This is a genomic window from Geobacter benzoatilyticus (genome assembly GCF_017338855.1).
GTDB classification, from domain to species: Bacteria; Desulfobacterota; Desulfuromonadia; order Geobacterales; family Geobacteraceae; genus Geobacter; species Geobacter benzoatilyticus.
In genome coordinates this window covers 1399161-1456529 of record NZ_CP071382.1, presented here as the reverse complement: position 1 = coordinate 1456529, position 57369 = coordinate 1399161, and the positions used below count along the sequence as shown (strand labels likewise).

Annotated in this window: 55 protein-coding genes and 1 tRNA gene (2 of these 56 running past the window's edge); 20 read left to right on the top strand and 36 right to left on the bottom strand. The window is 60.5% G+C overall.

The features are described from left to right. The 13 genes from JZM60_RS06860 to JZM60_RS06800 all read right to left on the bottom strand — a co-directional run. Positions 1-346, bottom strand: partial view of an acetylornithine transaminase gene (locus tag JZM60_RS06860; RefSeq protein ID WP_207164781.1) — the 5' end (the start) only. Its footprint begins 854 nt before the window's first position; 346 of the gene's 1200 nt are visible here — the first part of the coding sequence; the start codon lies at positions 344-346; the stop codon falls past the left edge of the window. A gap of 50 nt (positions 347-396) precedes the next feature. Continuing rightward, the gene (gene argB / locus JZM60_RS06855) at positions 397-1275 is read right to left on the bottom strand and encodes an acetylglutamate kinase (protein WP_207164779.1); all 879 of its coding nucleotides are present in this window, start codon (positions 1273-1275) and stop codon (positions 397-399) included. Positions 1276-1425: 150 nt separating this feature from the next. Next, complete coding sequence (locus JZM60_RS06850; protein WP_207164777.1) at positions 1426-2550, bottom strand: hybrid sensor histidine kinase/response regulator; 1125 nt, start codon at positions 2548-2550, stop codon at positions 1426-1428. A 33-nt stretch (positions 2551-2583) separates the two neighbouring features. Next, positions 2584-5214, bottom strand: a complete 2631-nt coding sequence (gene alaS, locus JZM60_RS06845; protein WP_207164775.1) for an alanine--tRNA ligase — start codon at positions 5212-5214, stop codon at positions 2584-2586. Positions 5215-5253: 39 nt separating this feature from the next. Next, a complete protein-coding gene (locus JZM60_RS06840) occupies positions 5254-5721 on the bottom strand; it encodes a regulatory protein RecX (RefSeq protein WP_207164773.1) in 468 nt (155 codons plus the stop codon). Next, entirely contained in the window at positions 5722-6885 is a 1164-nt protein-coding gene (locus JZM60_RS06835) for a type IV pilus twitching motility protein PilT (RefSeq protein WP_207164772.1), read from the bottom strand. Between the two features lie 3 nt (positions 6886-6888). After that, on the bottom strand, positions 6889-7908 hold the full coding sequence (recA, locus tag JZM60_RS06830; protein WP_207164770.1) for a recombinase RecA: 1020 nt from the start codon (positions 7906-7908) through the stop codon (positions 6889-6891). Positions 7909-7996: 88 nt separating this feature from the next. Next, complete coding sequence (locus JZM60_RS06825; RefSeq protein ID WP_207164768.1) at positions 7997-10150, bottom strand: sensor histidine kinase; 2154 nt, start codon at positions 10148-10150, stop codon at positions 7997-7999. A gap of 2 nt (positions 10151-10152) precedes the next feature. Beyond that, positions 10153-11406, bottom strand: a complete 1254-nt coding sequence (locus JZM60_RS06820) for a competence/damage-inducible protein A (protein ID WP_207164766.1) — start codon at positions 11404-11406, stop codon at positions 10153-10155. Further along, the gene (locus JZM60_RS06815; protein ID WP_207164764.1) at positions 11403-11852 is read right to left on the bottom strand and encodes a phosphatidylglycerophosphatase A family protein; all 450 of its coding nucleotides are present in this window, start codon (positions 11850-11852) and stop codon (positions 11403-11405) included. Before JZM60_RS06815 ends, JZM60_RS06820 begins: the two co-directional genes overlap by 4 nt. Then, positions 11849-13021, bottom strand: coding sequence for a nickel pincer cofactor biosynthesis protein LarC (gene larC, locus JZM60_RS06810; protein WP_207164763.1), 1173 nt, complete (start codon positions 13019-13021; stop codon positions 11849-11851). Before larC ends, JZM60_RS06815 begins: the two co-directional genes overlap by 4 nt. A 7-nt stretch (positions 13022-13028) precedes the next feature. Beyond that, positions 13029-13778 (bottom strand): nickel pincer cofactor biosynthesis protein LarB, encoded by a 750-nt coding sequence (gene larB, locus JZM60_RS06805; protein ID WP_207164761.1) that lies wholly within the window; start codon positions 13776-13778, stop codon positions 13029-13031. A gap of 149 nt (positions 13779-13927) precedes the next feature. Then, positions 13928-15511, bottom strand: coding sequence for a peptide chain release factor 3 (locus JZM60_RS06800; protein WP_207164759.1), 1584 nt, complete (start codon positions 15509-15511; stop codon positions 13928-13930). A 150-nt stretch (positions 15512-15661) separates the two neighbouring features. Between JZM60_RS06800 and JZM60_RS06795 the strand changes: the two genes are divergently transcribed. Continuing rightward, positions 15662-16360: a PilZ domain-containing protein gene (locus JZM60_RS06795; RefSeq protein ID WP_207164757.1), complete on the top strand. Its 699-nt coding sequence runs from the start codon at positions 15662-15664 to the stop codon at positions 16358-16360. Positions 16361-16373: 13 nt separating this feature from the next. On the opposite strand, the gene JZM60_RS06790 is transcribed toward JZM60_RS06795, so the two are convergent. Beyond that, positions 16374-16823, bottom strand: coding sequence for a DoxX family protein (locus tag JZM60_RS06790; RefSeq protein WP_207164755.1), 450 nt, complete (start codon positions 16821-16823; stop codon positions 16374-16376). Positions 16824-17052: 229 nt separating this feature from the next. Between JZM60_RS06790 and hemB the strand changes: the two genes are divergently transcribed. The 5 genes from hemB to JZM60_RS06765 all read left to right on the top strand — a co-directional run bounded on the left by hemB (position 17053) and on the right by JZM60_RS06765 (position 21698). Then, positions 17053-18030: a porphobilinogen synthase gene (gene hemB / locus JZM60_RS06785; RefSeq protein ID WP_207164753.1), complete on the top strand. Its 978-nt coding sequence runs from the start codon at positions 17053-17055 to the stop codon at positions 18028-18030. Between the two features lie 270 nt (positions 18031-18300). After that, entirely contained in the window at positions 18301-19386 is a 1086-nt protein-coding gene (locus JZM60_RS06780) for a ribonuclease Z (RefSeq protein ID WP_207164751.1), read from the top strand. A gap of 103 nt (positions 19387-19489) precedes the next feature. Continuing rightward, on the top strand, positions 19490-19873 hold the full coding sequence (locus JZM60_RS06775) for an antitoxin Xre/MbcA/ParS toxin-binding domain-containing protein (protein WP_207164749.1): 384 nt from the start codon (positions 19490-19492) through the stop codon (positions 19871-19873). After that, complete coding sequence (locus tag JZM60_RS06770; protein ID WP_241426390.1) at positions 19833-20558, top strand: RES family NAD+ phosphorylase; 726 nt, start codon at positions 19833-19835, stop codon at positions 20556-20558. The genes JZM60_RS06775 and JZM60_RS06770 overlap by 41 nt, the downstream gene beginning before the upstream one ends. Positions 20559-20762: 204 nt before the next feature. Further along, the gene (locus tag JZM60_RS06765) at positions 20763-21698 is read left to right on the top strand and encodes a hypothetical protein (protein WP_207164747.1); all 936 of its coding nucleotides are present in this window, start codon (positions 20763-20765) and stop codon (positions 21696-21698) included. 13 nt (positions 21699-21711) lie between these two features. Here JZM60_RS06765 and JZM60_RS06760 read toward each other — a convergent pair whose 3' ends face one another. Continuing rightward, positions 21712-22659: an IS630 family transposase gene (locus tag JZM60_RS06760; RefSeq protein WP_241426423.1), complete on the bottom strand. Its 948-nt coding sequence runs from the start codon at positions 22657-22659 to the stop codon at positions 21712-21714. A gap of 59 nt (positions 22660-22718) precedes the next feature. On the opposite strand from JZM60_RS06760, the gene istA reads away from it, so the two are divergent. Then, entirely contained in the window at positions 22719-23744 is a 1026-nt protein-coding gene (gene istA, locus JZM60_RS06755; RefSeq protein ID WP_207163102.1) for an IS21 family transposase, read from the top strand. Then, positions 23741-24535: an IS21-like element ISGme4 family helper ATPase IstB gene (gene istB / locus JZM60_RS06750; RefSeq protein WP_207163103.1), complete on the top strand. Its 795-nt coding sequence runs from the start codon at positions 23741-23743 to the stop codon at positions 24533-24535. The genes istA and istB overlap by 4 nt, the downstream gene beginning before the upstream one ends. A 21-nt stretch (positions 24536-24556) precedes the next feature. Here the strand turns inward: istB and JZM60_RS06745 are convergent, their stop codons facing one another. Beyond that, positions 24557-24730, bottom strand: a complete 174-nt coding sequence (locus JZM60_RS06745) for a hypothetical protein (RefSeq protein WP_207164743.1) — start codon at positions 24728-24730, stop codon at positions 24557-24559. A 197-nt stretch (positions 24731-24927) separates the two neighbouring features. On the opposite strand from JZM60_RS06745, the gene JZM60_RS06740 reads away from it, so the two are divergent. Next, a complete protein-coding gene (locus JZM60_RS06740) occupies positions 24928-25338 on the top strand; it encodes a hypothetical protein (RefSeq protein ID WP_207164741.1) in 411 nt (136 codons plus the stop codon). A 74-nt stretch (positions 25339-25412) separates the two neighbouring features. Here the strand turns inward: JZM60_RS06740 and rdgC are convergent, their stop codons facing one another. Beyond that, positions 25413-26579 carry a recombination-associated protein RdgC gene (gene rdgC, locus JZM60_RS06735; RefSeq protein ID WP_207164739.1) on the bottom strand — a complete coding sequence of 389 codons (1167 nt, stop codon included), beginning with the start codon at positions 26577-26579 and terminating at the stop codon, positions 25413-25415. A 202-nt stretch (positions 26580-26781) separates the two neighbouring features. Here rdgC and JZM60_RS06730 point away from each other — a divergent pair, with 202 nt between their 5' ends. Further along, positions 26782-27291 carry a chemotaxis protein CheX gene (locus tag JZM60_RS06730; protein WP_207164737.1) on the top strand — a complete coding sequence of 170 codons (510 nt, stop codon included), beginning with the start codon at positions 26782-26784 and terminating at the stop codon, positions 27289-27291. A gap of 84 nt (positions 27292-27375) precedes the next feature. Beyond that, complete coding sequence (tpx, locus tag JZM60_RS06725; protein WP_207164735.1) at positions 27376-27891, top strand: thiol peroxidase; 516 nt, start codon at positions 27376-27378, stop codon at positions 27889-27891. 75 nt (positions 27892-27966) lie between these two features. Here tpx and JZM60_RS06720 read toward each other — a convergent pair whose 3' ends face one another. The 8 genes from JZM60_RS06720 to yaaA form a co-directional block, all read right to left on the bottom strand. Then, a complete protein-coding gene (locus JZM60_RS06720) occupies positions 27967-28140 on the bottom strand; it encodes a hypothetical protein (RefSeq protein ID WP_207164733.1) in 174 nt (57 codons plus the stop codon). Between the two features lie 107 nt (positions 28141-28247). Beyond that, positions 28248-30524: a Tex family protein gene (locus JZM60_RS06715; RefSeq protein ID WP_207164731.1), complete on the bottom strand. Its 2277-nt coding sequence runs from the start codon at positions 30522-30524 to the stop codon at positions 28248-28250. An 86-nt stretch (positions 30525-30610) separates the two neighbouring features. Then, complete coding sequence (locus JZM60_RS06710) at positions 30611-31027, bottom strand: thiol-disulfide oxidoreductase DCC family protein (RefSeq protein ID WP_207164729.1); 417 nt, start codon at positions 31025-31027, stop codon at positions 30611-30613. Positions 31028-31038: 11 nt separating this feature from the next. Then, a complete protein-coding gene (locus JZM60_RS06705) occupies positions 31039-31515 on the bottom strand; it encodes a MaoC family dehydratase (protein ID WP_207164727.1) in 477 nt (158 codons plus the stop codon). 190 nt (positions 31516-31705) lie between these two features. Continuing rightward, positions 31706-32419: a uracil-DNA glycosylase family protein gene (locus JZM60_RS06700; protein WP_207164726.1), complete on the bottom strand. Its 714-nt coding sequence runs from the start codon at positions 32417-32419 to the stop codon at positions 31706-31708. Continuing rightward, positions 32416-33459 (bottom strand): M48 family metallopeptidase, encoded by a 1044-nt coding sequence (locus JZM60_RS06695; RefSeq protein ID WP_207164725.1) that lies wholly within the window; start codon positions 33457-33459, stop codon positions 32416-32418. Before JZM60_RS06695 ends, JZM60_RS06700 begins: the two co-directional genes overlap by 4 nt. After that, positions 33459-34718 carry a YjgN family protein gene (locus JZM60_RS06690; protein WP_207164724.1) on the bottom strand — a complete coding sequence of 420 codons (1260 nt, stop codon included), beginning with the start codon at positions 34716-34718 and terminating at the stop codon, positions 33459-33461. The genes JZM60_RS06695 and JZM60_RS06690 overlap by 1 nt, the downstream gene beginning before the upstream one ends. 14 nt (positions 34719-34732) lie before the next feature. After that, the gene (yaaA, locus tag JZM60_RS06685; RefSeq protein ID WP_207164723.1) at positions 34733-34930 is read right to left on the bottom strand and encodes a S4 domain-containing protein YaaA; all 198 of its coding nucleotides are present in this window, start codon (positions 34928-34930) and stop codon (positions 34733-34735) included. Between the two features lie 172 nt (positions 34931-35102). On the opposite strand from yaaA, the gene JZM60_RS06680 reads away from it, so the two are divergent. Next, positions 35103-35666 (top strand): elongation factor P, encoded by a 564-nt coding sequence (locus JZM60_RS06680; protein WP_207164722.1) that lies wholly within the window; start codon positions 35103-35105, stop codon positions 35664-35666. Between the two features lie 97 nt (positions 35667-35763). Continuing rightward, a tRNA-Phe gene (locus tag JZM60_RS06675) sits at positions 35764-35839 on the top strand. Positions 35840-35927: 88 nt separating this feature from the next. Here the strand turns inward: JZM60_RS06675 and JZM60_RS06670 are convergent. The 4 genes from JZM60_RS06670 to JZM60_RS06655 form a co-directional block, all read right to left on the bottom strand. After that, positions 35928-38207: a hybrid sensor histidine kinase/response regulator gene (locus JZM60_RS06670; RefSeq protein ID WP_207164721.1), complete on the bottom strand. Its 2280-nt coding sequence runs from the start codon at positions 38205-38207 to the stop codon at positions 35928-35930. 293 nt (positions 38208-38500) lie between these two features. After that, positions 38501-40357, bottom strand: coding sequence for a cytochrome c3 family protein (locus JZM60_RS06665; RefSeq protein WP_207164720.1), 1857 nt, complete (start codon positions 40355-40357; stop codon positions 38501-38503). A 385-nt stretch (positions 40358-40742) separates the two neighbouring features. Further along, entirely contained in the window at positions 40743-42608 is a 1866-nt protein-coding gene (locus JZM60_RS06660) for a B12-binding domain-containing radical SAM protein (protein ID WP_207164719.1), read from the bottom strand. Between the two features lie 65 nt (positions 42609-42673). After that, positions 42674-43222: an MXAN_5187 C-terminal domain-containing protein gene (locus JZM60_RS06655; protein WP_207164718.1), complete on the bottom strand. Its 549-nt coding sequence runs from the start codon at positions 43220-43222 to the stop codon at positions 42674-42676. Between the two features lie 153 nt (positions 43223-43375). Here JZM60_RS06655 and glmU point away from each other — a divergent pair, with 153 nt between their 5' ends. The 6 genes from glmU (at position 43376) to JZM60_RS06625 (ending at position 50329) form a co-directional block, all read left to right on the top strand. Next, on the top strand, positions 43376-44806 hold the full coding sequence (gene glmU, locus JZM60_RS06650) for a bifunctional UDP-N-acetylglucosamine diphosphorylase/glucosamine-1-phosphate N-acetyltransferase GlmU (protein ID WP_207164717.1): 1431 nt from the start codon (positions 43376-43378) through the stop codon (positions 44804-44806). 37 nt (positions 44807-44843) lie between these two features. Further along, positions 44844-46673, top strand: a complete 1830-nt coding sequence (gene glmS, locus JZM60_RS06645; protein WP_207164716.1) for a glutamine--fructose-6-phosphate transaminase (isomerizing) — start codon at positions 44844-44846, stop codon at positions 46671-46673. A gap of 158 nt (positions 46674-46831) precedes the next feature. Next, entirely contained in the window at positions 46832-48070 is a 1239-nt protein-coding gene (locus JZM60_RS06640; protein WP_207164715.1) for a Bcr/CflA family multidrug efflux MFS transporter, read from the top strand. 15 nt (positions 48071-48085) lie between these two features. Next, the gene (locus tag JZM60_RS06635) at positions 48086-48376 is read left to right on the top strand and encodes a putative quinol monooxygenase (protein ID WP_207164714.1); all 291 of its coding nucleotides are present in this window, start codon (positions 48086-48088) and stop codon (positions 48374-48376) included. Between the two features lie 45 nt (positions 48377-48421). Then, the gene (locus JZM60_RS06630) at positions 48422-49513 is read left to right on the top strand and encodes a Glu/Leu/Phe/Val family dehydrogenase (protein ID WP_207164713.1); all 1092 of its coding nucleotides are present in this window, start codon (positions 48422-48424) and stop codon (positions 49511-49513) included. Between the two features lie 81 nt (positions 49514-49594). Beyond that, complete coding sequence (locus tag JZM60_RS06625) at positions 49595-50329, top strand: lipoprotein insertase outer membrane protein LolB (protein WP_241426389.1); 735 nt, start codon at positions 49595-49597, stop codon at positions 50327-50329. Between the two features lie 87 nt (positions 50330-50416). On the opposite strand, the gene JZM60_RS06620 is transcribed toward JZM60_RS06625, so the two are convergent. The 7 genes from JZM60_RS06620 to JZM60_RS06590 all read right to left on the bottom strand — a co-directional run bounded on the left by JZM60_RS06620 (position 50417) and on the right by JZM60_RS06590 (position 56760). Then, complete coding sequence (locus JZM60_RS06620; RefSeq protein ID WP_207164712.1) at positions 50417-50869, bottom strand: septal ring lytic transglycosylase RlpA family protein; 453 nt, start codon at positions 50867-50869, stop codon at positions 50417-50419. A 109-nt stretch (positions 50870-50978) separates the two neighbouring features. After that, positions 50979-51809, bottom strand: a complete 831-nt coding sequence (locus tag JZM60_RS06615; protein ID WP_207164711.1) for a 1,4-dihydroxy-6-naphtoate synthase — start codon at positions 51807-51809, stop codon at positions 50979-50981. 3 nt (positions 51810-51812) lie between these two features. Beyond that, the gene (mqnB, locus tag JZM60_RS06610; protein WP_207164710.1) at positions 51813-52544 is read right to left on the bottom strand and encodes a futalosine hydrolase; all 732 of its coding nucleotides are present in this window, start codon (positions 52542-52544) and stop codon (positions 51813-51815) included. A gap of 15 nt (positions 52545-52559) precedes the next feature. After that, positions 52560-53972 carry a sensor histidine kinase gene (locus JZM60_RS06605; protein WP_207164709.1) on the bottom strand — a complete coding sequence of 471 codons (1413 nt, stop codon included), beginning with the start codon at positions 53970-53972 and terminating at the stop codon, positions 52560-52562. A gap of 4 nt (positions 53973-53976) precedes the next feature. After that, on the bottom strand, positions 53977-54651 hold the full coding sequence (locus tag JZM60_RS06600; protein ID WP_207164708.1) for a response regulator transcription factor: 675 nt from the start codon (positions 54649-54651) through the stop codon (positions 53977-53979). A 51-nt stretch (positions 54652-54702) separates the two neighbouring features. Then, entirely contained in the window at positions 54703-55518 is an 816-nt protein-coding gene (locus JZM60_RS06595) for a pyruvate, water dikinase regulatory protein (RefSeq protein ID WP_207164707.1), read from the bottom strand. Between the two features lie 78 nt (positions 55519-55596). Continuing rightward, positions 55597-56760: a M20 family metallopeptidase gene (locus JZM60_RS06590; RefSeq protein ID WP_207164706.1), complete on the bottom strand. Its 1164-nt coding sequence runs from the start codon at positions 56758-56760 to the stop codon at positions 55597-55599. 143 nt (positions 56761-56903) lie between these two features. Here JZM60_RS06590 and prmA point away from each other — a divergent pair, with 143 nt between their 5' ends. Beyond that, a protein-coding gene (prmA, locus tag JZM60_RS06585) for a 50S ribosomal protein L11 methyltransferase (RefSeq protein ID WP_207164705.1) crosses the window boundary here: on the top strand, positions 56904-57369 show its 5' portion. The gene runs 434 nt beyond the window's last position; only the first 466 of its 900 coding nucleotides appear in the window; the start codon lies at positions 56904-56906; its stop codon lies beyond the right edge, outside the window.

Below are 57369 nucleotides of genomic sequence, written 5' to 3'. Positions count from 1 at the left end.
CAAGCTTGATGGCTGCCTCGTTGGCCTCGGCGCCGCTGTTGCAGAAGAAAGCCTTGTCGGCGAAGGAGTTGCTGCAGAGCAGTTCCGCCAGCTCGATCTGGGTGGGAATATTGTAGTAGTTGGAGCAGTGGATCATCTCGGCGGCCTGTTTCTGAATCGCCGCCACCACCTTCGGGTGGCAGTGTCCCAGGTTGTTCACCGCCACGCCGGCGAGAAAGTCCAGATACTCCTTCCCGTCCGCGTCCCAGACCCGGCACCCTTCGCCCCGCACCGGCACCAGGGGGTACCGGCCATAGGTTTTCATGATGTATTTGTCGCCCTTTGCCATCCAGTCAGCAGATTTCATTCGCATTTCCTCCAAATTTTCGTCCAGTGGCACTGTTCACCAACCCATGCCTATCGTCGGATCTCGGTCCCTACGCCGACGTCGGTGAAAATTTCGAGGAGAACCGCATGGAGCACGCGCCCATCGATGATGTGCGCCTTCTTGACCCCTTCTTCAACGGCATCGACGCAGCAGTTCACCTTGGGAATCATCCCACCGGTGATAACGCCGTCGTCAATGAGAGTAGGAACCGCATCGAGGGCAATACTGGAAAGAAGCATTCCACCCTTGTCCTTTACCCCCTCCACATCGGTGAGAAGAATCAGCTTCTCGGCCTTGAGGGCGCCGGCGACCCTGCCGGCCACGAGATCGGCGTTCACATTGTAGCTCTCGCCATTCTCGCCCACCCCGACTGGGGCGATGACCGGAATGAACTTGCCGTGCTCCAGGGTCTGGATCAGCTCCTGGTTCACCTTGATCACATCCCCCACGAAGCCGATGTCCACCTTCTCCACGGTGCCGTCCTCCCGCTTCACATCCTGGAGGAGCTTCTCGCAGAGGAGGAGCCCGCCGTCCTTGCCGGAGAGCCCCACGGCCCGCCCGCCGTGCTGGTTCAGGTATCCGACCACTTCCTTGTTCACCTGGCCGGTGAGAACCATCTCCACCACCTGCATTGTGGCGGCGTCGGTAACGCGCATCCCCTTGACGAATTCGGAAACTATGCCGTAGCGCTGGAGAGTCTCGTTGATCTGGGGGCCTCCGCCGTGAACCACCACGGTATTGATGCCGAGGGATTTCAGGAGAATGACGTCCAGGGCGAAGGATTTCTTCAGGGCTTCGTCGGCCATGGCGTGGCCGCCGTACTTGATGACGATGGTTTTCCCGGAGAAGCGCCGGATATAGGGGAGCGCTTCCATGAGGGTATTGGCTTTTTCGATGAGATGCTGCACGCGGTTGGACCTCCAGCTAGTCGCAAAGTGGTGCCGGAAGGGGCGAAAGAAAGGTGTAACTATAGCAGATGGGGGGAAATAATCAATATGAAAGGCGAAGTTACCGCTGCTCCGGAATCCCGGCAAAAAGCAGGCGGCGGGGCAATGCTCTCAGGAAGCACCGGGTAACGTACGGGGGAGGGAAATGGTGACCCGGGTCCCTTTGCCGGGTTCGCTCTCGACGATAATGGCACCACCATGAAGCTTAATGAACTCGCGGGCATAGAAGAGGCCGAGGCCGAATCCCCGGATCTGGCCGGTCCCCTGGGGATCCACCTGATAAAACTTTTCGAAGATTTTGGGCAGTTCTTCCCTGGGAATACCGACGCCGCAGTCCTCCACAATCAGGCGGCAAACGCCGTCCTCCTCCCGCAGGGTGATGGTTACGCTGCCCGTCGAGTTCGAAAATTTGAAGGCATTGTCAATCACCTGTCCGACGGCAAAGGCAATTTTCTCCCGGTCCAGCGGGAACGGAGGAACCGGGTCCAGATCGAGGACCTCATCAACGTCCGGTTTGGCGGCCGACTCCCTGGAAGTGGAAACAATGGAACGAATAAGCTCGCAGAAATTGCACTGCTCCAGATGAAGCACCCCCCCGGCCGTTATGAAACGGCTGAAGACCAGGAGTTCCGCCACCAGACTCTCCAGATAGTGGGACTGGCCGCAGATGAGTTTCAGGTTACGGCTGAATTCCGGGTCTTCCGGGTCATACACCCCCCCTGCGAGATTCTGGAGAAAAAGGGAGATGGCCGTGAGCGGCGTGCGGAACTTGTGGGACACCAGGGAAAGGAAGTTGTTCTTCAACCGGTCCATGCTCTTGAGGTTGGCGATCTCCTCCTTGAGGGCCTTCTTGTCCAGGGCCTTGTCCACCGCCGTCTTGAGCTGGAGGATATTGAGGGGCTTGGTGATGAAGTCGTCGGCATCTGCCTTGAGGGCGTTAAGGATGATCTCCTTCTCGGCATAGCCGGTCATGACGATGACCACGATGGTCGGTTCAATCTCTTTCAGCCGGCGCAGGAGATCGATGCCGTTAAGTTTCGGCATCATGACGTCAGTGAGAATGACGTCGATCCCCCCCTTTTCGAAGAGGCGCAGGGCCTCCTCGCCATCGGCCGCCTGGAGGACGCTGTATCCCTTGAGTGCCCGGGCGCAAAGCTCACGGATCACCCCTTCGTCATCAACGACGAGGATCGTTTTCACGCTCCGTTCAGCCTGGAATTTCATCACCACGTCCATGGGGCTATGCCCTATCCCTCTCTGGCGACCCTGTCAGCCTATGAGTCCGCACACCATGCCGAGGGCCTCGGCCAGCCTGCCCGGCTCGCTCCCCCCCGCCTGGGCCAGCTCCGGCTTGCCGCCGCCGCTCCCGCCGATGACCGGAGCCAGCTGCCGGATGATGTCGCCGGCCTTGATGCGGCCCGCCAAATCTTTCGTCACCGCCACGAGGAGGTTGGCCCTGCCGTCCTTCTCACACCCGAGGGCCACAACCCCGGAACCGATGCGGTCCTTGAGGGTATCGGCCAACTCCCGAAGCTTCTTCGGATCGTCCACCTCAACTGTCGTGGCGAGGACCTTCACGCCGTTCACCTCCCGGACATCCGCCAGGAGATCCCCGGAACGGGCCGCGTTGAGTTGCCCCTGGAGCGTCTCGATCTCCCGCTGCATCTCCCGCTGGCGGGCGAGAAGCTTCTGGAGCCGGTCGATATTGTCCCCCCCCTCGGCCTTCATGAGGGCAGCGATCTGCCGCTTCTCCTCCTCCAGCTCCTGGGTGTAGCGCAGTGCCCCCATGCCGGTCAGGGCCTCGATACGGCGCACCCCGGCGGCAATCCCCGCCTCGGAGAGTATCTTGAATGAGCCGATGTCGCCGGCGGCCCGGACGTGGGTGCCGCCGCAGAGCTCGGCGCTCACCTCCCCCACCTTGACCACCCTTACCCGATCGCCGTACTTCTCGCCGAAGAGGGCCGTGGCGCCGCTCTCCATGGCGTCCTCTACGGCCATTTCCCGGGCATGGACCGGATCGTTTTCCATAATGAACGTATTGACGATCTCCTCCACCCGGCGGATCTCCTCCGGGGCCATGGCGGCGAAGTGAGTAAAGTCAAAGCGGAGCCGGTCCGGCGCCACCAGGGAGCCGGCCTGCTTCACGTGCTCGCCCAGCACCCGGCGGAGCGCCGTCTGGAGGAGGTGGGTGGCGGTATGGTTGCGGGCCGTGGCGTCGCGATCCACGGACGCCACCTTCAGGTCGCACGCCTCGCCGGTCTTGATGGTCCCCTCGACGACGGTTCCCCGGTGGACGATGAGGTCGGGATAGGGACGGATCGTGCCGGTCACCCGCACATGGGCCGAACCGGTGGAGATGGTGCCGGTATCCCCTGCCTGGCCGCCGGACTCGCCGTAAAAGGGGGTCCTGTCGGTGATAATTTCCACCTCTTCGCCGGCCTTCGCCTCGGCCACCTCGGCGCCGCCACGGAGGATGCTGCCGATCGCTGCGTAGCTGCACTTCTCGTCATAACCCACAAAGACGCTTCTGGCCCCACGGTTGTGGAGGCCCTTGTGGACGGCGGCAATCCCCTCTTCGCCGGAACCTTTCCAGTGCTCCCGGGCCTGCTCCCGCTGGCGCTCCATGCACGCCTCGAAGCCGGGCTCGTCGATGGTGAACCCTTCGGCCCGGACGATATCGGCCGTGAGGTCCGTGGGGAAACCGAAGGTGTCGTAAAGGCGGAAAAGGGTCTCGCCGGGGATCACCGTTTTCCCCTCCACCTTCAACTGGGCCACGGCATCATTAAGGATGGCGAGGCCCCGGTCGAGGGTTTCGGCGAAGCGCTCCTCTTCAGCCCGGATCACCTTCTTGATGTACTCCTCACGCTCCAACAACTCCGGGTATGAGCCCCCCATCATCTCGTTCACGGCGTCCACGGTCCGGTAGAGAACCGGCTCGGCAAAGCCGAGCATCTTGGCGTGGCGGGCTGCCCGGCGCATGATCCGGCGCAGCACATAGCCCCGCCCTTCGTTTGAGGGAAGGACGCCATCGCAGATGAGGAAGGTGGTGGCCCGGGCGTGGTCGGCAATGACCCGCATGGAGACGTCGTCCTTCTCGTTCTCCCGGTACCGTTTCCCCGAGAGCCGCTCCACATGCCTGATGACCCCCTGGAGGAGGTCGGTGTCGTAGTTGGATTTCACCCCCTGCATGACGGTGCAGATCCGCTCTAGCCCCATGCCGGTGTCGACGGAGGGTTTGGGGAGCGGGGTCATGGTGCCGTCGGCGGAGCGGTTGAACTGCATGAAGACGTTGTTCCAGATCTCCATGTAGCGGTCGCAGTCGCACCCCACGGCGCAGTCGGGGCTACCGCACCCCACCTCGGGGCCGTTGTCCCAGAAGATCTCGGAGCAGGGTCCGCAGGGACCGGTATCCCCCATGGACCAGAAGTTGTCTTTCTCGCCGAAGCGGAAAATCCGCTCCCGGGGAACCCCCTCCTGGAGGTGCCAGATGTCGGCGGCCTCGTCGTCATCGGTGTAGACCGTCACGTAGAGGCGCTCCTTGTCGAGCCCCAGGTCCCTGGTGAGGAACTCCCAGGCGTAGGCGATGGCCTCCTTCTTGAAGTAGTCGCCGAAGGAGAAGTTGCCGAGCATCTCGAAGAAGGTATGGTGCCGGGCGGTGCGCCCCACGTTCTCCAGGTCGTTGTGTTTCCCCCCGGCCCGCACACACTTCTGGGAACTGGTTGCCCGGGTGTATCCCCGGTCCTCCATGCCGAGGAAACAGTCCTTGAACTGGTTCATGCCGGCGTTGGCGAAGAGGAGCGTCGGGTCGTTGTGGGGAATGAGGAGGGAACTGGGGACCACGGTGTGTCCGCGGTCCGCAAAAAATTTCAGGAATCTGGCGCGTAGTTCGTTTCCGGTCATCGGTTCCTCTGTATTCTGGATTGAATTGAAAAGATAATGTCACTCGTCGGCGGAAACCCGCAGGGCATCCAGGATGGCTGAGAGGGGGTAGCCCCGGCGCTGGAACCAGCCGATCACCCGCCGCTTCTCCCGTAAATCCGCCTCCCTTGGGTCAAAGGAGGGGAACTTGCCGGCCAGCAGCTCCCTGATGTCACTCCGCAGATCGCGCCCCTCGGCGGCCAGGGCCAGGGCCTCGGCCGCAAGCTCCCGGGGGATTCCGCGCCGGATGAGTTCCCGGCTGAGCCGCGGCCCCACCATCCTGCCGCCGGCCATGGCCGTTTCCGCTATCCGCTCGGCAAGGCGCCGGTCGTTGAGATACCCCAGTTCCCGCAGGCGGGCCACTACGGATGTGATCTCCTCTTCGCCGACACCCTTGCGCCGCAGCTTCAGGGCCAGTTCCGCCTCGCTGTGGTCCCGCCGGGAGAGAATATCGAGGGCGCGGCTGAATCCGCTCCGCTCCTCTCCCATCTAAAACTTCTCGATCCCCTCGCCGGGCGTATCTCCAGCAGCCGCAGGGGGTGCTTCGTCGTGGACGAAATTGTCCCACGTGCTGTCGGACGTGGAAGAGATGCCCGACACCTTGAGGGCGAAATCATCCGGGTTGGTGGACTGCCGGAGCGCCTCTTCATAGGTGATGAGCTTGCCGGTATAGAGCTGCATGAGGGACTGGTCGAAGGTCTGCATCCCGTAGGTGGTGAAACCTTGGGCAATGGCCTCGGAAAGAAGCTTCGTCTTGTCCTTGTCGTCGATGTATTCCTTGATTCGGGCAGTGCCGATCATCACCTCCACGGCAGGGACCCGCCCCTTGCCGTCGGCCCGGGGAACGAGCCGCTGGGATATGACCCCTTTGATGACCCCGGAGAGCTGGAGCCGGACCTGACGCTGATGGAAGGGGGGGAATACGGAGATGATCCGGTTGATGGTCTCGGCGGCGTCCAGGGTATGGAGGGTGGACATGACCAGGTGCCCGGTCTCGGCGGCATGCATGGCGGTCTCGATGGTTTCCAGGTCCCGCATCTCCCCCACGAGGACCACGTCCGGGTCCTGGCGCAGGGCGCCCTTGAGGGCGGTGGCGAAGGAAAGGGTATCGAACCCCACCTCCCGCTGGGAGAGGATGCTTTTCTTGTCCCGATGAAGGAACTCCACCGGGTCCTCGACGGTGATGATGTTGCAGGTCCGGTGCTCGTTGATGTAGTCGATCATGGCGGCCAGGGTCGTGGACTTGCCGCTTCCCGTGGTGCCGGTGACGAGGATGAGCCCCCGCTCCTCCAGGGCCAGCTTCTTGATGACCGGGGGGAGGGTCAGGTTCTCAATGGAAGGGATGCCGAAGGGGATGGACCGGAAAACCATGGCCACAGTCCCCCGCTGGGAATAGATACTAACCCGGAAACGGCCGAGTCCCGGCACCCCGTAGGCCACGTCGCACTCGTAGTGCTCTTCGAAGATCCCCTTTTGCCGCTCATTCATGATGGCAAAGGCCATGGCGCGCACCTGGTCCGGGGCAAGGCGCTGGGCATTGGGAATGGGCCGCAGCCGTCCGTCGATCCGGACGACCGGCGGAAGCCCGGTCTTGATGTGGATATCCGACGCTTTAGCCTTAACCGCTATGGCAAGAATGTCATTGAGTTCCATGGGCTACGCCGCCTCTTCCTTTCCCCCTTTGCGGGGAATGCCGGCCGTTTCGTAAATCTTGTCCTCGATCTCGGCCACCATCTCCGGATGCTCCCTGAGGAAGTTCCGGGAATTCTCGCGCCCCTGGCCGATCCGGTCCGAACCGTAGGAGAACCAGGCGCCGCTCTTGTCGATGATCTTGCGGTCGACGGCCAGGTCCAGGAGGTCCCCCAGCCGGGATATCCCCTCGCCGTAATAGATATCGAACTCCACTTCCTTGAAGGGGGGAGCGACCTTGTTCTTCACCACCTTCACCTTGGTGCGGGAGCCGACAACCGCATCCCCCTGCTTGAGGGTGGCGATCTTGCGGATGTCGAGACGGACCGAGGCGTAGAACTTGAGGGCGTTGCCGCCGGTGGTGGTCTCGGGGCTGCCGAACATGACGCCGATCTTCATCCGGATCTGGTTGATGAAGATGACGCAGCAGTTGGACTTGGAGATGATGCCGGTGAGCTTGCGCAGGGCCTGGGACATGAGCCGGGCCTGGAGACCCACGTGGGAGTCCCCCATATCCCCCTCGATCTCCGCCTTGGGCACCAGGGCCGCCACCGAGTCGATGACGAGGACGTCCACGGCGCCGCTGCGCACGAGCATCTCGGCGATCTCAAGGGCCTGCTCCCCGGTATCGGGCTGGGAGACCAGGAGGTCATCGGTTTTAACCCCCAGTTTGCGGGCATAGCCGATGTCGAGGGCGTGCTCGGCGTCCACGAACGCCGCGATTCCGCCCAGCTTCTGGGCTTCGGCGGCAATGTGAAGGGCAAGGGTCGTCTTGCCCGACGACTCGGGACCATATATCTCTATCACCCGCCCCCTGGGGACCCCCCCAACACCGAGGGCGATATCAAGGGAAAGGGCACCGGTGGGGATTGCGTCGATGTCCGGCAGGGCCTCGCCGGCACCCAGCCGCATGATGGCACCTTTGCCGAACTGCTTCTCTATCTGGCTGAGCGCCAGTTCAATCGCCTTCTCGCGTTCCTGGGTCACGAAATCCTCCTACTTGGTAGTAACAGGGGCGGAAAATCGGCCCTGTCCGGGATAGTTGATCAGAGATAGCACAGGTGTTTCGTCTTTTTCAATGGGTATCTTCTGGGCCCGAGTCGCCGTTCTGCGGATACCCGCCACCGGTGCCGGGCATACCGGCTTCGGCGAGGGGGAGCGGCGGCTGCGTGAGGCAATCCTCCAGGGGAAGGAGCACGAAAAAAGCGCTGCCGAACTGAGCGCCCTCCGCCCCCCCGTGGCTTTCCACCCAGACCATGCCGCCATGGGCTTCAACCATCCCCTTCACGATGGCAAGCCCCAGGCCGGTCCCCTTCCCCTGGAATTTGTGTTTGCCGCTGGAGTGATGACGGATATCGCCCACTTCATAGAACTTGTCGAAGATTTTCACCTGCTCCTCATGGCTGACACCGATTCCGCTGTCCCGCACCTCCACTTCCAGATAGCTCCGGTCCTCAACCTGGGCCAGGAACCCTGGATTGAAGCGGGTGATAATCTGCTCCTTCCGCTCAAGCACCTGACGGTCCACAACCCGCGCGTCCACCATTATGGTCCCGCCGTCCGGGGTGAACTTTATGGAGTTTTCCAGCAACTCGGTAAAAATATCCCTGAAGCATTCCTGGTCGCCGCTGCAGTAGGGAAGTCCTTCCATGTTGGCAAAGACAATGGTGAGATCCCGCTCGATACGGAGAGATTCCACCGCGGCCAGAACCTCTTCGAAAACCTGGACAATATGGAGCGGAGAACGGTTGACCGTGGTGCAGTCAGCCTCCAGCTTCGCCACCTTGAGAATATCGCTGACAATCTCGGATAGCCGCTCTCCTCCCTGGTGGATCATGGCGAGGACCTTGCGGGAATTGCCGTCGAGGCTGAAGGATGGGGAGGAGATGAGAAACTCGGTGCCGCTCATGATGCTGGTCAGCGGGGTGCGGAACTCGTGGGAAACCATGCCGAGGAAGTTCGACTTCATCCGGTCGATTCGCTCCAGTTCCTGATTGGCCCGTTCCACAAGCATCAGATTGGTGCGGAGCCGGTGCTGGGAGAAGGCCAACTCATGGCTGTTGCGCTCCAGGAGCCGGAGCGACCCCATGAGTTCATCGCTCTTCCACTTGAGTTCATGGAAGAGCCGGGCATTCTCGATGACAATCCCCATCTGGCCGGCTATGGAAAGGAAATGGGCAACATCGTCTTCGCTGAAACGCCGCTCTTTTTTGCTCAGCAGGTACATGACGCCGGTAACGCGGTTACGGACGGACAGGGGGACGCCGGCAAACCCCTTCCATCCCTGCAAAACCTCCGGAGAAGAGCATCCGGCAATTCCGGCAGCCAGGTTTTCCAGGGATAGAGGGGCAGCGGTTGCGGCGATTCGCTCCAGAGGGCTCTCCTCCTCCCGGCGGGCGAGGATAAAGCGCAGCTGTTCGGGAAGATTGACGGAAGCGGTGGGACGCAGCGTTCCATCCCGCTCCCGAAGATGTATTCCGCCGGCGTCAGCACCGAAGGCCTCGATGGTTTCACGCAGCGTCACATCGAGCACGGTCTCCAGATCCATATCCTGATTGGCTCTGGCAATGATGCCGATTAGCGTGGAGAGTTCCTTGTTCCTCTGGCGCAGTTCACGCTCGGCCCGGTGCTTGTAGGTAATGTCCCGGACGGCGGCGTGAACCACCTTCTCGTCCCCGAGGTCAATGAGGCGGGCCTCGATCTCCCCCAGGAACCGCTCCCCCACTTTGCGGCGGAAGTTGATCCCGTCGGAGCGCCCCCGGCCGCGCCTGGCCACCCGGTGAACCAGCGCGACGAATTTCTCCTGGTCCTCCTCCAGAACAAGATCTTTCCCCCGCAACAGGGCCATCTCCTCCTTGTCGTAACCAAAGAGCTCGGTTCCGCGGCGATTCGCCTCCACCAGCATTCCCGTATCGGCGCTGAACACAAAAATGGCCGTTCCGGCCCCCTCGAGAAGACTGCGGTAACGGCGCACAGTTTTATCCAGTTCCCTCTGCACCTGCATCAACTCGTGGACATGGGCCAACGCCTCAATGCTTTTCATGCGGCGGAAGTTCACGGCCATGAAACTGAAGCAGGTGATGAAGAGAATAAGGACAAAGGAAAGGAAGCCAAAGATGGGGGCGCCATGGAAGCTGTAGGCGAAGAACGTGCCGACGAACCCCAAAAGGAGCACAATGGCGCCTCTCCAGCCGAACACAATATATTTCCAATCCTTTGTTGAAGACATGACTACCTATCGATCGGGTATGCCAGAAGCCGCCTTCTCAGCCAATCCATGGCCGTAATCGCTGTGATCGTCCTGATCTTCTCACGGTCTCCCGAAAAGTGATATACCTTGGCCGAGCAACCGGCCCGGTCGGCAAGGGCGATGAACACGGTCCCCACCGGCTTGTCGGGGCTCCCCCCCTCAGGGCCGGCTATGCCGGTAACGGCAAGGGCCAGATCGCTGCCGGCAAGCTTCCGGGCGCCCCGGGCCATGGCCCTGGCCACTTCGGCGCTCACGGCCCCCTGCTCTGCCAGAATGTCTCCGGGCACGCCGAGTAGGTTGGACTTTGCATCGTTTGAATAGGTAACCGCACCCAGGAGGAAATAACCCGAGCTGCCGGCAATGGCCGTAATCCGTCCGGCAATGAGCCCCCCGGTACACGACTCTGCCAGGGCCAGGGTCATCCCCGTTTCCCGGAAGAGCCGGGCCACCACCGTGTCGATGGTTTCGCCGCCCCCGGCGACCACGTGGTCTCCGAGCCGCTCCCTCACCATGGCCGCCCCGTCCTCCAGCAACGCCGTCAGCGCTGTCTCATCCTCCCCCGTGGCCCGGAGCTTCACCTGAACCATGGGGTACTCTACGCAGTAGGCAACACCGAGCCCCGGCCGGGAGCGGTCGATATCCGAAAGCCGGGCGCCGATCTCCGCCTCGGAGAGTCCGAAAACCGTGAGGGTCGAGGTCCTGGTGTGTTGACGGCCGCTGCGGCGGGCAAGCACCAGGGAAACGACCGACTCCTCCAGCATCACGGCCATCTCCGAGGGAACGCCGGGCAGGAAGATGAGGAGGCAGCCGTCCAGCAGCAGATGAAAGCCGCTGGCGGTGCCTGCGGGATTCGGAATAAGTTCGCCCTTGGCCGGCAAAAGGCACTGGCGGCCATTGGCCGGATGCATCTCCCGCCCCAGCCGGGCAAAGAACTCCTTAAGCCGCGCCATGGCCTCATCATTGAGAACGAGGCGCCGCCCGGTCGCGCGGGCAGCAGCCCGGGCGGTCACATCGTCGTCGGTGGGACCGAGGCCGCCGGTGGCAATGACCACATCGTGCCCCCGGGCAAGCTCCTGAAGGGCGGCGGCAATTCCAGCCTCGTCATCCCCCACGGTCAGCTTGCGCACCGTGGCGATCCCCTCATCGGCCAGGCGCGCCGCAATCCGGGCGGAGTTGGTGTCCACCACCTCCCCAAGCAGAAGCTCGTCGCCAATGGAGAGAATTGCCGTCTTCACAGGAACCTCAGCGCAACGTGAAGCCCGGCGCAGGCATAGATTCCAGCCACCACGTCATCGAGAACCACGCCATAGCCGTTTTTAACCTGGCGGTCGAAGTAGCGGGCCGGCGGAACCTTGACGATGTCGAAAAACCGGAAGAGTAGAAAGCCGATCAAGATGCTCTGCCAGTTCAGCGGAGCCCCTGCCATGGTAATGAGATAGCCCATCACCTCATCGATGACGATCTTTCCCGAATCCTTCTCGCCGAATTCCCGCTCCGCCGCCCCGGAGACCCACGAGGCCAGAAAAAAGAACGGCACTAGGGTCGAGAGATAAAGCCAGAGGGGCATCCTTGCCAGAAGAATATAGAGCGGGATGGCCCCCAGGGTCCCCACCGTTCCCGACGCCACGGGGAAAAACCCGGTGCCGAACCAGCTTGCCGCGGCGATGACGAATCCCCTCATGGCTGCCCCGCCTCCCGCTCCACGATCCGGTAGACTTCCAGCAGCGGCATCCCCCGCTCGGCAGCGATACGGCGGCAGGCATCATACTCAGGGGTCACCCTGACCACGGTCTCGCCGTCGCGGATCACCTTCACCGTCACCGCACCGAGGGATGTGGGGCGCTCCTCCTTTTCCCGGGCCAGCTTCAGGCGGGCTGCGGGGTAGAAACGGACCCCGATGGCAGACGTCTCCCGCAGCACCAGGGAGGCAAGTTCGTCTCGCCCTTCGGGGCGGGCGATGACGGTTAGCTTCACCGCCGGACGGTTTTTCTTCATCTGCAGGGGCGAGTAGGCAGCATCGAGTGCCCCCGCCTCCATGAGCCGCTCCAGTACGTGACCCAGGATCTCCGGGTTCATGTCGTCGATGTGGGTCTCGATGACCGCCACCTCGTCCCGCTGGAGACCGGAATCCGCCTCCCCCAGGAAGAGCCTCAGGACGTTGGGCATATCGTCGAAGTCCTTGGTGCCCGCCCCGCAGCCGATGCCGGTTACGGTCATGGCCGGGGCCCGGCCGAAGCCGTCGGCCAGGGCGGCCAGGATGGCGGCTCCGGTGGGAGTCACCCGCTCGCCTGCGCCGGCCTCGCCGTGGACCGGAATCCCCCGCAGAAGCTCCGCCGTGGCCGGTGCAGGCACCGGCAGACGGCCGTGGGCAGTCTCCACGAAACCGCTCCCCAGGGGGAGGGGCGCGCCGTGGATTGCGTCAACGCCGAACCACTCCAGGGCGGCCGCAGCACCGACGATATCGATGATGGAGTCGACTGCTCCCACCTCATGGAAATGGACCCGCTCGATATCAACCCCGTGGACCTTAGCCTCGGCCTCGGCCAGGCGGAAGAAGATGCGCTGGGCTTTATCCTTCACCCCCTCCGGAAGGGTGCTCTCCTCAATCATGGCTGCGATGCCTGCATAGTGGCGATGGGGCTGGTGCTCCTCCACATGAACCACAAAACGGGTGGCGGCAATCCCCTTGCGGCTCGTCCGCTCAACGGCCAGGGAGTAGCTCGACCTTGGGAGAGGGAGGCTCTCGACGGCCTCCCGCACCACCTCGAAGGGTACCCCCAGATCAAGCAGGGCGGCTACGGTCATGTCGCCGGCAATGCCGGCAAAGCAGTCGAAATAAAGTATCTTCACGAAATCCTCATACCCTGTTGATGGTACTGGCCGCCACGGCGGCGCCGAAACCGTTGTCGATGTTCACCACGGTGACCCCGGCGGCGCAGGAGTTGAGCATCCCGAGGAGGGCGGCGATGCCGCCGAATGAGGCACCGTACCCCACCGACGTGGGCACGGCAATGACCGGCCGGTCCACCAGACCTCCCACCACCGACGGAAGAGCACCTTCCATTCCAGCCACCACGATGAGGACACTGGCGGCGAAGAGCGTCTCGCGGCGCGCCAGGAGCCGGTGAATCCCCGCCACCCCCACGTCGTAGAGGTGTTCGGCGTCGTTTCCCAGCATCCGGAGAGTAACCAGCGCCTCAGCCGCCACCGGCAGGTCGGACGTCCCCGCCGAAATGACGAGCACTGTCCCCCGCCCCCGCTTTTCAACCGGTTTTTCCTCCAGGGTGAGGCAACGGGCATCGGCATGCCAGACCGCGGCGGGAAACGCTTCTTTCACCGCCAGGGCCTTGGCCTCGTCCAGCCGGGTCACGAGGACGTTGCTCCCCCGGGCGGACAGGGATGCCATAATCCGCTCGATCTGTCCGGCGCTCTTGCCGGCGCCGAAAATCACCTCGGGGAACCCTTGGCGCAAGCTCCGGTGGTGATCCACCATGGCATCCCCCACATCTTCGAAGGGGAGATGCCGCAGCCGCGCCAGTACCTCGTCCTCGCCGAGGGCGCCGTCCTTGAATGCATTCAGGAGATTCTTGAGTTCTTGCGGGTCCATGAAATCCTGCCGATCATCGGAATAATTTTACCAAAAAATAACACTGCAGGTGCTGAAAAGGAAGGATTTATGAATAAAAACAGAGGAAAATTGAGAAAGAAGCGATGGGAGGGGGCGGACTAAACCGCCCCCGGCAACTGGCAAGCGGGTTAACTGTGTTCGCGCGTGGCGTGGAACTGCAGGTCTTTCCAGTTGTCCATGGTGTTGTCGAGCCGCCACTGGGAGCCGGCCAGGTAGGCCAGATTCCCCTCGCCGTCGATGTAGCAGCTCATGACTTCCTTCTTCTGGAACTCCTCCAGCTTTTTCCTGTCGCCGGTCACCCACCGGGCCGTCGCATAGGCGGCGGGCTCGTAGGTGGCCCTCACGTTGTATTCGTGTTCCAGGCGGTGCATGACCACGTCGAACTGGAGCACCCCCACGGCGCCGACAATCCAGTCGGCCCCCATGAGCGGCCGGAAGACCTGGGTGGTCCCCTCCTCGGCCAACTGGGTCAGCCCCTTCTCCAGCGCCTTGGACTTGAGAGGGTCCAGGAGCCGCACCTTGCGGAAATGTTCCGGGGCGAAATTGGGGATGCCGGTGAATTTCAGCTCTTCACCCATGGTGAAGGTGTCGCCGATCTTGATGGTGCCATGGTTGTGGATGCCGATGATGTCGCCGGGAAACGCCTCGTCCACGTTGGTCCGGTCCTGGGCCATGAAGATGGTGGCGTTGTTGATGGCCACTTCGCGGCCGAGGCGGACGTGGCGCACCTTCATCCCCCGGGTGAACTTGCCGGAACAGATGCGGAAGAAGGCGATCCGGTCCCGGTGGGCCGGGTCCATGTTCGCCTGGATCTTGAAGGCGAAGGCGGAGAAGGGCTCCTCGTAGGGAGAGACCGTGCGGCTGACCGCCTCCCGGGGAAGCGGCGCCGGGGCGTTCTCCACGAAGGTGTCGAGGAGCTGCTGGACCCCGAAGGTATTGATGGCGCTCCCGAAGAATACCGGCGTCTGAAGGCCGGCCAGGTACGCCTCCTCCTCGAAGGGATGGGCCGCTCCCTCCAGGAGTTCGATGTCGGCGCGGAGCTCCGCGGCCTGGGAGCCGAGGATTTCGTCGAGGCGGGGGTCATCAAGACCGGAGAGCGAAATGACGCTGCCGGTCCCCCGCTCAGCCTCGGCGTCGAAGATGATGAGTTCCTTGGTGTAGAGGTGGTAGGTCCCCCGGAACCTCTTCCCCATGCCGATGGGCCAGGTCATGGGGGCGCACTGGATCCTCAAGACTTTCTCGATTTCGTCGATAAGTTCAAAGGGATCCCGCCCTTCCCGGTCCAGTTTGTTGACGAAGGTCATAATGGGGGTGTGGCGGAGACGGCAGACATCCAGGAGCTTGATGGTCTGGCTCTCCACCCCTTTCACGGCGTCGATTACCATGAGGGCCGAGTCCACGGCGGTCAGAACCCGGTAGGTATCCTCGGAAAAATCGTTGTGGCCCGGGGTATCCAGAAGGTTCACCTCGTAGTCCCGGTAGGTGAACTTCATGACCGACGAAGTAACCGAAATGCCCCGCTGCTTCTCCATCTCCATCCAGTCCGAGGTGGCATGGCGGGCCGCTTTCCGGGCGCGCACCTCCCCGGCCTGCTGGATGGCGCCGCCGAAAAGCAGCAGCTTTTCGGTAATGGTGGTCTTGCCCGCGTCCGGGTGGCTTACGATGGCGAATGTGCGCCGGCGGTCGACTTCCTGCTCGTTATGCTTCTTCAATGTCTACTCCATATTCATTAAAGTATCTAAAAGCGCTGGACAAACGAAAGGCGAAGAGGATATCTTCGCCGGAATTAACTATACACGAACACGCCGTGCCCTGACAACCAATAGTATGCCCTCTATCTATCTCCCAGCAAGGATGAGACGATGAACGATCACTACCAGCTCGTGTCCGTTGCCGATGCCCGTGAAGACAGCCGCCAGATCATTGAAATCCTCGCAGCCATCAAAAAAGGGACACTTCCCAACGACCTGCGGCTCCTCAATTACTACCAGTCGATCCCTGTCAACTTCGGGGCGACGGTGGAGTCCATCGACGGCGACACGGTGGAGCTTGCGGTCCATCAACAGCAGGCAGTGGTCATGCACCTGGAAAAGCAGACTTTTCTCAAGAGCAGCCACTTTCCCCATGACGTACTGGCCGCCGTAAGCTACGTTAACATCGACAAGAGCGTGGCGATGGCGACCAAGTTCGCCTATGCGGTGATACGGGCCGAGCGGCGCCAGTTCGTGAGGGTTGAGGTGAAGGACCCGATCGCGGCGACGTTCAGCGCCCCCGGCGTAACGGTAACCGGCACCCTGAACGATATCTCCATCGGCGGCATCGCCATCGTCGCCGCCATCCCGAACCCGCCGGAAAACGCCCTGAAGGGATCCGCTCGCCTGGGGCTGCCCGGCGGCCCCTTCGAAATGCCCGCCACGCTCCTGCGGGTCATAACCACACCGGAGAAAAACATCGCCATCTGCGAAATCCAACCCGACGCCAGATCCGAGAAGGGGGTTTCGCAGTATATCTTCCAGCGGCAAGTGGAAATTATTCGCGAGTTGAAGGATTCAATCTTCTAGAAAGCTCCCGCCCCTACCGCCTGAACAGATAGCGATCCACCGACCAGGCCCCTGCGCCGGTAAAGATCAGCGCCAGCGCCATGCCCAAAAGCGCCAGGTTGTACTCGATACCATTTACTCGGCCGGGAGCGCAGGAGGCGTTCAGGAAAAACCCGCCTGCCCAGTGAACCTTATAAATGGCAACCGCCATGGTTGAGGCGATGCCGAAGGCCGACAGCCGGGTCAGGAAGCCGCAAAGGACTCCGATCCCTCCGCCGAATTCGGCAATGATGGCAAGGAGCGTGAGAATCGGCGGGATACCGAGTTTTGCTTCAAACGTGCTGAAAGTTGCCGTGAGCCCCTGGCCGCCGAAGGCTCCAAGGAGCTTCTGGGAACCATGGGCGATAAAGATGACGCCAAGGGGAATCCGGATCATGAGAAGCGCCAGGGAGTCTACTGCGGCGCCCATGTTTGACCTTGCCATGGGGGAGAAACCTCCTGCTTGATAAGCGTGCCGGCATCCTCGAAAAACCACCGTCGGCCATTGCTATTTTTGCCACAAAATACCGGCTCTCCGCAACGGTAAAAGCCACGGAGGAAAAGATACCATCCGATTGCCGCCAATAATATATTTGAGGGAGACCTGTCACATGGAGTAATATGGTCCGGTGACTGCAAAGCGCATCCCATCAGACAGCAAGGAGATACGAAACATGTTCTTTCCCACATTCCGCGCCCGCAGAATCAGGGGCAAAGAGGTTTTCCGCCGGATGGTCCGCGAGACCGCCCTGTCCGCCAACGACTTGATCTATCCCATGTTTTCCGCCTTCGGCAAGGGCATCAAAAAAGAAATATCCTCCATGCCGGGGATCTATCAGCAATCCATCGAGCACATCGTCGAGGAGGCCCAGGAGGTTTATGAGCTGGGAGTTCCAGCGGTCATCCTCTTCGGCATCCCCGAGACCAAGGACGCAGTGGGGAGCGACGCCTACGCCGAGCACGGAATCATCCAGGAGACGATCCGGGCACTGAAGAAGCAGGTGCCGGGGCTTGCGGTCATCACCGACGTCTGCATGTGCGAATACACCGACCACGGCCACTGCGGCATTATCAAGGACGGCGACGTGGACAACGACGAGACCCTGGAGCTCCTGGCAAAAGAGGCCCTCTCCCACGCCGAGGCCGGGGCCGACATGGTGGCGCCGTCGGACATGATGGACGGCCGGGTCATGGCAATCCGCGAGATCCTCGACAACCACGGCTACAAGCACATTCCCCTCATGAGCTACGCAGTGAAGTACGCCTCGGGCTACTACGGCCCGTTCCGGGAAGCAGCCGAGTCTACTCCCCAGTTCGGCGACCGCCGCTCCTACCAGATGGACGCGGGGAACCGCCGGGAAGCCATCCGCGAGGCCCGCATGGATGTGGAGGAAGGGGCCGACATCATCATGGTGAAGCCGGGGCTGCCGTATCTCGACATCGTCCGGGACCTGCGGGAAGAGTTCGATCTTCCCGTGGCGGTCTACAACGTCTCCGGCGAGTACAGCATGATCAAGGCCGCGGGCCGGGCCGGCTGGATCGACGAAGAGCGGGTCATGATGGAAACGCTCCTCTCCTTCAAGCGGGCCGGGGCGGACCTCATCCTCACCTACCACGCCAAGGAAGCGGCGCGGGTCCTCAAGAGAGGCTAGCCCGTCGTTTCTGTGCTACACTGAAAAGGCCTGCTCGTTTGAGCAGGCCTTTTTCATATCCACCGAATTCGTGGGTCCGGGGAACCCGATGGAGCGAATGTGTCCTGCTTCGTGGCCAATCCCGGCGAATGGAGCGTCAAGGCCGATCGTGTCTGAGCCCGGAGGGCGAGTTGATCGGCCAAAGCGGAATGAGCCCTGGATTGGCAGAAACAGGGCACTCTGAGCGGAGACGGGTTCCCGGACCCACGAATTCTTCCCCGAGGCACCACCATGAAACGCCTTCCCTTCCGCTACCTGGAACCCACCTTCTGCGCCGGGCTCCTGGACGACCCGGTCCTCCTGGTGAACGTCCGTCCCCTGGGGCGCGCGATCCTCATCGACTGCGGCCAACTCCATCACCTGGCAAAGCGGGTACTGAAATCCCTCGACGCCATCTTCGTAACCCACGCCCACATGGACCACTTCATGGGGTTCGACACCCTGGTCCGCCATATCCACGTCTCCCCCCGAACCGTCGACCTCTTCGGCCCACCGGGGATCGCCGGGAAGGTGGCGGCGAAACTCGCCGGCTACGACTGGAACCTCACCGAATCCTACTGGTGCGCCTTCCGGGTTCACGAGGTCCATCCCGGCCGTGTTCTCCACTTCTCCTTTCCCGGCGCTGAAGGTTTCCCGTGCTTGCCGGAGGGGGAAACGCCACGACAAGGGGCGGAAATCTACCGCAACGAATTCCTCACGGTGGACGCCGCCATCTGCGACCACAACGCCATCCCTACCCTCGCTTTCCGGATTACGGAACGCCCCTCCTTCTGGATCGACGGGGGGAAAATTGCGGCGGAAGGGATCGTGCCGGGGGAGTGGCTGCGGGAGCTGAAGAGCCGCTTTTACCGGGGGGAACTGGACGGAAGAACTATCGCCGTCCCGGCAATAGCGGCAGGCGGCGAGACAGTGCGCTCCATGGAAGGACGGCAGCTCTTCGAAGCGATCCGGCGCGCACAGGCGCCGGCCAGCATCGGCTACCTCACCGACATCGGAGCAAGCCCCGAAAACCTGGCCACGGCACGGCGGCTCCTGACCGGCGTCACGCTCCTTGCCTGCGAGTGCTCGTTTCTGGCCGCCGACCGGGACAAAGCCCGCAACTCGCACCACCTCTGCACGACGGATGTATCAGCCCTTGCCCGGGAGCTCAGTCCCGGCTGGCTTCTCCCCATGCACCTCTCAAAGAGCTACAACACGAAGGGCCACCTCATCTATGACGAGCTGGCCCTTTCGCCGGAAACCCGGCTGATCCGCCTCCCCGAGCACCTCACCCCGCGGCCGCTGCTGCCGGCGGAGTTCCCGAAGCTGGGGGGATGACCGAGGGGGAACTGGCACGGGAACTTAACGATTCCATATTGCAGCAGAAATTATTATCATGTATTATTGCTTCAGACAGCAACCAAACAATCAGGAGAAGGCAATGGCCCTGGCAAACCGTGCCGCACAAATCACCGGCAGGGAAGCAGTCCTTTCAAAGGCTGCCGTTTCCGCTGCGGGAATCCTTGGCCTGCCCCAGGTGAGGCTGGCACAGATCCTCGGGGTTAGCACCTCCACCGTGTCGAGGCTCCACGCCGGCACCTATCTCCTTTCCCCTGAAAAAAAGGAATGGGAGTTCGCCGTGCTCCTTGTCAGGCTGTTCCGCTCCCTCGACGCCATCGTCGGCGGCGATGCCAAAGACGCCCGGCGCTGGCTGAACAGCGCAAACCATGCCCTTGCCGGGCAGAAGCCTGCCGACCTGATCACCTCGACGGAGGGACTTGTCCGTGTCGTTTCCTACCTGGACGCCAGACGCGGTATCGTCTGAGGCCTGCCTCCGCACCGAGCGGATCTGGCGAATAGTCGAATCCCAGCACATCGCCTCCACCATGAAGCTCGTGGACACCCTGGCGGAACAGGAGTTGCTCGAAGACATCCTCGAACAGAGCAAGCCGCCGCTCCTCCCCGCTGCCCGCGAATTCGACTATCTCCTCACGGCCCCCTTTCGCTACATCCCCTTTCACCCCGGTTCCCGGTTCCGGTCCCCCACGGATCCGGGGGTTTTCTACGGAGCCGAATCGGTGCGGACCGCTGCGGCAGAAGTGGGCTACTGGCGGTGGAAATTCCTCCAGGAAACCGAAGGCCTTGAACGCCTCGGACCCGTTTCCCACACAGCATTCAGCGTTTCCATCCATGGCCGATGCGTCGATCTTCGGCTCCCCCCCTTCGACCGCTGCGAGGCGGAGTGGATGCATCCATCGGACTACGGCGCCACCCAAGCCTTCGGCAGAATTGCGCGCGAGGCCGGCATCGAGACGATCATCTACCGCTCCGTCAGGGCGGCGGAGCCCAGCTGGTGCGCGGCGGTCCTGACGCCCACGGCCTTTTCGATGAAAGAGCCGGACAGCGCCATGCAGACGTGGCACCTCGTCGTTACCGGAACCGAGGCCATCTGGCGCCGCGAGCACGGCGGGACCTTCTCGTTTCCCACTGCGCGGTGGGAAGCGCCGTAGAGTTGCCATCCATCAATGCCACAATAAGAAAGACGCTGATTTCTTGCCTTCTTGTAGTTGAGCTGTTTTAATGTGCACAGACTAAATATTCTGTTTGGGTAGATCACCGGTTCACGCGCGTGCGTGAACCGGTCAATCACGAGTTGGATCGGTGACCCAGAAGGGAAAAATAAGCAGGAATCGCTCTACGCTTTGAGGTGCTAGATGGCGTTTAAATTGATTTTCGACGAAGCTACAATGGAAAATCTTATACCAAAATTGTCTGGACATCCGATCTATGCTGCGCCAGGTGGCGGCTTATTCACACCTGGTATAGTAGATATTCTTGGCGAAGAAGGGATATCGGATCGCTGGCAACCAGGAAATGATCTCACGAGGCAGTTGGTCCTCGGCGCGGAAGCGTGTCGTGATGTACTATTTTACATAAATCAGTTTCTTGACCAAAAAACCAGAAGACGTGCAATTAACCGCATGGCGGTACCAGTTTGCAGCATGATAGACGTTGTATTGCAACTTCTAACAGTAACAAACCATGAAGGGGCTCGTAAGATTCGGGACAATTCCTGGCCACCTCAGGATCGTGACACCTACCAAAAGGTTGCCAGGCGTCTAAGAAAAAACAAAGCTCACAGGTCTCTCCGAAAGGTTCGTAATAAAATTGCAGCACATTTAGATTCAGACATTTTTACTGACAGAACCACACGACTAACCCATGATGATATTTTAGCACCCCTTGGTGACTGTCTTGTTTTGCTCATGCTCTCGATCAATTACCCATCTGAATTGTTCTGTTGGATTCGACCTGTTGGGCTTCTTGAGGATAAACAACACCTAGTCGTAGAAACAATGTATTCATACCCTCTCTGTGTTCGATGGATTTCTGACTTAGAAGGTCATGTAAAGGACGTTGATTCAATGATGATAGCAGCAGACCCTCGTCACGAGCTTCAAGAACCAATTATGGAAACAGTAGGGACATATAATAGCCTAATAAAGGCCGTTAATAGCCACTTGCCTCCAATCTACATGATTCCAACAAAAGATTTACTTCACGGTGAACTAAGGGAGCCTGCCACTTCTTCCAGTGAGGTTAAAGCAGTGGAGCCTAGCCAAGAAAAATTAATCTTATTGCTCCGGTGATTAAACGTTCAAATCAGGCAGCATAGGCGATCTTTGGATGCCTGAAGTAGTTTCGGACATGTTGTGGCCTATTTTGAAGTTTTCGCATGAATGATCTGGTTTTCTTGGTCAGTTCCTTCTCTGATCGAGGAGGAAGCCCAGACCGGATACAATGCTTGAGGTCCCCATTGAGATACTCATCGGGATTGAGTTCCGGCGAGTACGAGGGGAGATAAAAGACCTCGATTTGGTCTTTGTTCTCCAACAGCCAGTCTTTGACCATTTTGCTGTGGTGCACCCGTAAGTTGTCCAAAATCAGAAACACCTTGCGGCCCGCATCCTTGATCAACCGAGACATGAATTTAATCAGCACCTGGGCAGTCATGGTTTCCCGGTACATCATGAACCGGACTTTCCCCTGATTTGTAATGGATGAGATCATGTTGACCCGGCTTTTCGTGGCGTTAATTCGCACGACTGGCGTTTTCCCTTTGGGGGCAAAACCTTTGGTATTGTAAGCATCGTTCTGAATGCCGGTCTCGTCACCCCAGTGAATTTCGGCCTTTTCCTGTTTGGCGCGGGCCTGAATCTGGGGGTAGACCGTCTCATGCCACTGTTGAACCGCCTTTGGGTTTTGCTCGTAGGCTCTTTTCGTCGGTTTCTGAGGGGTAAAGCCCCACCGCTTCAGATAGTCGGTGATGGTTCGTAGCGGCAAATCTATGCCGTAATGTTGCTTGATTGCCAACCGTACGGCATCACGGGTCCAGAGTGCGAAGGACAATTTCAACTGATCGGGCGTCTTATCGACTAGCAACTTCTGGATATCAGCCTCTTGCATGGCTGTCAGTTCTCGTTGTTCCCCGTGACGGCGACCACGAACCCCTGGCTTGATGGCATCCAGACCGCCACGTTGGTACTTTTTCCAGATCGTACTGATGTAGGTTGAACACAAACTGTTAGCGGCAATGTAAAAATGACCCACTTCGGAAATTGAAAATTGACCCACTCTTCCTGATAACCTAGCCGACCTGGAGGGTCGGCATGATCGGAAAGGAAGAGTGTATGGAAGTCAGAATTCTCAAGAAGCAGGGCAAGAGCATTCGTGAGATCTCGCGGATCACCGGGCTATGCCGAAACACGGTCAGAAAGTTTCTCAGGTCGACCGCCGATCCCCGTTACAAAGAACGGGTGAAGCGACCGGGGAAGCTTGACCCATTTAAAGCGTTTCTCGAAGAGCGGGTAAAGGCGGCGCTGCCGCATCGGATTCCCGCTCCGGTGCTTGCTCGGGAGATCAAAAGCCTTGGCTACGAGGGCTGCGAACGCACCGTCAGAACGTTTTTGGCGACACTGTATTCCCGCGTCACGCCGGAACCCGTTGTCCGGTTCGAAACGGAGCCCGGCAAGCAGATGCAAGCTGATTGGTGCGAACTGCGCAAGGGGAAGCACCCGCTGTACGCGTTCGTGGGAACTCTAGGTTTCAGCCGGGATTCGTTCGTCATCTTCACCACCAGCCAGGCGTTCGACGTCCTTCGGGAGTGCCACGAGATGGCATTCTCCTTCTTCGGCGGCGTCCCGCGCGAAGTGCTCTATGACAACATGAAGACCGTCGTGCTGGAGCGAAACGCCTTCGGTGAGGGTAACCACCGCTTCCACTCCGGCCTGTGGGACACCGCCAAGCATTTCGGGTTCATCCCCAGGCTGTGCAAGCCGTACCGGGCCAAGACCAAGGGGAAGGTAGAACGGTTCAACCGCTACCTGCGGTACAGCTTCTACTACCCGCTGGTCTCGCGCCTGAAGCAGGCAGGATTAACCCTCGATGTAGCGACCGCGAACATCGAGGTCCGAAACTGGCTTAAGGACGTAGCCAACTGCCGCATCCATGGCGAAACCGGCGAGCGGCCCTGCGATCGGCTCGAAATAGAGCGACCGGCGATGCTGTCGTTGCCGCCAAGGGTTGCGGTCGAGCCGGGCAAGCCGGAAATCATCACTCCAATGCCGTGGCCGGTGATCCCGCTTCAGCGCCCAGCCTCCTTTTATGAGCAGATCCTTCAGGAGGGGCGGCTATGAGCGACATCCAGCACCAGCGCATGGTTACTCTCTGCGACGACTTGAAGTTTCTGGCGGTGACCGATGTGTACGCCGACCTTGCCGATGCCGCGGCAAAGCAGGAGTCCTCCTACATCGACTACCTCGAACAGGTCCTCAAGGCCGAGAACGAGGTCCGGCAAGGCCGCTCACGCCACACAATGGCAAAGCTCGCCGGCTTTCCCGCGATCAAGACCCTCGAGGATTATGACTTTGAGTTCGCCACCGGAGCCCCGAAGCAGCGAATCCTGGACCTGTCGGCGATGGCGTTTTTAGAGCGCCGGGAGAATGTAATCCTGCTCGGGCCCAGCGGCACCGGCAAGACTCATCTCGCCATCGCGCTCGGCTATCGGGCAACCCAGTGCGGCGTGAAGGTGCGCTTCATCTCCGCCGCCGATCTGATGCTGCAACTCGAAAGCGCCCAGCGGCAGGGGCGGTACAAGGAAGTAATGCGGCGCAGTGTCCTGGGGCCGAGACTGCTCATCATTGATGAGATTGGGTACCTCCCGTTCAGCGAAACGCAGGCGAACCTGTTCTTCCAGGTAATCGCCAAAAGGTACGAGACCGGGTCCGTCATTCTCACCTCGAACCTGAGTTTCGGAGAATGGGAACAGGCTTTCGGCGGCAATACGGCACTGACATCAGCCATGCTCGACCGGCTGCTGCACCACTCCCACGTTATCCAGATCAGGGGCGACAGCTATCGACTGAAAGAGAAGCGACGCGCTGGCATTCTCGGACAGCAACTACCGACACCTCAGATTGATGATTAACCCAGGAAGGTGGGTCATTTTTCAATTTCCGATCAACCGGTAAGGTGGGTCAATTTTCGATTGCCGTTGACACAAACCGACGATTTCTGAAATGGCTTGATTGTCCAGTTCGCCTTTTTCTTTGAGACGAACGACTTGCTTGCGAAGTTCATACTGTGTTTCTTGATTTAGCTTGCGGGCATCTGTAGTTTTCATGCCCGAAGTATATCACAAATTATAGTAAATTTGAATATTTATTCACCGAGTCAATAGCGAAAACGTCCCCTACTTGAACGGGCTAGGGGAAGGCTGTTAGACGGGGTATTGATAAATTGATAACTCGAAAAGAAGGATTCCAACCAGGAAGTTGGACCGGTCGCAGCCGGTCAACTTCCGGCCCGTTATGAGGAAGTATGAGAGTCAATACCAACGAGATATCATTCGTAATTCCCGAGGACTGGGTGAATGAAGCTGGTTTCTCGTCAGAGCCGAACGGAAAATCTCATTATGAATACGAAAATAGCGAAAATATTTTCCTAGTGAGTGTCGCTGAGGTTTTCCCGAAAATAAGAGGAGAAAACGTCCCAATTTTCAAAGGCGGTGAATCCGACGGGGTGTTTAAAACAGCAAGAGAGAGGACAGTCTCAATTCTAAAAGCTATTGAACTTGGAGTTCCACTTCCACCGGTGGAGGTTGTGAATTTGAATGGCGATAAAAAATACAAGTTTAAGCTAATTGCAGGCTGTCACAGATTCCATTGCTCCATAGCTGCTGGCTTTGAAAAAATTCCAGCTGTTTATGGGTTCGACATAAACTCGCTATAGGCAAACTCATAAACCAGGTCGGTGGAGCGGTGAATCCCGCCCACCGCCCACGACGTTTCCTCACCCTCCTCGCCTCACTCCCCCGCCAGCCACCCCTCGATCCGGGCCAGCTCATCTCCCCAACCCGCCCCAAGGCGGACCTTCAGGAATTCCGCGTAGAGGCTGTCGAAAAACTGAAGCCCCTGCTCGACGACGTACATCCGCTCGTAGAAGGCGGCCTCCCGCTCGCTCCCCTCGTCCACGTGGTCCCCCTTCTCAATGGCCACCTTGGGGGATTTGAAGGAGGCGAAGTGGAAGAGCTCCCCCTTGAGGGTCAGCTTCCAGATGTTCTCATCCTGCTCCAGGTAGATGGTGGACTCGGTGATCCGCTTGCCGTGGGCGAGGGCGGTCACTGCCTCCCGGAAGTGGTCCTGGGGGCCGGCCACGGTGATTTTCTGGGTGCCGGCCTCGCCGACGCTCATGAGCACGAGGCGGTCGTTGAGATAGGCCACGAAGGGGTCGTCGGCCAGGGCCGGGCCGGGCCGGTTCACCCGGTACTCGGACGCCTCGGTCATGGTCCGGTGGAGGAGCCAGAGGAGGAAGTCCCATCCGAGCCACTGGTTGCTCCGGATCAGATCGATGGCTGCGTCGCTGGTGGCGAGGTTCGCTTTCTCCAGGGCAGGCATCAACTCCTCGCCCACGACGGCCTCGGCCCTGGCATAGGGATGAATCGCCACCAGGCGCGCCCCCTCGAAGGTCTTCTTGAACTGGGCCTCGAAGAGCTCGATGATGGGGGCCGAGAGAGAGGTAAAGGTGACGATGCCGGTGCGGGTATCCCAGACCGCATCCCACGTTGAGGGGACCGGCAGGGTCTTGGTCAGGAGGTTCAGGCGCACCGACTCCTTAAGCTCTTCCCGCTTCTGTTTCGGCACCCGGTTGAAACCGGGGTTGGCAGCAAGATACTCGTGCTCGGCCACCTGGAGGTAGGCTTTCACCAGGGCGGCGGGAAGCTTGCGCTGGTCGCGGCGGAGGGTGAAGACCACGTAATGGTCGCGCCAGAAGGCCGAGGGAGTGTCGAAGCTCATCTGCCGGTGGTCGTCCAGGTGGACCCACCCCACGGACTGCTCGGCCGCCCCCTGGTCGATGGGCTGAAAGGCCTGCTTGACGAGATTTTCGGCGACATAGGAATAGAGATCGCCGGAGGGGAGGTCCCCGGTAACCTTGAACTGACAAACGGCGACGGTGCCGGAAAGAATGCCCATAGTTTCACTCCTTGCTCACGAAATTGAAGGGGTGAAGTGATACACCCATTGGGGCTCCGAGGGCAAGCACTTTTGTAGGAGCCGACACGACAGATGGCCCTGATGAAAAAAATATTATAGTTTTCGTCGCTGGGGTCGATACGTTTCCATGGGGGCGCACTTTCCATAAAGCGCACCATTTCGTCTGAAAGAGGAGCCTGCAATGCCACTTAGCTTTACCGTCGGAGGCGCAACACTGAACGAGGCGGACCTGGTCGCCCACATGGTCGGGGCAGTGAAAAATATCTTCTCCACGATGGTCTTTATCGACGATCTTGCCGACAGCTACCCTCTGGATAAGCCGGTCTCCCATTTCACCTGCAGCATTTCGGGGATGGTGGGGCTCGGCGGAGACTGCTCGGGAATGGTTGGGCTCCACATACCCGAAGAACTGGCCCGGGAGGTCACGGCATCCATGCTCGGCATGGGTCTGGACGAACTCGAAGATGAAGGGGACGTGAACGACGCCATCGGCGAGATAACCAACATGCTGGCCGGCGAGATAAAGATGATTTTCTCGGGAAGGGGAATGAACGTCTGCCTCTCGACGCCATCGGTCATCGCCGGCAAGGAATACTCGGTGGAAGTAGTTTCCAGCGGCGCGGCGGTTGTTGTCCCCTTCGAGCGGGGAGAGCAGCGGTTCCTGACGACGCTGCAACTGGAGGGATGCTGAAAACTGTCCGGGCTTCCTCCTTTTCTTTTCGCCCCCTTGCGGTAAACTTGGTGGGCAATCAATCCGAAAAGGAGGACATTTTAAATGCAGGAACGCTCAGGAATCATCACCTTTAAGGGAAATCCCATGACCCTTGTGGGCCCGGCTCTCAATGTCGGGGACAAGGCCCCCGCCTTCACTGCCGTCGACACCGGCCTTGCACCGGTGTCCCTGGCCGATTTTTCCGGAAAAATCAAGATTATCAGCGCCGTTCCTTCCCTCGACACCCCGGTCTGCGACACCGAAACACGCCGCTTCAACCAGGAGGCGGCCGCGCTCCCCGACAACACCGTCCTCCTCACCGTGAGCATGGACCTCCCCTTCGCCCAGAAGCGCTGGTGCGGCGCCGCCGGCATCGAGCGGGTGAAAACCCTTTCCGATTACCGGGACCGCGCCTTCGGCCTCGCCTACGGAGTCCTCATCAAGGAACTGATGCTTCTTTCCCGTGTAATCTTCGTAATCGATTCGACAGACACCATCCGGTACATCCAGATTGTTCCGGAAGTGACCAGCGAGCCCGACTACGCCGCGGTACTGGCTGCGGCCAAAACTCTGCTTTAGGATCAGCCGCTCTGCTGAAATGCGAAAGGCCCGCTCAATGCGGGCCTTTCATGTTTCGGGGAAACGCTGTCCGTGCTACTGCTCGTAAGGTTTCCAGTAACCAAGCCGCGTGTCGATGTTGCGGCTTTCCCCGGAAATCTGGTCAAGAACCCAGTCAACCACACTGAAAAAAACGAGGGGGATACCGAACAAAACCGCCGAAAAAAGCCAGATAATTCCCTTCCAAGCCATAATCACCATTTGCGCCATTGCTGTTTCTCCTTCCCTATTCAGTATTTTCGTCGTGCATTGACGGTTAGCAACAGTCAATAAATACGCTCCTGTGCGAAAAAGTCAATACCGGAAACCAGGTCCGCTCACCGCTTCTTCACCCGAAACCCCGCCTTTTCCAGCTTTGCCAGGTCGAGTCCTCCGTTCCCTCTCTCCTCCCGAGGGGGCCGTTCTCCCTTGGGCCGCGGCGCTCCCCCTTCCGCCGCCTCGCGGATGGAAAGGGAAATCCGCTTGCGGGCCCCGTCCACGGCCAGGACCTTCACCTTCACCACCTCCCCCACCCGGACCGCCTCGTTGGGGTCCTTCACGAACCGGGACGCCAGATGGCTCACGTGGACGAGGCCGTCCTGGTGGACGCCGATGTCCACGAAGGCGCCGAAGGCGGTGACGTTGGTCACCACCCCCTGGAGGATCATCCCCTCCTTGAGGTCCGCGATCTCCCGGATGTCGTCCCGAAAGGCGGCGGTCTTGAACTCCTCCCGGGGGTCCCGCCCCGGTTTTTTCAGTTCCGCCGCAATGTCCCGCAGGGTCGGAAGCCCCACGGCCTCGGTAACATACCGCTTGAGGTCGATCCGCGCCGCCAGGGCCGGGTCGGCGGCAAGCTGTGCCAGGGAGACCCCCAGGTCCGCGGCCATGGCCTCCACCACCGGGTAGCGCTCCGGGTGGACGGCGGTGTTGTCCAGGGGATGCTCGCCACCCCGGATGCGAAGGAAGCCCGCCGCCTGCTCGAAAGCCTTCTCGCCAAAGCGGGGGACCTTCAGGAGCCCCCGCCGGGAGGCGAAGGGGCCCTCGGCGTCACGCCGGGCCACGATGGCCTTGGCCAGGGACTGCCCCACGCCGGAAACATAGGATAGGAGCGCCCAGGAGGCGGTGTTGAGATCGACGCCGACAAAGTTGACGCACGATTCCACCACATCATCCAGGGCCTTTTTCAGGGCCTTCTGGTCCACGTCGTGCTGGTACTGCCCCACGCCGATGCTCTTGGGGTCGATCTTCACCAGCTCCGCCAGGGGGTCCTGGAGGCGGCGGGCGATGGAGATGGCCCCCCGCACCGTGAGGTCCAGCTCCGGGAACTCCTCCCGGGCGATCTCCGACGCCGAGTAGACGCTGGCCCCGGCCTCGCTAACCATGACCACCGGCAACCGCTTCCCAGCCTCGGCCAGGGTCTCCTTGGCAAACTGCTCGATCTCCCGCCCGGCGGTGCCGTTCCCCACGGCGATCATCTCGGCACCGTGGGCCTCCACGAGCCGCAGCAAATCTTTTTTTGCCCCGGCGACGCGACCCTCGCCGGTGTGGGGGTAAATGGTCACATGCTCCAGGAAGCGGCCGGTGCCGTCCATCGCCGCCAGTTTCGAGCCGGTCCGAAGCCCCGGGTCGATGCCGAGAACCCGCTTCCCCCCGGCCGGCGGGGCCAGGAGCAGGTTCCGCAGGTTCTGGGCAAAGACCCGGATGGCCGCCTCGTCGGCCAGCTTCTTCGCCTCCAGCCGCAGCTCCACCTCGATGGAGGGGGCCAGGAGCCGCTTGTAGGCATCCTCGGCCACCCGTTCCAGGAGCGGCCGGAAGATGCTCTCCCGGCTCGCGAGCCGGGCCTTGAGGCCGGCGTGGATCTCCGGCACCGGCGCCTCGACTGCCAGGAGCAGCACCTCCTCCTTCTCCCCCCGGCGCATAGCGAGCATCCGGTGGGAGGGGACGATCTTCAGGGGCTCCCGGTGGTCGTAGTACATCTCGAACTTGGTGACCGCCTCCTTCTTGTCGCCGGCCACGCGGGAGGCGAAGATGCCGTCGTCCCAGGTGAGGCGCCGCACAAAGGCCCGGGCGTCGGCATCGTCGGCCAGCCGCTCCGCCAGAATATGCCCCGCCCCATCCAGGGCCGCCGCCGCATCGGGGACTTCTTTTTCCGGGTCCACGAAGGGGAGCGCCGCCTCCTCCGGCGTGCCGGCCGTAAGCTCCTGGGCCGCCATGATATCCGCCAGGGGCTCCAGCCCCCGCTCCTTGGCGATGGTGGCCTTGGTGCGGCGCTTGGGCTTGTAGGGGAGGTAGAGATCCTCCACTTCCGTCTTCTGCCGGGAGCCCTCGATGCGGAGCTTCAGCTCAGGGGTCAGCTTCCCCTGCTCCTCGATGGATTTCAGCACCGTAACCTTCCGCTCCTCCAGCTCGGAGAAGTAGGCAAGGCGCTCCTCCACGGTGCGGATCTGCACCTCGTCCAGCTCCCCGGTCCGCTCCTTCCGGTAGCGGGCGATGAACGGCACCGTGGCCCCCTCCTTCAGGAGCTCCACGGTGTTTTCCACCTGGAACGGCTTCAGGCCGGTCTCTTCGATGATGAACGCAATGATTTTCGTGAGAATGTCGCTGCTCTGGCTCATGGTTGGTCCTTTGTACGGCGGGATGAAAAGGGGATGGATACTACCACAGGGGAGTTCGGTTGAAAAGGGAGGGAACGACGGCGCGCTCAGCGGTGGTCGATGCGGCAGGAACCGCCGTCGCAGGGGGGCGTTCGGCGGGGGAAATATTTCCGGATGCGGGCGAAGCCCCGGTAGCCGAGCCGGGCCAGAAGGTTCACGCCGGGGGCCATGACGAGTGCCCCGAGGAACCCGTAGAGGGTCGAGGCCGGGAAAGCCTGCCATATGGCCCAGAAGGCCTCCACGGCGCGATAGACCCGGCCGGACCGGTCGATGGCGTGCATCCGGGCCATGAACTCGTCGAGGGTGATGCCGTAGGGAGACGGGTCGAAGGAATGGTCACTGATGTCGACAAAGATAAGGCGCCCCCCGTGGTTCTTGCTCCGGTAGTGGGACATCTCCGCCGCGCAGACGGAGCAGGCGCCGTCGTAGAAGACCGTCAAGGGAAATGCGGGAGGTGTCGGCATCGGAGTCCTCCTCAGGGATAGAGTCGGAAGAGCTGCTCCACCACGCAGGCGGGCTTCGGCTCCCCGTCGATCTCCACGGTGATCTCGTAAGTGATCTGCACCGCATCCCCCAGGGGCTCCAGGCCCGTGAGCCTGGTTCGGGCCCGGATGCGGGAGCCGCACTTCACCGGCGCCGGGAACCGGACCCGGTTGAGGCCGTAGTTGACCCGCAGGCGCATGCCGGGGTAGTTCCGCTCGAACTGTCCCGGCGCGTTGGCCTCGGTGAGGAAGGGGAGAAGCGACAGGGTCAGAAAACCGTGGGCGATGGTGGTGCCATAGGGGGATTCGCGCCGGGCCCGCTCCGGATCGGTATGGATCCACTGGACGTCGCCGGTGGCCGCGGCAAAGGCGTCGATCCGCGCCTGCTCCATCACCAGCCAGGGCCCCACGTGGATCTCGGTGCCGAGCTTGGGAGAGAGGAAAGCGATAAGTTCGTCTGCTGCGGGCACGGGTGAACCTCCTGAAAAAACCTATTCATAACACGGAGCAACGGAGCACACGGAGGAATCAAAAACTCGATCCAGAAGCCATGCACAAACGTTACTGGCACAATCCTCCAGGAAAATCAAAGAAATCTTCTCAGATTTTACTCCGTGTGCTCCGTTGCTCCGTGTTTCAAAGTTTTTTCGGCTTCAATGCTCAGAAATCGATACCAAGCTCCGCAAGCTGCCGCAGGGCGGTACCGGCCCAGTCCCGGTTGGCGGCGGGACTGGCGGGGCTCGGGTGGATGATCCGCCCCACCTCCACGTTGAGACCGGCCAGGGCCTCGCGGCAGCGCCCCTCGGCAAACCCGCCGACGCCGATGACCACCCGCGGTTGCAGCAGTTCCACGGTCCGGCGCAGGGCCAGGTCGCAGGCGGCGAAGAGTGGCTCCTGCTCCCCCCGGCGCAGCTTGTCCGGGGTGATGTTGCCACCGTCGGCGGTGAGGAAGAGGAGCGGGCAGTAGTTGGCCACGAAGAAGCGGCCGAAGAAACGCTCCGGCGTCCCGAACCGCTCCCGGATGAGCCCCCAGAGCCGCCGGCCGCTCACCTCGCTCCGTCGGCAGGCGAAGCCGTCGACCCGCTTCTTCGGGTGCTCCTCCGCTGGCCGCCCGACCGTCCCGGTGATCCCGAGCCACTCGGTCACCACCCCGATCTCCCCGAAGGGGACGCCGGTCTGGGCCATCCCCCATGGGCCGGGGTTCATGCCGACGAAGAGGGCCTCCTTGGGGGGCGATCCGAAGCGGGATAGATAGGCGGAGTGGGGCTCTCGGGCGTAGACAAGGGGGTTGTAGACGTGGGCCACCGGCGATGAAAAGGAAAGCCCCTCAAGATCGGCGGCCAAGGTGTCGGCAATGGTCGCAAGTCCCGTCATCGATTCGCCTCCATGACCCGCCGGATCCGCTCCTCGGTGACCGGATGGGTGGAGAAGTAGTCGCCAAGGGATTTCTTCTTTTCCGTTCCGGTTTCGCCGCTCTTCTTCCGGTGCTCCGCTTCGAGTCGGCCCAGCATGTCGGCGTAGCTCTTCAGGGGAATTCCCCGGCGTTTCAGGTATTCCACCGCCGCGTCGTCGGCCTCCGTTTCGAAGCTGCGGGAATAGGAGGCGTCGATGAGGGCCGTTGGGAGCGTGGCTGCCAGGGAAGTGATGGAGGTGATGTCGCCGGTGATGGCGGCGACCACAAGGCCCGTGGCCGAATTCTGGAGAACGTGGCGCAGGGCGTGGCGGTGCCGCACGTGCCCCATCTCGTGGGCCAGGACGCCGATCAGTTCGTCGTCGCTTGCGGCCATCTCCACAAGGCGGTCGGTGACGACGATGATTCCCGACGGGAGCGCCAGGGCATTGGCCCCCAGGGTGTCGCTCTTGCGAAATTCCAGCCGGTAGCCGGCGGCAAAGGGGAGCTCCCGGGTCATGCGGGAGAAATGGGTTGTGAGCTCCCGGCGCCGGGAATCGGGGAGCCGGGACGCTGTGAAGACGAGCTTGTCGAGCATCGCAAGGCTCTCCCGCCCCAGGGAGACCTCGGTGGCCGGGGGAACGGCCCGGGCGACCCGCTCGGCCATGGCGGGGATGCCGAAGGCCACAAAGCCCCATACCACCGCCACAGTCAACACGAGAGCCACCAGGGCCAGGGGGAGGCTCCGCTCCCAACGGTGGATCACGGCCGAAGTTTTCCCTTTCCCCTGGCGCCGCAGAAGCTCGTCCATGAAGCGGGCGTCGCTCACTTCGCAGAGGGCGCCGGAGGGGAAGCGGACCGACCGCCGCGCCGTGGACAGCGGCGCAGAGATGACGAGGCGGGCAAGCTCGGCGGAAACATCCACCCCCTCCCCCGCCACGACGAGGCGGTTCCCCTCCAGGGTGAGGCGCACGGTCCGCCGGGCCGAGGTCTTGCCGTCGTAGTAGATGCCGGGCGCCGTCATCACAGGGCCACGTCGATGCCGAAAATGTCGCCGATCTCCTCGCCGGCAGCCCCCACGTCCCCCTGGAACCCGGCCCGGAATGCCTCCATATCCGCAATCCCCTCCACGGAGAGGGTCTCGAACCGGTACCGGGCAAGCCGCACCGACGCCCACGGGATCATGAGGCCAAGGCTCGCGATGATGGCAACGGCGTTGGAAAGGTAGAGCCAGGCCATATCCCGGACCCGAAGCCGGCTCACAAAGCTGCTTCCGGCAATGCGCGTGCTGTTCCAGGTAAGGTTGGCCAGGGCGGTCTGCACATAGACTACGACAAAGAAATAGAGGAGCGGCAGGGTTAATGCCATGAGTGCGGCCACCATCATCTGCGTGCGCCCCAGGTCGGCATCGGCCAGGAGCGCCCCCCCTTCGGCCAGGGTGGAGACCATGGAGAAGGCCGCCGGCAGCACCACGATGATGAGAAGCGCCAGCCACCCCGCCGCCTTCAGGAAGAGGAAGTAGTAATCCTTCCCGGTGGCCGTGAAGGTGAAAGGCGTCCGGCCGTAGGAGCTTTGCTCCACCAGGAACTTCTTCTGGCGGAAGATGAGATAGGGGAAGATGAGTCCCAGGGTGAACGGCAGGAGGAAGGCAAGGCCGGCGTAGACCACGTAGGCCTCCCGGTACTCCTCCCTGAAGCCGAACCGGAGGTTGCGGTAGCTGGAGTTGCGGCAGTTGAACAGCCGCGACCGGACCACGAGCCACGGCACCGTGAAGAAGAAAAGGAAGCCGAGAAATGACGAAACACTCGGCGCATAACGGGTCCCCGCCGTGTAGAGCAGGAACGCCAGGACCCCGATAAGCCACCCCCGGAAGAGGGCCTTGGGGTCGGCCAGGTAGTCGAAGGGACTTCCGTCCAGAAGGGTATTGCCGTAGAAGTAACGGCGCTTGCGGACCTTGGCCCAGGCCGAATAGGCCCCGAGGGTCACTATCTTCAGGAGCGTGTTGACGATCCAGATGCCGAAATACTCCTTCGCCGACCCGGTGAAGGTGAAGCGGAGGCTTCTTGGGAGAGCCGGACGGCGGGGGGCGGATTGTGCATCTGCCGCCGGCGGAACCACCGCCGGTGCCGCAGCCCCAGGAGCCGGTTCAGCCGGCCGCTCCCCCCCCCTGGCAAAAACGAACTTCCCGCCGCAGCTGGGACAGGTCACCCGCGCCCCGTCGGGAATGGCGCCGGCGGGCATCTCCTTGGTAAACCGGCAGTGGGGGCAACTCACCTGCTCCATGGCGGCATCCCCCATCATTCGACCACGAGCGTTTCACCGCCCGCCTCGACCCGGTCACCGGGCCGCAGTTTCCTGCCGCGCCGCGTTTCCACCTCGCCATTCACCCGGACCTCCCCCTCGGCGATTATGATTTTCGCCTCGCCGCCGGAGGCAACGATGTTCTCCGCCTTCAGAAAACTGTCGAGCTTTATGTATTCGGTTTCTATCTTCATTTTGTGATGGCACTCCCGTTTAGTATGAACCTGAATCCGTGAGCGAGGGTGCACCGGTGAAGTGAAGCCGGGCGCCATCGGCTACGAATTCGGGTATCAGTCCAAGTTGGTTGTCTTTGTAGCACTTTTTTGTTATGAAGAGGAGATTTTTCACGCCCAAAGGAGATTCGCAATGCTCACCACATCCGACTTCAAGCGGGGCCTCGTCATCAAGCTCGACGGCGCCCCCTGCGTCATCCTCGATGTCCACTTCCAGTCCCCCTCGGCCCGGGGCGCCAGCACCATGGTCAAGACCAAGTACCGCAACCTCCTCACCGCCCAGGTGCTGGAAAAAACCTTCCGCTCCGGCGACAAGGTGGAGGAAGCCGACTTCGAGCGCCACAAGGGGCAGTTCCTCTACGCCGACGGCGATCGGGGGGTCTTCATGGACCTGGAAACCTATGAGCAGTTCGAGATGGAAGCCGAGGCCTTCGAAGTTATCCAGCCCTACCTTCTTGACGGCACCGAGGTGACCCTGGGGCTGTTCCAGGAGCGCCTGGTGAGCGTCGATCCGCCCCAGGTGGTGGAACTCACCGTCACCGACACGCCCCCGGTCATGAAGAACGCCACTGCCACCGCCCAGACCAAGGAGGCGACACTCGAAACCGGACTAACCCTCCAGGTTCCTCCCTACCTGGAAGTGGGAGAAAAGATCAAGGTCGACACCCGCGACTGCCGGTTCGTCTCCCGTGCCTAATCAGCAGTAGCAGCGGCATATCGTGACAGCGGCGGACAACAGGCGAAAAACATGTTGACACATACACATGTTCGGGCTATAAGTTAAAGCTCTTTTCGCCCAGATAGCTCAGTCGGTAGAGCAGAGGACTGAAAATCCTCGTGTCGGCGGTTCGACTCCGTCTCTGGGCACCAGAAAAATCAAGGCTTCGCGGGTTTCCCGTGAAGCCTTTTTTCTTTTTCGATGATGTACTCACAAAACCACACTTAACTCTCCAGAACATTAAGAATCGAATCCAGCAAAGATCTCGGCGATTTTTGCAGCCGTGTAGGGCTTTTCCAGCGCAGCGCAGAATCCGTACTCCCTGTAGTTCGCCATGACGGGATCATCGGAATAACCGCTGGAGACGACCAGTAATGCATCCGGATCAAAGTCGCGGATGCGCCTGGCAGTCTCGGCCCCCCCCATGCCCCCCGGAATCGTGAGATCCATTATCACAACGGAAAAAGGGGTTCCAGCTTCTTTTGCCGCACGGTATGACGCAATGGCTTCGCCACCATTGCCGCAGGTTGCCACAACGTGTCCAAGCCGCTCCAGGGCCATTGTGGCAAAGTCTCTGACCATTTCATCATCATCCATGACCAGGACTCTGCGGCCGGGCTTTCCGGCTACCCCCCCCGTCTCCCTTCGATGCTCGACGGATGTGGAAGCCGTTACCGGGAGATATAGCGTAAAGGCCGTCCCGACTCCGATTGCTGATTCGACGGTAATCTGGCCGTCGTGCTTTGCGATGATTGCATGGGTCGAGGCCAAACCGAGACCCAGCCCGCTTGCCTTGGTGCTGAAATATGGGTCGAAGATTTTTTTCTGATCAGCTTCGGTTATGCCGCTTCCCTCGTCCCTGAATGTTATCTTCACATACTCGCCGGCGGAAAGCCCGACACTGTTCTCAGCTGGGAGAACAACCGTTGCCCCGCTGACCGTCAAATTTCCGCCTGCGGGCATAGCCTGCACCGCGTTGACGATAATATTGTCGAATGCCTGGCAGAGCTGAATCTCATCTCCATCCACCGCGGGAAGGGCATGGGGCATGTCAACGCTTCCCTTTACCGCTGTTCCGCTGAGAAAGAGAGCCATCGCGCTTTGTATGATGTTTTGCACAAAAACCGGTTTCTTGACCGGTTGCCCCCCCTTCGCGAAAATAAGCAGTTTCTTGACCAGTTCAGCTGCCCGTTTGGAGGCTTTTTCCGCATTTTCAAGGGAGCCATAGGCTTCATGGGTGTCATTGAGGAACATTTTGGCAAAGGAAATATTTCCCATGACCCCGGTGAGAATATTATTGAAGTCATGGGCAATGCCGCCGGCCAGAACTCCCAGGCTTTCCAGCTTCTGGGTGCGCAGCAGTTGCTGTTGCAGCATATTTCTTTCTGATATATCGATGGAGAGGATGGCAAGCTGGGACACCATCCCTTCCTGGTCGAATATCGGGTAAAAATGGTTTTCCAGCTCCAAACCGGCGCGGGAATCAGTAAACACTTGCGGTTTTCCGCTCCTGAACACCTCTTCTACCTGCATCATGCGGCACTCATGGAGATCGGGGGGGCCGAACTCTGCCACGTTATGGCCCTGCACCTCGTCGAGGCTTTTGCCCAAGCGCTTCGCCAGGGACTGGTTCCCCATTATTATGGTTCCATCCCGGTCGATGAGAAATTGAGGCTCAGGGTTCGCGTTGATGATGGAGCGTAAACGCTCCTCACTCTGCCGCAGAAGCTCTTCAGCACGCTTTTGCTCGGTGATGTCAAGGGCCGAACCGAAAAAACACTCCAGCTCACCATGCTCGTCAAAACAGGCAGTATTCGAATCATGGAGCCAGCAGTAGCTGCCGTCTGCCTTTCTTAAGCGGTATTCCAGGTCAAAGCTGACGGCAGGGCCGGTGCGGGTACGCAATGTCTCTTCAATATGGCCGAAAATACGCTGCCGGTCATCGGGATGGAAGTATTCCGGCAGTTGTTCCAGGCTTGTTTTCCTGAACTCCGCAAGCCGGTAACCGGTAATTTTCTCAAAAGCCGGCCCGATATAGTCGTAGCACCCCTTTTTCACATTCAGGCGGTACAGGATATGCTGGGAGTCGTTCAATGCCTGCCGGAAACACTCACTGACATAGTTCAGCTCCTCCCGGTTCTTCTCCCGTTCGGTTATATCCCTGACCGACTCGATGCCGCCGACGATGGCGCCATCGGCATCACGCAGCGGAGAGGACGTTATCTCCACATAATGCACCTCATTGTCGATGACGACGCTCGTCTCACGCTGGTGACTGAGGCCGTCCCTGAACGACCGCAGCAGGTGGCATCCCTCGCACGCTTTATCTTTGTGCTGGTAGGCCGCGTAGCAGTATTCCCCGGCATGATCTCCCATGAGCTGCTTGTGTGCTGGATTTTGATAGAGGATTCTGAGGTTTAGATCCTGCACGCTGATGGCGTCGCGGATGGCTGTCAAAATGCCGACAGAATCCAATATGTCTTGTTTGTTCTTTTGCGGATTATCCAGGCTGAAGGTCATCTTTCCCCTCACAAATCCATTGTCGATTCAGAAACCACCGGGTTTGCCGTTCCGACGGCAGTTCCTCCGCGGAACTCTTTGAAGGATGCGGTCTGCCAAAACTTGCGATTTAATGAAGTTAGCATCCATTACGCAGAAAGCAAATATCATGCGGAAAACATGACTGTTGCTTAAAAATAATATGCATTGCACTTCACCATGCCCATTTCCCCATGGATGACGTTGCAAAAAAAAAGGGGTGGCAATCAGCCACCCCTTTTCCATCATATTCAAGCTATTACTTCCTTCGGCCCTTAGTGACCTCCTCCGGAGAGGAAGGCAAAGAGCATCAGCACCGTCAGCGAGATGCCGATGATGACAGCGCAGAAGCCAAAGGTCTTGACGATAAAGTCATAGGCAACGCCACTGGTCTTCTTGGCAGCGAACTGCTCGGTGATACCCAGTTCTTCATAACGCTTCCACTGATCCCCACGTTCTTCGAGGAATTCATGCTTCGGCAGCTGGCCGTTGAAGATGACGAAGTCCATGGGGAACTTCTCGGGACGGCCGTGGGTATTGAAGAAGTGGACCGTGAAGATGAAGCCCGTGGCAAGAAGCGCTTCATCGGAGTGGACGATGGTGGCCACGTTGAACATCCAGCCCGGGAGGAAGCTGCCGAAAAACTCGGGGAACCAGAGCATCAGGCCCGAGCCGCCGATGGCGAACATACCCCAGAAGACCGCGATGAAGTCGAATTTTTCCCAGTATGTCCACCGCTCGAAGGTCGGCTTCGGCCCCCGGAAGAGGAACCACCGGACCATGCCGGCCACGTCGGAGATATCGCGGAGGTTCGGCATGAGGGAGTCGGGGCCGAACATGCGCTGGAGCCAGTTGCCCTTGAGATCCTTGCGCACGAAGAGGAAGTGGAAGGAGAGGAGCAGCGAGCCGACGAAATAGACGAAGGTGATGCAGGCGCCGATACGGTGAACGAAGGCCGCATTGGCGGAATGTCCGAAGATGTGGTCCATCATGAACTTGGCCCACTGCTGGTCGCTGAACTTGAGGGGGAGCCCCGAAACGGACAGCAGGAGGAAGCTGATGATAACCAGGAGGTGCAGGGCGATGTGACGACGCTTGAAGCGGCGGTACACCTTGTGCCCATCTTCAATATGGTGTTCCTGGTGACCATTGATGAGAGCCTGCTGCTTCTCGCGGTTCTCCACGAAGCCCCGGAACATCCAGAGGAGGGTATGGACCCAGAACACGGCGAAGGTGCTGACGAGCAGGCCGGTCATGGCGATGAAGGTATAGAAAAGAATCGGATACTTCTCGCGGTCATGGGAGCCGTGGGAGTAGAACTTGGTGAAGAGGGGCGTCGCCTTCTCGTGGCACTTGGCACAGGTGGCGGTAAGATTCTGGGGATTGACGCTGGAGTTCGGGTCCTTTGCCGGCAGAACACCGTGGGCGGTGTGGCAGTCGGCGCAACCGGCAACCTTCTCGGGGAAGCCGAGACGGTAGTTCTTGCCGTGATAGCTTTCCATGAAGGTTTCGACGGCAACGGTGAAGACGTTGTTACGCTCCATCATCTTCTCGTCGGCGTGGCACTTCATGCAGACCTTGGTATGGAACTCACGGTTCTCCTTGGACTTCGGATCACCGAGAGGCTTGATGGCATGGAGGTTATGGCAGTCGTTACAGGCAGCGGAGTCCATATTGCCGGCGGCAACGCCCTTGCCATGGATAGAGTTGCGATACCCCGCTTCCTTGTCATGGCACTGGATACACTTGGCCACAACCTTCCGCTTATCCTTGTTCCAGTAGGTATGGGTATGGATATCGGTGTGGCAGTCGGCGCACATAACTTCCTTCTGTGCGTGGACGCTGGCGTAGTGCTCGGAGTTCTCCTTCTTGTGGCAGCGCTCGCAGCGAACCTTGTTAACCTTGGTCTCGCCCCGCATGTGCTTCGCAAGATCGGTGATCTCCACGTGGCAGCTTGTACAGGCATTTTTACCGTGAACGGATGCCGCAAATGCACTTGCGGAAACCTTGCCGCTGTGACAGCCGAGACAGGTGGCAGGATCGATTGCCATGCCGCTTTCGGCAGCCGCAGGCCGTGCAACCGCCATGAGCAGCAGCAGTACGGGGAACAGCCGGAAAACCTTCGACAACATGTATGCTCCTCCTTGTGAGGTGTTTTGCTTGTCTCCCGAAATCAACGGTAAAACAAGTTATAATTACAGTTGGTCAAGATGTCTGATTTTTGATCGGAAAGTGCGGGATATCAATATTAAGCAAGAGTATTCAGTAGGTTAGGATAGAAGTATAAGCCGCCTTAAATAAAACGCTATTTTACGCATTAGAAACTGCTCAACAAATTAACGTCAATCTCGCCGATAGTAATACCGAGGGGGGTAAAATGCAACAAAATAGTATACTTTTTTTATACATAGACGCCTAAAACAAGGGGCACATGGAACAGGTTGAGCACAATATGGTTACATCCCGCTGCCGGGCCGCTCCAACACCCCCCTCCATGCCGCGCCAAAGGCAATCCTGCTATGGTTTTATGGTAACAACCCCCTCGGCCGCAGCAAATTCAAGGAACTCCGCCGCTTCCTCCCCGGAAAGGCCGAGCCGTGACGCGACATCTCCGGCCCTGTTCTTGCCGTCAAGCCCTTCGAGCAGCAGGAAATAGGATTCCATGAGTGACTCGGTAAAAACCTCGCCGCCACGGGGGTAAATGACGGCCCACGATTTACAGGGAGAGAAGCAGGCGCAGATTTCTCTCAGATCGACGTCGCCGGCTTCCAGAAGATCGGCAATTTCATAGGAAAATCGGGCAAGTCTTGCGGATGGCGAAAGATGCAGGCGTTGGTCGAGCATATTCATGGAGGCCAGGCTGCGGTCGGTGGGGAGTTCCGGCGCCGGCGCCAGGAGTGCGGCTGCATAGTGGTAGTGGTAATCGACCAGATCAAGGGCGGCTGGAAGCAGCCGGGCACGTTTCCCGGTAAAGGCATGACGCAGAAAAGCCCGTTGGAGCGACCAGATCGCCTCATCGCTCAAAGCTTCTTCACGGGGCGCACCCCCCTCACGCTCGAGCCACTCCCCGAAGGCGTCAAGGAACTCCGACGGAGTCAGGGCAAGTGGCGCAACAACCCCATTGAACCAGGCGACGGCCCTACCCCGACTGTAGAAGATGTCGCAGGCTGAGGCAATCCGGGCGGCGCGCGCCATATCCCGCGCCGGAAACGACGGCGTAGCGGTGACGGTATAGGGAGGGCCTGCAAGGTGGGCCAGTCCCGCCTTCCCGGCACGGCCGGCGAGAGGGGTACCGGGGAGGACAGCAAGGGGGAAGATATCCAGATGGTTCGGATAGAGCGCAATGGCAAAATCGATGGAGCGCCTGAACCCTGCAAGCGAATCGCCGGGGAGCCCATAGATGAGATCAAAGCCGAAGACGGCGCCGCTTTCGTTCAGCATCGACACGCGCTTGCAGAAGTCATCGGGGTCGAAATGGCGCCGGATCCCCTTCAGCACAACCGGATCTGCGCTCTGGAGGCCAATCTGGAGCGAGCAGGTAATCCCGGCGAAGAGCCGCGCCATCTCCCGGTCAACGAACTCGCTCCGCACTTCGAAATGGAAGTGAATGTGGGGGGCACGCTTGCGAATCATGCGGAGAATGGTTTTTGCCCGCTTCGGGTCGATATTGAAGGTGGAATCGAGAACAAACACCTGGGGGACATTGCCACGCACGAGAAAGTCCAGTTCGGCGTCGATCCGCTCCAGCGAAAACCGCCGCACCCCCTTGGTCCCCTTGTAGTCGAAACAGTATTCGCAGGCGAAGTCGCATCCCCTGGAGAGTTGCCAGAGGAGCCCGCCATGGCGGGCGGGATCGATCGCCCCCGAAAGGAACGGCGACGGCACAGTATCAATGATAGCCACGGGCCTCTGGGAACGGCTTTCCAGCTGATCCCCTTCAAGCCAGGCGGTCCCGGCGCCGCCACGGGGGGACTCCCCGGCGCAGAGGCGTGCCGCCATCTCAAGGAAGGGCACCTCCCCTTCGCCGAGGATCAGGAAATCATAACCTCCGCCGGCGAGCGTACCAGGGGGGTCCGCAGTCGCCTGGGGGCCTCCGGCAAAAATCACGAGCCCCGGCCGCTCCCGCCTCAACGCATCAGCCAGTCTCGCGGATGCGTCAAGATTCCAGAGGTAGAGGGAAAAACCCACGGCATCGGGATCATGGGAGAGAATTTCGGCGGCACAGGCTTCTGCGGGATCGGCAACATAAAAGTCGCAGAGTTCGACTTCTACGCGGGAAGCCAGCTCCTCATCCGTTGCGAGATACGCCTTGAGAAATGCATTGGCAAGGGGAACGGACTGCGGCGAAGGGGAAGGGTGGATTGCGGCAAGAACGACCTTCACGGGCTCCTCCGATGACAAAGAGTGAAGAAATACGCGCGCCCCGATGAACGGTGCGCCGGTGGACTTCAGGGGGAGCGGCGCGGCCGGGCCTTTATCTTCGGCACGCCGTTTTCGACAACGATCCGGAATTCCACGAGGTCGGTGCCGTACTTGGCTGCAATCACCGGTTTCTGCTTCGCGATTGCGGACGCGACCATCTCTCTGGTGACTGATTCGACGGGAAGATTGCAGGAACGGCGCGCTTCGATGAACTGACTGTAGAGTTCGTCGGTCTCGTCGCGGGGTTGGGGCTGGCTGGGCTTGGCAGCCTGGTCGGGACGATCGTGGATAGCCATGCGGAAGCGGTCGCGGGAGTACCGCCCCTCCTCGATGAGACGCAGCGTCCGGTTCCAGTACTGCCGATAGGAGTTAAGCTTCGCCACGAGGGAATTATACTTGAAGTTCAGCATTGTATTGACGATTTTAGTGTTGGCGTACTTGCGCGCCAAACGGTCAACCGTCTCCTGGAGGCGTACGGGCTCCCGCTTCTCCAGGCCGAGGAAATACTGCTCATACTTGATAATCAGTTCATTGAGGCTCTGCTCGAACTGGGCTATGTCTTCCGGAATCCCCATAGGCTCTCCGGTTACAAACTATAGACAGAAAGCCTTCCCGTGTAAAGGCAAAGCTTGCTCCGCTGCGCCGTCTATTCGCTTGACGCGTTCGCGAGGCATCGTATAAAGTAAACCTTTTCAAATTCACCATTTCCACCCAAAGGAGCGGCCGCCATGGGCGATGTTGCGGCGATAATCCTTGCCGCCGGCAAGGGAACGAGAATGAAATCAGATCTGGTCAAGGTGATGCATCCCCTGGCCGGCGCGCCGATGGTGGCGTGGCCCGTCGAGGCAGCGCGGCAGGCGGGAACATCCCGCATGGTGCTGGTGGTGGGTCACCAGGCGGACGCCATACGCAACCACTTCGAAGGCGCGGAAGGGATGGCTTTCGCCCTCCAGGAAGAGCAGCTCGGCACCGGCCACGCCGTGGCAAGCGCCGCCGCGGCATTGGAAGGTTTTGAGGGGAGGGTTCTGATTCTCTGCGGCGACGTACCCCTCATCCGGCCCGAAACGCTCCGTGGGATGATCGACGCCCAGCGAAGCACCGGGGCAGCCCTCACGGTCCTCACCACGCGACTCGCGAACCCCTTCGGCTACGGCCGGATCATCCGCGGCTTCGACGGCCGGGTCATCCGCATCGTGGAGGAGAAGGACGCCACCCCCGAAGAACGGGGGCGCACCGAGGTGAACGCCGGAATCTACTGCGCCGACGCAGGATTTCTCTTCGACGCGGTCAAGCGGATCGACAACAACAACGCCCAGGGTGAATACTACCTCACCGACATCATAAACATGGCCAACGAGCGGGGGCTGCGCTGCACCGCCCATCCCGTGGCCGACCAGCTGGAAGTCATGGGAGTGAACGACCGGCTTCAACTGGCTGAAGCGGCGCGGTCGGCACGACAGCGGATCAACGGCACCCTTATGCTCGACGGGGTAACCATGGTGGATCCGTCAGCCACTTACATCGACCGGGGAGTGGCCGTGGCGCGCGACACCACGCTTTTCCCGGGAGTCCAGCTGACCGGCGACACGCGCATCGGCGAAGGCTGCGTGATAGAAACGGGCGCCGTCATCAAGGGGAGCACCCTCGGCAGCGGTTGCACCGTAGAGCCAGGGGCGGTAATCCGGAGCTGCCGGATCGGAAACAATGTGGTCGTGAAAGCAGGCTCGGTCATGGAGGATTCCATCATCCACGACCACACCGCCATCGGTCCCATGGCGCACCTGAGACCCGGCACCGAGCTCATGGCCCACGTGAAGATCGGCAACTTCGTGGAGACCAAGAAGATCACCATGGGCGAAGGCTCCAAGGCGTCCCACCTCACCTACCTGGGTGATGCCTCCATCGGCAGCAACGTCAACGTGGGGTGCGGCACCATCACCTGCAACTACGACGGTGTCCGCAAGCACCGCACCGTCATCGAAGACGATGTCTTCGTCGGCAGCGACGTCCAGTTCGTGGCGCCCGTAACCATCGGCCGCAACTCCCTCATTGCCGCCGGCACCACGGTGACCAGAGACGTCCCCCCCGACTCCCTGGCCATCGCCCGGGCGCCCCAGGTCAACAAGGACGGGTGGAAACTCAAACAGCGGAACCAGTAACCCCCTTTTTCAACCAGAACCTAACGGAGATTTCTCTATGTGTGGAATTGTAGGCTATATCGGCGCCCAGGAGGCGACCCCCATCATCCTCGACGGTCTCAAGCGCCTCGAATACCGGGGATACGACTCGGCGGGGATCTGCACCCTTCAGGAAGGGAAGGCGGACAAGCGGCGCAGCGAAGGGAAGCTCATCAACCTGGAGCGGCTCATCCAGAGCAACCCGCTGATTGGCCATATCGGCATCGGCCACACCCGGTGGGCCACCCACGGCCCCCCCTCGGAGCGCAACGCCCATCCCCACCAGGCCGGCGCCATCATCGTGGTGCACAACGGCATCATCGAGAACTACCTGGAGCTGAAGCAGCGGCTGTCGGCGACGGGGCGGGTATTCAAAAGCGATACCGATACGGAAGTCATCTCGCACCTGATCGATGACAAGCTCGCCGGCACGGGCGACTTCGAGCAGGCTGTCCGGGCGGCCCTGGCAGAGGTGCGCGGCGCCTACGCCCTCTGCATCCTCTGCGAGCGGGAGCCGGGCATGCTCATCGCCGCCAAGCAGGGTTCCCCCATGGTGGTCGGCCTGGGCGAAGGGGAATACTTCGTCGCCTCCGACATCCCCGCCATCCTTTCCCACACCCGGGAGATGGTCTTCATGGAGGATGGCGAGATGGTCATCTTCCGGGACGGGCAGCCCACCTTCTCCACCGTGGCAGGCGCCCCCCTGGACAAGCAGCCGCGCCATATCGACTGGTCCCCGCTCATGGCCGAAAAAGGTGGGTACAAGCACTTCATGCTCAAGGAGATCTTCGAGCAGCCCCGGGCGGTACAGGACACCATCACCGGCCGCCTGCTGGAAGAGCAGGGAGACGTGCGGCTCGAAGAGATGAAACTTTCCGACGGGGAACTGCGCGGAATCGGCCGGATCTGCATCGTCGCCTGCGGCACCTCCTGGCATTCGGCCCTCGTGGGCAAATTCCTCATGGAGGAGCATTGCCGCATCCCGGTGGAGGTGGATATCGCCTCCGAGTTCCGCTACCGCAACCCGGTCATCGACTCCAAGACGCTGCTGCTGGTCATCTCCCAGTCCGGGGAGACCGCCGACACCCTGGCCGCCCTGCGGGAAGCCAAGGCGCGGGGCGCCATGACCGCCGCCATCTGCAACGTGGTGGACTCTTCCATCGCCCGGGAGGCCCACGGCGTCCTCTACACCCATGCCGGCCCCGAGATCGGCGTGGCATCCACCAAGGCCTTCGTCACCCAGCTGGTGGCCCTCTACCTCTTCACCATCCGGCTCGGCCGGGCCGTCGGCACCATCGACTGCGAGCGGGGCCGCGCCATGATCTCCGGCCTGCTCAAGGTACCGGGGCTCCTGGAGCAGGCGCTGGAAACCAACGAGCAGGTGGAGCGGATCGCCCGCCGCTACATGAACGCCCGCGACTTCCTCTACCTGGGGCGGGGCATGAACTACCCCATCGCCCTGGAAGGCGCACTGAAGCTCAAGGAAATTTCCTACATCCACGCCGAGGGGTACCCGGCCGGCGAGATGAAACACGGCCCCATCGCCCTCATCGACGAGAACATGCCGGTGGTGGTCCTTGTGCCGAAAAACGCCACCTACGAGAAGGTCCTCTCCAACATGGAGGAGGTCATCGCCCGGGGCGGCCGGGTCATCGCCATCTACTCCGCCGGCGACGAAGCGATTGCGAAAAAGGCCGAGGTAACCCTGGAGGTCCCCACCGGCGACGAAGAGCTGGCCCCGATCATCCTCTCGGTGCCGCTCCAGCTCCTGGCCTACCACGTTGCGGTCCTCAAGGGGACCGACGTGGATCAGCCGCGTAACCTGGCGAAATCGGTCACGGTGGAGTAGTGCCGGACCGGTGAACATTGAGTTGTGCCGTTTAAATGGCTGCCACTGACCAGGCAGCCATTTTTTACTTGGCGCAAATGTTGTCCGATCGGCAACGTACCATGGCCGACAACACGGCAACCAACAGCACAAATCCCGAACCTGACTAGCGAGTTCCCATGGAAATGACCACCACCGCTCCGGCCCTCACGCCGGCTGACATGACCCGGCGCCAACTGGCACGCCTCGTTCTAATCCTCGGGGCGCTGACCGCCTTCAGCTCCATGTCCATCGACATGTATCTTCCCGCCTTCCCGCAGATAGCCAGGGATCTCGGCGTGTCGCTGGGCACGGTGCAGCTTTCCATCTCCGCATTCCTGTTCGGTTCGGCGGCAGGGCAGCTGTTCTACGGCCCGCTGGCCGACAGATGGGGAAGGCGCGCACCCCTCCTTGCGGGGCTGACGCTCTACGTTGCCGCGTCATTCGGATGCGCTGCCGTTCACACGGGCGGCGGACTGCTCTTCTGGCGCGTGGTGATGGCGGTTGGGGGCGGAGCCGGCATGGTCATTTCCCGTGCCGTGGTGCGGGACCTCTACGACACCACCGAAGCGGCGAGAATGTTTTCGCTCCTTATGCTGATCATGGGGGCGGCACCGATCCTGGCCCCCATGGCAGGGGGACAGCTCCTGCTGGTTACCGGCTGGCGGGGAATCTTCTACTTTCTGGGGATTTTCGGCATAATCTCCCTGGCGGCGGCAACGGCATTCCTCCCCGAATCGCTGCCGCCGGAGCGTCGAAGCCGGAGGGGCGCAACCGAGATGGCTGCTGTCTACGGACACCTTCTCCGCAACCGCCGCTACCTCTGCTACGCCATCGCCCTGGGGTGCATCGCCGGCATCAATTTTTCCTACATATCCGGCGCGCCGTTCGTCTTCATCGAACTGAACGGCATCTCTCCCCAGCATTTCGGCCTCTTCTTCGGCGCCAACGCCATTGGGCTGATCGGCGCCTCCCAGGTGAACCGCCGGCTCCTGCGCCGCTTCAGCGCCCAGCGGATACTGAACGCCGCCTTCACCGTCAACGGGACGGCAGCACTTTTCCTCACGGCGTCGGTATTCACAGGAATCGGCGGCTTCCCTCTCCAGGCCGCCCTCCTGTTTGTCTGTCTTGGCGCCACAGGGCTCCTTTATCCCAACGTGACCGCCCTTGCCCTTGCCCCCTTCGACAAGGCGGCAGGAAGCGCATCGGCACTACTGGGGACGATTCAGTATTCCCTGGGGGCAACTGCGGGGGCTCTCGTGGGGACGCTCCACAACGGAACGGCCATGCCGATGACCGCTACCATGGCAGCATGCGGACTGATGGGGTGGTGGGCCACCCGAACGGCAAGACAAACAGCGGCAGAACCAAACTCTTAGACAGGAGAACAAATCATGTCAACCGTAACCGTTGTCGCGAAGGTAACCGCCCAAAATGATGCGGTTGATGCCGTCAAAACCGAGCTCCTGAAACTTGTGCCGGAAACCCGCAAGGAGGAAGGATGCCTGGAGTATCGCCTTCATCAGGATCGGGACGACCCGGCGGTCTTCGTCTTTTATGAGAACTGGAAGAGCCTTGAACACCTGGAGCAGCACATGAAATCGAAACACTTCCAGGAATACGTGACGGCAGTCGAGGACATCATTGCCGGAAAAGCTGTTCATGTGTTGACCGAAATCGCTTGAGGATGAGGCCCTTGCCAACCGCCTGATTCTTGCTAAAGTTCCCCTATGAGCGAGATTATCTGCGACGATATCGGACCGGCCAGGGTCATCCAGCTTTATTCCGCCAGGGAACGGCTCCGGGCGGTGCTGGTGGTGGACAACACCGCCCTGGGCACAGCCATCGGAGGGGTCAGGGTTTCGCCCCGGGTGACCACCGGGGAGGTATTGCGCCTGGCGCGAACCATGACCCTCAAAAACTCCCTGGCCGGGCTCCCGCACGGCGGTGCCAAGGCGGGAATCATCGCCGATCCGGCAACCATGGACAAGGAGCGCTGCTTCCGGGTCTTTGCCCGAATGATAAGGGATTGTGCCGATTACATCCCCGGTCCGGACATGGGCTGCGATGAAACGGCCATGGCCTGTATCCATGACGAAACCGGCAGGGCGGTGGGACTACCCCAGGAGATCGGGGGGCTTCCCCTGGACAAGCTCGGGGCCACAGGCTTCGGGCTGGCAGAATCTGCCGGGATTGCCGCACCCATAGCCGGTATCGAATTAAGCGGGGCACGGGTGGCGATACAGGGATTCGGAAGCGTCGGGGCGGCCGCCGCCCGCTTTCTGTCCGCAAAGGGTGCGGTCCTGGTGGCGGTGTCTGACTCGAAGGGGGGGCTTCATGATCCCGAAGGAATCGATCTGCATGCCCTGACAAAGGCCAAAGAAGAGTCCGGGAGTGTCGCGGGCCATGGAAAGGGGCGACGGATACCGGCAGATGAGTTGTTCGGCGTGGATTGCGACATACTGATCCCGGCGGCGACTCCGGACGTGATCCACAGCGGCAACGCCGGAGCCATTGCCGCCCGCCTGATTCTGCAGGGCGCGAACATTCCGGCAACCCGCGAGGCCGAGGAGGCGCTTCACCGGCGCGGAATCCTCATCGTACCCGATTTCATTGCCAATGCCGGGGGAGTCATCATGGCAGCAATGGAATATGCCGGCAAAAGCGAGCCGGAAGCCTTCGCAGCCATCGGGAGCCAGATCAGGAGAAACACCGGACTGGTACTGGAGAAAGCGGCAGCCGCCAAGATCCTTCCCCGCGCGGCTGCGGTCAAACTGGCCACGGAGCGGGTACGGCACGCCATGGCATACCGTGACTATTAGCAGCGTTCTGCCCGAGAAATAAGTTTACAACCACGATTTCTGTCAGGTAAGCTGGCATCATCCTAACGCCTTGAAAGTACGATGATGCCCATATTTATCCCGCCATGCCGCCGCCACTTCACGAAGCCTTCATCATTATTCGCCCTCCTGGCCGTTCTCATCTTCATCACCGCCGGCTGCGCCGCAGTACCGAGGCCCAGAGAGCCGTTCACCCCCGGCGCCACAGTTGAAACCCTGGCGGCGTCGGTATCGCTGTCGGTGAAATCGCCCGAAGGGAGCAGCGGCGGCACCGGCTATCTCCTCTACCGGCACCCCGACCGTTTCCACCTGGTCATGCTCACCCCCTTCGGCTCCACCGCCCTGGAGTTCTTTGCCCGGGGCGACAGGGTCACCGTCATTTTCCCCTCCAAGGGAGTGGCCTTCGCAGGGGCCATCAAGGATCTGCCGGCAAAGGGGGGACTTCAGGGATGGCAAATGATGCGGTGGGTTATTGAAGAAGATCCGCTCTTCGTCCCCGGAACCGCGGGCACCGTCGAGCGGACCGATGACAAGGGGAGGGAAACCGTCGCCCGCTACGACGGGGAAGGGCTCCTCCAGAGCAAGACCTCCGAGGATGGAAAGGCGGTTTACCGCGACTACCTGTCCGCCGGGGGGGTTCCGTTTCCCTCGGTCATCGAATTTAGCGATAACCAGGGGGTTGAAGTGAAAATATCGTTCGATGAGCCGGAAGTGAATGGTCCGATAGACGACTCTTCCCTCACCCCCAACCTGGAGGGACTCACCCTTCTACCGCTGCAAAGCATGGTGGGTAACTAGCATTTGCGGAATTGATCATGCTGCACAATGAGAAAAGGGCCGGCATGATGCCGACCCTTTTCTGCTGTTCGCCCAAATTTGTTGTTTTCAGGATACCGCTTCGTCAAGGGTGATGATCCGTACTTCAGTTACCCCTTTGCCGAGGAAGCCAAGTTTCCTGGCCGCTGCCCGGGAGAGATCGATAAAATGCGACACTCTTTTCCGGCAGCGATCGGTTATGGTGACCGTCACCTCCCGGTTGTTGGCCAGGTTTACAACCTTGACCTTTGTTCCGAGGGGGAGGGTGGGGTGCGCGGCAGTGAGTTGCTTCGGATCGTACCGCTTCCCCGATGTCATTCTTCTTCCGTTGTAACGTTTCGCGTAATACGAGGCGGTCCCTTTGACCCCCCCATCCGCTTTTTCAGCCGCCGATGCGGCCTTCTCCGTTGTTGCCTTTGCTGCAATTTCTTCTGCTTGCAAGGACAGTGTCTGGATCTGGAAAAACGCCTGGCAGAAAATTACCATTATGGCCAGGCGCCCTTTCCGGGTTACAGATACCAATAGGCACCTCCTTCTGGGCGAGGCGCTTTTATAGCATAGCCACAGAATCCGGGTCAAGAAAAAACATGGCGCATCAGGCTACTTTATCATTAAAAACAAGCAGTTACGATTAGCCAAAGAGGGGAGCTACTGAGCGGGGAATGACACCTGCGGCCTCTGCCCGCCCAAGGAGAGCGGCCACTGCCAACTCACCCTCGGCGCCGAGTTGAAGGGAAAAGTCGTTCACATAGAGACCGATGTGGGCGGCGCAGACCTCATCGCTCATCTCCTGGGAGTGAGCCCTGATATAAGCGGACGCGGCCGAGGGATTGGAACGGGCATGGGCCACGCTCGCCCGCAGGGCGGCGTCGATGGCGGCAACGGTTTCGCGGCCCAAAGAGCGCCGGGCGACGATCCCCCCCAGCGGGATGGGGCAGCCGGTTTCGCCCTCCCACCACGCACCCAGGTCCAGAAGCTTCGTGAGCCCGTACTCCGGGAAGGTAAAGCGTGATTCGTGAATGATGACACCGGCGGCAAATTCGCCACGCGCTACACCCGCCATGATTTCATTGAAGGGAAGATAGACCAGGTTATCGAGGGAGGGGTCGAAGAGTCGCAGCAGAAGAGCTGCGGTAGTGTAGCGTCCGGGGACGGCAATCGGCTTTCCCCGCAAATCCTTCATGGAACCGGCTCCCTTTGTAACGACCAGGGGGCCGCACCCCCGCCCCAGGGCTCCGCCCGAACGGAGCAGCAGGTACTCGTCACGCAGAAAGCCAAGGGCATGGTACGACACCTTGCTCACGTCCAGCACACCTTCAAGGGCGAGGCGGTTCAGGGTTTCCACATCCTCCAGCCGCTCCCGGAAAGCAAGCCCCGGCGTCTCGACCAGGCCGTGCACCAGGGCATGAAAGATATAGGTATCATTGGGACAGGGTGAAAAACCTAAGGTAAGATCTCGCATCGGTCACAGCCCCCCATGAAATTCGAGATATTTGAGGACAAAACGCTGGGCCGTCTCCACGGCAAGGGGAATGTTCCAGGCGGAGAGGTCGCGATCTTCGACCATGTTGCTGATGCCGCGGATCTCCAGGCAGTCCACCCCGTAGAGCAACGCCACGTGCGCTGCGGCGGCGCCTTCCATATTCTCGCAGATGGCATCGAAGCGCCGCGCCAGATCGTCACCCCTGGCCGTGGTACCGCTACAGGTGGAAACGGTCACGAACCTGCCGCGCCGCACCGTAATCCCCTGCGAAGCGCCCAGTTGAACGGCTTGCTCCGCCAGCAGCATGGTCAAGGGGAATTCATTGAAGAAGCGACTGCCGCCTCGCACCACCTGCGGGATTCCGATGGATTCCAGGGACTCCCATCCGGCAGGGGTCAAAACCCCCTCGTCGCCATACACTTCCGCCGACGCAACCGCCAGGTCCCCCACCTGAAGCCCGCTCCCGCCATAGGCCCCCGCGCATCCGACATTGATGATAAACCGTGGGGTAACCCGCTCCAGAAGCGCGGTGAGCGCCGAGGCGGTATTCGCCTTGCCGATTCCGGTAACCGTCAGAAACAGCGTGGCGCTGCCAAGTTTTCCCCGGTAAATTTCGCAGCCCGTCCTTGTTCCCGGTTCCGGCCCGGCGCCAATGCTCCGGACGAGCAGCGAGAGCTCTTTGTGGGTTGCAGCGGCGATAATTATGGGTGCCATGGGTAGAGTCCCGCGTCAGGCTGAAGGATGCAGGGGGAGATATACGGTGAAGACGCTTCCCTTGTTCAGTTCGCTCACCACTTCAATTTTGCCGCCGTGGGCCTCCGTGAGAGTCCACGCCAGCGAGAGGCCTAGCCCGCAACCGCCGTCGTTCCGGTTGCGCGCCTTGTCGACCCGGTAGAAGCGCTCGAAGATATGCGGGAGGTCATCGGCCGGAATGCCCACGCCGCTGTCGATCACCATGACACGGGCAAATCCGCCGCTGGTGTTGAGGACCACTGAAACCTCTCCGCCGGCGGGAGTGTAGGCGACGGCATTGCCGAGAAGGTTCATGAATACCTGCCGCAACCGGAGCCAATCGCCTCTGATGGTGACCGACTCCTCGGCGGTAAAGGTAATTTTGAGACCCTTTTCCTGATCGATGAGCCGCGACTGCTGCACCAGCTCCCCAAGGAGATCGCCCAGGTCGATGGGGGTGAGCTCGAGCTTGAGCCCCCCTTCTTCGGCCCGCGAGATCTCCAGCAGCGCCTCGATAATCTTGGACATCCGGTTAATCTCTTCCAGATTGCTCCGGAAAAGCTCCCGGAATTCTTCCGGTTCGCGGGCCCAGCGCAGCCCCACCTCGGTCTCCCCCCGAAGGATGGTGAGGGGAGTCCGAAGCTCATGGGAGACGTCGCCCGTAAACTGCTTCACCCGTCTGAATGCGTCCTCAAGCCGTTCCAGGGTATCGTTGAAGGTTGTCGCCAGCCGCCCTATCTCATCCTGGGGATTCACAACTTCCAGACGCAGTCCAAGGTTTTCGGCAGTAATCTTCCGGGCGCTGCGGGTAATGAAGTCTACCGGCTTAAGGGCACGGCCGGCCAGGAACCATCCACCGACGCTCCAGAGCGACAGTGACAGGGGGATGGAAACCGCAAAGACGACCAGTACCTTGTCGAGGGTCTCGGCTGCCTCCCGCATGGACGATCCCACCTGGACTATCTGCATCAGCCTGCCATTCTCCATGATGGGATAGCTGATGGTTCGCACCGGATAGAGACCCAGGCTGACCTTGGTCTCGTAGGTTACTTTTCCGGCCCAGGCCCGTCTGCTGGCCGCCTTGCTCAGGGAAATCCGCAACTCCTCGGAGCTCTTGGACGAGGCAGTGGTCCGGCCCCCTCCATCAAGCACCTGAACGTACTTGCCGGTCAAACGGTTGCCGATGAAGTCTTCGAGGACCTGGTCGAAGACGGACGGCCCGGCGCGGCGGAACGGCTCCAGCGTCGGGCTCGCCACGGCCTCGGCCACGGTGAGGAGCTCCCGGTCTATCTCCTTGGTGAGCTGATTCTGCAGAACCAGATAAATAAAGGAACTGAACAGAACAAGAATTACCGCCAGGGTAACCGCATACCAAAGGGTAAGGGAAAAGCGAATCGACCGGAAAAACAACGGGTCACTCCTCTTCCTTCAGGATGTAGCCCACGCCACGCACCGTGTGGATCAGCTTTTTATCGGCTTCGCGATCGATTTTCTTCCGCAGGTAGTTGACATACACGTCAATGATGTTGGTAAAGCTGTCAAAGGTATAATCCCACACGTGCTCGGCGATCATGGTACGGGTGAGGACCTGGTTCGGATTGCGCATGAAATATTCCAGCAGCGAATACTCCTTCGCCGTCAGGTCAATTTCCTTGTCCTTGCGCCAGACCTTGTGGGTTACCGGATCAAGGCGCAGGTCGACGAAACGGATCTCGGCGCCCCGGTCCTGCTCGCTGCGCCGTACCAGTGCCCGCACCCGGGCCAGGAGCTCGGCGAAGGCGAACGGCTTGGTCAGATAATCGTCGGAACCGGAATCAAGCCCCGCAACGATGTCTTCCACGGAATCCTTGGCGGTCAGCATGAGAACAGGCGTCGCGTTTTTCTTCTCGCGCAGTTCCCGCACCACGCTCAGGCCGTCCTTCTTGGGGAGCATCACGTCGAGAACGATCAGGTCGTAGCCCTTGTCAAGGGCCATCTTGAGCCCTTCCTCGCCGTTGAATGCGCTTTCTACCTCATAGCGTTCTTCCTCAAGACCGCGCTTAATGAAGCTCGAAACTTTCTTTTCGTCTTCTACCACAAGAATCTTCATTGAATGCACCTCCTCTTTCTCCGTTGGATGAAGCACCGGGGTCATGGTTGCCTAGCTGACACTGCAGAGTTTCTGTATAATTTCAGCAGCAGATTCTTCCACTGACTTCTTTGTCACGTCAATGACGAGCCACTGGGGATTGCGCCGGTAAAGCCGGCGGCAATAGTTGAGCTCCTCCTCGATCTTCTCGAAGTCGGCATAGGTACCCCGGGGCATCTGCCCCAGGTTTTTGAGCCGCGCCGAGCGGATTTCCAGAAGACGGTGGGCATCGATGAGCAGCCCCACCACCTTGTTCTGATCCACCCTGAAGAGTTCAGCCGGCGGATCTATACCCTTTACGAGAGGAACGTTCGCCACCCGGTACCCCTTATGGGCCAGGTACATGGAGAGCGGTGTTTTTGAAGAACGCGACACCCCGACCAGCACGAAATCCGCCTTGCTCAACCCCCGAGGATCTTGCCCGTCATCATGGTTAACCGTGAAATCAACCGCCTCGACCCTCTTGTGATACTCCGAGTTCAGCTGGTAAAGGAGGCCCGGTTCATTCTGGGGGGCAACGCCAAAGAAGTCGGACAGCTTAAAGAGAAGAGAGCTGATCAGATCCAGGGAGTCGAGGCCGTGGGCTTCCGCTTCATCCCGCAGCAGTTGCGCCAGTTCGGTGTCCACCAGGGTGTAAACCACGATGCCCGGCTCCTTGAGCACCTCTTCCAGAGCGGAAAGGATATCCTCCCTCGTCCGGATTTTGCTCATGCGATGGACACGCGCTTCCACATCGCGGAACTGGGAAAGCGCGGCGCGCAGCACCCGTTCCACGGTTTCACCCGTAGCGTCGGAAAAAAGGTAGATATGCCGCGTCGATGTATTCATGCTCACCCTGCGCCCGGTGTCCATTTTTTCATTAAATAGTATATACCATGGATTTTAATCATGGCAACGAAGGAATCCTCATGAACGAAATTCCTGCCGGATTTCCTCTCGCAACTCCGGCCTGGCGACCAGTTCCGCGGCGGTCAGCGCCAGGGCCGTTGCCCCCTCCGCAACGGCGGCCTTCCCCTTTTCGGATACCGTGGCGCGGGCAAAAGCTTCGCTGTGGATATTGATGCCGTCGCCAATCGGCACATGGGGATGGATCGTAGGTACGACCTGGGAGACGTTGCCGATATCCGAAGAGCCTTTATTCTTATCGGGCTGGTTTTCCGATTCCTGAAGCCCTAAATACGCCAACTGGGCCGAATAGAGCGCTGAAAAGGTCCGGTTTACCTTCAGTGGGGCCATGATCCGGGGATCCTCCTCCACCTCAAGCCGGCATCCGGTGGCCAGGGCAGCCCCTTCGGCACAGGCAACGAGCCGGTTCTTCACCCGCTCCATCTCTGCGAGATCGTCGGCCCGGACATAAAAATAGGCTGCGGCACGCTCCGGAATGATATTGGGAGCTACGCCCCCTTCCGTGATGATCCCGTGGACCCGCACGTCCTGCCGCAGTTGCTGGCGCAATGCGTTGATTCCGTTGAAGGTCTGGATGACGCCATCAAGGGCGTTGATCCCCTCCTCAGGATAGGCGGCGGCATGGGCCGGTTTGCCGGTGAAAATGAAGCGAATGCGGGTAAGCCCCAGAAAATGCTTGATGACATACCGACGGGACGAGGGATGCACCATCAGGGCGAACTCGACCCCATCGAAGGCCCCGTGGGCAATCATATCCACCTTCCCGATTCCCTGCTCCTCGGCGGGGGTGCCGAAAACTACGATCCTGGCCGCCTCCGGCGGGAGCACGCGGCGCAAGGCAGTGGCGGCGCCCACGGCGGCTGCGGCAATTACGTTGTGGCCGCAGGCATGACCCATGACCGGCAGGGCATCCATCTCCGCAATGAGGGCGATTACCGGCCCCCCTGCGCCCGTCTCTGCCCGGAATGCCGTGGGGAGCCCGGCAATGCCCCGCTCCAGCCGGAACCCCTCCTTTTCAAGGAAAGCGGCGAGGAGTGCGGAACTGCGCACCTCGTTCAACCCGGTTTCAGGGTTGTTGTAGAGCTCCTCGGCAATGGCGGCAAAATCATTCTTCCGCCCCGCAACGAAGTCGACAATCTCCTTTTTCAAGCGCATAAGATCCATCACGGCCACCCCAAGGTAATTTTAATGAGATTTGAACTCACTCCGGCATCTTTGTCAAGGTTTTTATTGTCAAAGCCCTTTAGTTTTGCTACGTTGGCCCACCTTGTCTGCACAAATTCAGGACACAGCACCGAGGAGCATCCATGAATAAAACCTGGGCCGAAGTCGCCTGTGAAGTTCCGGCGGCAATGGTTGACCTTCTCGCCGATTTTCTTGTGGAACTTTCCGGCAACGGCGTGAGCATCGACAACCTTGAGCTCGACACCTTCTCCCTCGACGGCATGGACGAGCCGCCGGTAAAGACCGTGCGGGCCTACTTCACCCCCGACGCGGAGCTGGAAACTAAACTGGCCGCAGTGGAGCGGTTCATCCGGGAAAACGCCCCGGATTACGGCGACGCCCCCCCCGCCACCCCAACCGTCACCACTATCCGGGAAGAGGACTGGGCCACGGGGTGGCGCCAGCACTTCTCCCCGACCCGCATCGGCCGGCGGCTCGTCATCAAACCCACATGGGAGCCGTTTGCGCCGGAACCCGAGGATCTCGTTATCGAACTGGACCCGGGGATGGCCTTCGGTACCGGCACCCACCCGACGACGCGCCTCTGCC

Bases quoted from the DNA above. Each gene is read 5' to 3' on its own strand.
- JZM60_RS06850 (WP_207164777.1), bottom strand. From the start codon at position 2,550: ATGGACGTGGTGATGAAATTCCAGGCTGAACGGAGCGTGAAAACGATC.
- alaS (WP_207164775.1), bottom strand. From the start codon at position 5,214: ATGACCGGAAACGAACTACGCGCCAGATTCCTGAAATTTTTTGCGGAC.
- JZM60_RS06840 (WP_207164773.1), bottom strand. From the start codon at position 5,721: ATGGGAGAGGAGCGGAGCGGATTCAGCCGCGCCCTCGATATTCTCTCC.
- JZM60_RS06835 (WP_207164772.1), bottom strand. From the start codon at position 6,885: ATGGAACTCAATGACATTCTTGCCATAGCGGTTAAGGCTAAAGCGTCG.
- JZM60_RS06825 (WP_207164768.1), bottom strand. From the start codon at position 10,150: ATGTCTTCAACAAAGGATTGGAAATATATTGTGTTCGGCTGGAGAGGC.
- JZM60_RS06815 (WP_207164764.1), bottom strand. From the start codon at position 11,852: ATGAGGGGATTCGTCATCGCCGCGGCAAGCTGGTTCGGCACCGGGTTT.
- larB (WP_207164761.1), bottom strand. From the start codon at position 13,778: ATGGACCCGCAAGAACTCAAGAATCTCCTGAATGCATTCAAGGACGGC.
- JZM60_RS06795 (WP_207164757.1), top strand. From the start codon at position 15,662: ATGAACGATCACTACCAGCTCGTGTCCGTTGCCGATGCCCGTGAAGAC.
- JZM60_RS06790 (WP_207164755.1), bottom strand. From the start codon at position 16,823: ATGGCAAGGTCAAACATGGGCGCCGCAGTAGACTCCCTGGCGCTTCTC.
- hemB (WP_207164753.1), top strand. From the start codon at position 17,053: ATGTTCTTTCCCACATTCCGCGCCCGCAGAATCAGGGGCAAAGAGGTT.
- JZM60_RS06780 (WP_207164751.1), top strand. From the start codon at position 18,301: ATGAAACGCCTTCCCTTCCGCTACCTGGAACCCACCTTCTGCGCCGGG.
- JZM60_RS06775 (WP_207164749.1), top strand. From the start codon at position 19,490: ATGGCCCTGGCAAACCGTGCCGCACAAATCACCGGCAGGGAAGCAGTC.
- JZM60_RS06765 (WP_207164747.1), top strand. From the start codon at position 20,763: ATGGCGTTTAAATTGATTTTCGACGAAGCTACAATGGAAAATCTTATA.
- istA (WP_207163102.1), top strand. From the start codon at position 22,719: ATGATCGGAAAGGAAGAGTGTATGGAAGTCAGAATTCTCAAGAAGCAG.
- istB (WP_207163103.1), top strand. From the start codon at position 23,741: ATGAGCGACATCCAGCACCAGCGCATGGTTACTCTCTGCGACGACTTG.
- JZM60_RS06745 (WP_207164743.1), bottom strand. From the start codon at position 24,730: ATGAAAACTACAGATGCCCGCAAGCTAAATCAAGAAACACAGTATGAA.
- JZM60_RS06740 (WP_207164741.1), top strand. From the start codon at position 24,928: ATGAGAGTCAATACCAACGAGATATCATTCGTAATTCCCGAGGACTGG.
- rdgC (WP_207164739.1), bottom strand. From the start codon at position 26,579: ATGGGCATTCTTTCCGGCACCGTCGCCGTTTGTCAGTTCAAGGTTACC.
- JZM60_RS06730 (WP_207164737.1), top strand. From the start codon at position 26,782: ATGCCACTTAGCTTTACCGTCGGAGGCGCAACACTGAACGAGGCGGAC.
- tpx (WP_207164735.1), top strand. From the start codon at position 27,376: ATGCAGGAACGCTCAGGAATCATCACCTTTAAGGGAAATCCCATGACC.
- JZM60_RS06720 (WP_207164733.1), bottom strand. From the start codon at position 28,140: ATGGCGCAAATGGTGATTATGGCTTGGAAGGGAATTATCTGGCTTTTT.
- JZM60_RS06715 (WP_207164731.1), bottom strand. From the start codon at position 30,524: ATGAGCCAGAGCAGCGACATTCTCACGAAAATCATTGCGTTCATCATC.
- JZM60_RS06710 (WP_207164729.1), bottom strand. From the start codon at position 31,027: ATGCCGACACCTCCCGCATTTCCCTTGACGGTCTTCTACGACGGCGCC.
- JZM60_RS06700 (WP_207164726.1), bottom strand. From the start codon at position 32,419: ATGACGGGACTTGCGACCATTGCCGACACCTTGGCCGCCGATCTTGAG.
- JZM60_RS06695 (WP_207164725.1), bottom strand. From the start codon at position 33,459: ATGACGGCGCCCGGCATCTACTACGACGGCAAGACCTCGGCCCGGCGG.
- JZM60_RS06690 (WP_207164724.1), bottom strand. From the start codon at position 34,718: ATGGAGCAGGTGAGTTGCCCCCACTGCCGGTTTACCAAGGAGATGCCC.
- yaaA (WP_207164723.1), bottom strand. From the start codon at position 34,930: ATGAAGATAGAAACCGAATACATAAAGCTCGACAGTTTTCTGAAGGCG.
- JZM60_RS06680 (WP_207164722.1), top strand. From the start codon at position 35,103: ATGCTCACCACATCCGACTTCAAGCGGGGCCTCGTCATCAAGCTCGAC.
- JZM60_RS06670 (WP_207164721.1), bottom strand. From the start codon at position 38,207: ATGACCTTCAGCCTGGATAATCCGCAAAAGAACAAACAAGACATATTG.
- JZM60_RS06665 (WP_207164720.1), bottom strand. From the start codon at position 40,357: ATGTTGTCGAAGGTTTTCCGGCTGTTCCCCGTACTGCTGCTGCTCATG.
- JZM60_RS06655 (WP_207164718.1), bottom strand. From the start codon at position 43,222: ATGGGGATTCCGGAAGACATAGCCCAGTTCGAGCAGAGCCTCAATGAA.
- glmU (WP_207164717.1), top strand. From the start codon at position 43,376: ATGGGCGATGTTGCGGCGATAATCCTTGCCGCCGGCAAGGGAACGAGA.
- glmS (WP_207164716.1), top strand. From the start codon at position 44,844: ATGTGTGGAATTGTAGGCTATATCGGCGCCCAGGAGGCGACCCCCATC.
- JZM60_RS06640 (WP_207164715.1), top strand. From the start codon at position 46,832: ATGGAAATGACCACCACCGCTCCGGCCCTCACGCCGGCTGACATGACC.
- JZM60_RS06635 (WP_207164714.1), top strand. From the start codon at position 48,086: ATGTCAACCGTAACCGTTGTCGCGAAGGTAACCGCCCAAAATGATGCG.
- JZM60_RS06630 (WP_207164713.1), top strand. From the start codon at position 48,422: ATGAGCGAGATTATCTGCGACGATATCGGACCGGCCAGGGTCATCCAG.
- JZM60_RS06625 (WP_241426389.1), top strand. From the start codon at position 49,595: ATGATGCCCATATTTATCCCGCCATGCCGCCGCCACTTCACGAAGCCT.
- JZM60_RS06615 (WP_207164711.1), bottom strand. From the start codon at position 51,809: ATGCGAGATCTTACCTTAGGTTTTTCACCCTGTCCCAATGATACCTAT.
- mqnB (WP_207164710.1), bottom strand. From the start codon at position 52,544: ATGGCACCCATAATTATCGCCGCTGCAACCCACAAAGAGCTCTCGCTG.
- JZM60_RS06600 (WP_207164708.1), bottom strand. From the start codon at position 54,651: ATGAAGATTCTTGTGGTAGAAGACGAAAAGAAAGTTTCGAGCTTCATT.
- JZM60_RS06595 (WP_207164707.1), bottom strand. From the start codon at position 55,518: ATGAATACATCGACGCGGCATATCTACCTTTTTTCCGACGCTACGGGT.
- JZM60_RS06590 (WP_207164706.1), bottom strand. From the start codon at position 56,760: ATGGATCTTATGCGCTTGAAAAAGGAGATTGTCGACTTCGTTGCGGGG.